Consider the following 57,069-nt stretch of genomic DNA (forward strand, 5'->3'; position numbering starts at 1 on the left):
AACAATTCGGTTTTCTTCAGGTAGGCCGATTCAACCGCGAAACCGACCACATCGTAGTCCGAATCGTGCGTGAAACATTCGTAAGCCACCTCGGCGAAAGCGCTGTCGCCGACGATGACCAGTTTTCTGGGCTTGCTCATGCGCGCTCCCTTCAGGGTCGTATGATGAGGATGTCTTCGCGCCGATTGGCCATCGGCAGATTCGCTGGTTGACCCACCACATAGGCATCAAAACCTTGCGCCCGGGCTCGCTGCAGCAGCGCCATGACGATGGCATCGTCGATCTGGTCGTGTTCGATCTGGTTGAACGCAACGCGGGGCGGCTCGGAGGTGTTCATGAATTCCTGGTGAAAGCGGATGCCGGCTTCGCTGGCGAAGAAGCGCTTGCGCTTGGAAACGTTGGGGATATCGCCGATCAGGAACTGGCCACCGGGAGCGAGCAACGCCAATGAGGCGTCGAGGAAACGGAAGAACGCGGTGTCGACCAGCACATAGTGCAGCACGCTATAGCAGACGATCACGTCGAACTTGCCGGCGTTGGCATCGAGAAGCTCGGGGCAATTGGGATACAGGGCAGCCGTCTTTTCGATGAACCCGGCGTCGGGCAGCAAGTCCAGCATCTCGCGATTGTCGACCAGTGCCAAATGGTGGCCACGGGCACGGCAGTGCTCGATGAGCATCTGCGGCAGGTCGCTGCAACCCGGGCCGATATCGAGCACTCGCTGTTGCTCGCGGTCGAGGTTGCCCAGCTTGCTGCGTATATCGGCAAAGATGGCGGCTTCGAAGCCGGCACGATAGGCATCCGGAAAACCGATTCGCTCGTACTTGGAGAGCGAGGAATCACTGGCGAGCTGGCGAAAATCCTCGAACCCGATATTGGAAAACGACTTAGCGGTGGCCATGTCAGTGCACTCCCTTGTCGTCGTCGGCCTCGCATTGCCACGCATTGACGGCCAGCGCGACCTGGTCGACCTCACCATCGGTCATTTCCGGATAGCACGGCAGCGTCAGCACCTCGCCCGCAAGCAGCTCGGTGACGGGCAATGAGATGTCGGCATAGGCGCCGTCGAAGAAAGGCTGGCGATGGTCGGGGATGGGGTAGTGGACATCGGAGGCAACCTGACTGGCCTTGAGGTGTCGCGCCAGACTATCGCGCTGGCTGCAGCGCACGACATACAGATGCGCGACGTATTCCGTGCCACCGAATGCCGGCAGGCTTACGCGCGGATGGTCGATACGGCTTGCGTAGCGCGCGGCGATCTGACGTCGGCGCTCGTTAGCACCGTCCAGGTCAGGCAGGAACACCGACAGGATCGCCGCCTGCAATTCGTCGAGCCGGCTGTTACGTCCGCCAGGCACACTGACCTCGTACTTGGCGCCCCATCCATACTGACGAAGCTGCCGCACTTTGGCCGCCAGCCCGGTGTCATCGGTCAGCACCGCACCGCCGTCACCGAGGGCACCGAGGTTCTTGGTGGGATAGAAACTGAAGGCGGCGATGTTCCCGAAACTGCCGGCGCGCCGGCCTCCGACCTGCGCACCATGGCATTGCGCGCAGTCTTCCAGCAAGGCGATGCCTCGCCGGCGACATAGCGCTGCGATCTCGTCGATCCCGGCGGCAATACGTCCGTAGAGATGGGTGACCACCACCACCCTCGCCCCGGCATCGATGGCCCGCTCGACTTGTGCCAGCGTGGCGCATGCCGAGTCCTCGGCCACATCCATGAACAACGGCACCGCGCCAATGGCCAATACGGCATTGGTGGTATACATCGCCGCATTGGCCACGGTGGCGACCTGGTCACCGGCTTGCACGCCCAGTGAGCGCAATGCCAATTCGATCGCATCGGTGCCGTTGGCCACGCCGATGCAGTGGCCCAGGCCGATATAGGCGGCAAAAGCCTTCTCGAACTGCGCCACTTCCGGCCCGAGCACCAGCCAGCCGCTGGAAAGCACCTTGGACATTGCCCCTTCCAGCCGGGCTTGATATGGAGCAATGCGTGCGCCGAGATTATTGATTAGTTGCATCGTTTCAACATTGAAAATGGTTGCCCGCCGCTTATGGCGCGACGCGGATATCCTGCCAGACTTCGCCCACCCCATCTGCGAAATCCACCTTGGGGGCCCAGCCAGTGGCGGCATGCAGGCGCGCCGAACTGAGTACGTTGGCGGCCACGTCGAACTGCCGCTGCGCGACTATCTCAAGTGTTACCTCGTAGCCGTCGCGGCTGGCAAAGCGTTCGATCACGGCCAGCACATCACGGTTGTTGCGGCCGATGCCCGAGCCGATATTGTAGATCTCGCCGGCACCCTGCTCGACCTCCAACGCGGCAAGGATGCCCGATGCCACATCGCTGACATGCAGATAGTCGCGCACGGTGCCGTCTTGTCCGAAGATGGTCACGCTTTCGCGATTGAGGATGCGCCCGATGGCCGTGGCGATAAAGCCCTGCCCGACAAACGGCTTCTGGCCGGCGCCATAGGCATTGGAAGGCCTGACGATGGTGACCGGCAAACCATGCAGGCGATGGAACATCAATCCATAATGCTCGATGGTCAGCTTGGTGATGCCGTAAGGCGAAATCGGGGCGGTGCGGCTGTCCTCGGTCAATGGCAGCGAAGAAGCCGGACCGTAGACGGTGCCGCCCGACGACACGATGAGCAACCTGCGCAGTCGCGTCGCGTCGACCGCTTCCTGCAACATGCCCACGCTCAGCGGCAGGTTCGCCTGGAGATCGAACATCGGATCCTGGAAACTGGTCTTGGGCACGGTGGCGTAGGCCAGGTCGACGACTTCGTCGCACAGCGCCAGATGGGCTCGCAGCGCGCCCCGGTCACCGTAGTCGCAGCAGACATAGGAGGCGCCCGGCGGCAGCCCCTCGGGCCTGGCGCGGCGACGTCCCATCACTACCACCTCGCGACCGGTAGCGAGCAGTTGCTTGGCCAGGTGCCGGCCAATGAAACCGGCTCCGCCTATCACACATGTACGCATTGCGGACTCCATTCAGGGCCGTTGGCCGGCCAGGATGCGTTCGTACTGCTTGGCAATGGCAAACCAGGTGTACCTGGCCGACCAGTTCTGGCGACCGGTCTGGCCCATCGCCCGCAGCACCTCTGGCTTGGCCATGAGCCCGACAATGGCACGCCCCAGTTCGACCGGGTTGACCCGGGTGTAGCCGCGCTCATCCTTGGGAGCAGGGCAGATCACACCGCCGCCGGTCCACCGGGCGATCTCCTCGGCGTTTCCCACGGGAACCGAAAGGAAAGGCGTGCCTGCAGCCACGGTTTCAAACAACACCAGCGGAGAATATTCGATATTGGATGCGAAGACGAACAAATCCGCGGCCATGTAGGCCTGTACCAGCTCGGCGCGATCGAAATCGGTGACCAATACCTGCTTGCCCGGCATCTTGCGAACCTTCTCGATCCAGTGCTCCATCGGCATGGCTGATTCGCCCATGAAGTAGGGAGCGAAACGGCCACTCACGCCCACCATCAATGCCGCGATACGTTGCCGCACACCGGCCACGCCTTCGCGCCGCAAGACCCCGAAGGAACGGAATGCAAGACCGAGAAACCGCCTTGCCAGTGCCCACAGGCGGGTAAATACACCGACCACCGGGCGTGCAGGGAGGTTTTCCGGGTTCATCTGCACATTCGGGCGCGGCGGGGCATTGCCGTTGAGTATCAAGGTGGCCTTGCGCCGGCCGATCGACATCTTGGCGAACGCCTGGGCAATTTCACGATGGCCCTTCACGCCTGTCAGGCTGCCGACCGTGAGCATGACGAAACTTTCGTCGGCAATACCGTTACGCGCGCGAAAAGTCGGGTCGGACGCAACATTGAATTCATGCTCGCTGGCGCCGTTGGCCAGGATACTGAAATGGGTCATGCCATGCGCGCGTGCAAAATCGACGTCGCGATAGTGCTCGGCGTAGAAAATCAGGTGGTCGAGCTGGCGCAGGACGGCAGGCAGCTCTTCGAAATACTGTGCGTAGGTCGGTTCGTACAGGCCCGAGAAACCACATGGGATGAATACCTTGCGCGCGGTAACGCTGTGAAACACCGGCCACAGGGCATCGAAAGTCCACTGTTGCGCCGCCTTGATCATGATGGCATCGCAGGCGAAATTGCACACGAAGTCCTGGTAGCGCTCGACTTCGCCCACCATTCCGCGCACCAGGTTGCCGGTAACCCCGAACTCGACGATCTTCACTCCGTTATGCTGGTCGAAGTTGCGGTCGGCCAGTGCGGTGGTGGCCACTGTGACCTCGTGGCCCCACGACACCAGGCGCTCGGCGATATGGCGCATGACTTCCTGGACCCCGCCGATGCTGGGGTAATAGAACTCGCAGCAAAATAGAAACCGCATGATGTCGTGTCGCCCCGTTTATCTTCTGACGATTGTTCTGACGATTCTTCTGGCGAGGGAACGTGCGCGACCCAGCACAGGCTTGAGCCACTGGGTCCGGGTCCGCACCATCATATACTGGTACTTGAGGATGTCGGCACGTTCTTGCGCCCGTTGGCGAACCTGCGGCGTATTGTACTGACGCGCCAACGCCTCGCCCGCATCGAGCACGAGCTGGCGCATGCGCGCCAGGTCAGGACGGCGCGAGAGCCGATGCAACGCGGAATGCGTCAGGGCAGCGGCGTCGACGCTGGCCTGGTCAGGGCTGGCCATGCCATTGGCCATGGCCAGGTTTTCCGCACAGATGGTAACCAGCTTGTCGAGGAAGGGATTGGGCCCGGTACGCGACATGCTCTGCGGTACCTCGCGATAGACCAGCAGCCGCTCCGGCAAGTTGGCCACCTGGCCGGCGCGCGCCAGTCGCGACCACAGCTCGTAGTCCTCCGGAGGCTGTCGCTCGCGGTCGGTGCTGTAGCCGCCCGCGGCTAGCACGCGGTCCCTGCGAAGCATCACCGAACTATGCACGAAGGGGTTGTTGAACAGCAGGTCGAAGCTCAGGGTGGCATGGTCGGTCGGATGCTGGTGCACACGGTCGGTCGGCTGGTCTTGTATCCAGATGTCGGCGGCGCTTCCCAGCAGGATGCAATCGGGATGGGCCTCCATGTAGGCCAGCTGCTTTTCGAGCCGTTGCGGATGCGACAGGTCGTCCTGGTCCTGGCGCGCGATGTAGCGCCCGTTGGCCAGTTGCAGGCCCCGATTGAGGGTAGCGGCCAGCCCCATGTTTTCCTGGTGCACGACCCTGATGCGCGGGTCGCTCAAGGTGGCGAGGAGTTCGGCGGAATTGTCCTTGGAGCCATCATTGATGATCAGCAATTCGAATTCACCGAAGCTCTGCGCCAGGATCGAACGCACCGCCTGCACCACATCGGCCGCACCGTTATAGACCGGCAGCAGCACCGTCACGGGGACGGCGTTCACAGGCGCACCCAGGCAGCAGGGATAAGGTCGCGCGTGTCGTTGGTGGCGTCCTTGAACCAGCGCTGCGGCGCCACTACGATCTTGTCTTCGGCCGGATTGAGCCAGGCGCCCCACCAGCTGAAGGAGCTATTGGCGATGATATGGTGACGACAGCTCTTCATCAACATCATGTCGTAGATGCCGTGGTCGGCCGAGTTGATCTGCACGAAAGTGGCGGGATGGCCGATCTGCAGGTTCTCGCGCACCCATTCATGATCATCCGAGAAGACGAAGAAATGCGGCGCCTCGACCCGGCCACCGATATGCGCTACCGCATCGCGGTAGTAGTCCAGCGAACAGACACCATGATATTGGGCGGTATGGGCATTGCTGACGTAGTCGCCACGGCGCACGTGCAGCGACACCGCACCGGCGCCAGCCGTGGCGATCTGCGCAGCCATGGCGGCATTATCGGAGCCCCAGTCACCCTTGAGGGTGAATTCGTCCAGCAGGTGCTGGCGGATCCGGGCGAAATACCGTTCGCTTTGCCAGTAGCCGTCCAGGTAGACGGGCGCACTGGCCTGCTCGATGCGTGCATCGTAGGTAAAACTGGCTTCGCGCAGGATGCGATCGGCCGGCTGCGGCCACACCTTGCGCAGCACCCGCGCCAGCAGCGAGGTGCCAGGGGTCGCGTTCACGCCCAGGCGCGCCAGCTGCTGGGCGCTTGCGGCAGTGGCGTCGATACGGAAGCCGTCGAGTTCGTAGCGCCGGAGCTCGTAATTGGCAAATCCAGATACATCCAGCAACAGGGGCGAGCCGACGCGCAAGGCCAGCGCACGCCCGGCGGCGTATTGGAACATCTGGTTGCCCAGTCCTCCGATGAGTCGAGTAGCTATCATGCCTTGCGCTTCCAGTTTTCCCATACGAATTGATAGTGGTACACCTGCTCGTGCGTCACCGCCAGGCGCTCCTGGATACGCCGCATGCGGACGTCGGCATCAGGCACGAAATCATGGAACTGCACCTGGATGTCGCGCACATGCGTAATGAAACCCGTGTCGATCAGATGCTCCAGCAGGTCGTATTCGCCCCCTTCGATATTGATCTTGAGCAAGGCAATCTCGGTGACCTGGTGCTGGTTGCACCATTGCCCGAAATCCCTGATCTCGATGCGCAATGCCTGGCCCACGTCGGCGTGCACCGACGAGGCGTCGTCGGCCAACGAAATGTCCATGAAGTCGTCGCGTGCACCGGCTGCAAACGGATGCAGCACGATCCTCGAATTGTTGACGAAGCGTTCGGCAATGGCGCGCGCGAACTGCGGCACCGGTTCGAAGACATGGATGGTACACAGGTAGCGGCTGTAGATATCACTGCTCCATTGCCCCTGGTATCCGCCCAGGTCAACCACGATGTCATGCGCGGCCAACGGATATTGCTGGCGCAGCGTAGCGTCGCCCTGGTCGGCCACCCAGCGCTGGTGGGCCAGTTCCTTCTCGGTCTTCAATGGCGGCGGCGGCGGTGGTGGCGGCGGCGGCGGCGGATCGATCCGGTCGGCCAGGTGCTGCAAACGATAGGAAGCGCTGCGCAATACCCTGAGCAAGAGATTGAGCATCGTCACTCCCAGGCACGGGTAGCGACCGGCACGCCACAACGACGCGCCAGGGCGAAGTCGGCGCGGGCGGCATCGAGCTGCCTGTCATGCTCGTGCAGCAGGCCGCGCCAGTAGCAGAAATGTCCGCCGATGCCGTACTTGAGCGAATCGGCGTAGAAATCGGGCAGCATCATCAGCGTCTGGCGCTCCTCGCCCCTGGCCGTGGCGAGCATGGCCTCCCAGCGCGAGGTCGCCTCGCACGGGGTCGAGTTCAGTCGCAGCGCCATGGCGGCTTGCACCACGTCGCTGACCTGTACCTTGTTCCACAGGTACGCCGGCATGGCGATCATGACGTCGCCGGCCATGAAGGCGCGGAAATTACCAGGCAGCGCTTCGAGCGCCTCCATCAGCCGAAGCAGGCTGGGATAACCGCCATTGGCCTCATGCGTCTCGAAGCCTTCGGGAAGGTCGATGAAATAGCGGATGTCATCGATGAGAATGACATCGCGGTCGCGTCCGCGCCGGGCGATCAAGGCCAGTTCGGTCATGATGGGCGTGTTCTCTGCCGCGCGCGCGGTGGATCCGCCGCTCCAGTGGGCGTCGAGCCAGATCGTGGCTGCGTTGCCGCCGGTCATGTCCAATGCATGGTCGAGCATACGCGCAGAGTCGCCATGCAGCAGCCTCACGCCGCTGTCGGTGGCGAATTTCTTGAGCGCATCGCGGTAGAGCTGGTCCGACAGCTCTATCGATACCACCCGTTCGAACAGCGGGCTCATTGCCGCGGTGGTGTGTCCCAGATAGGTGCCGGTCTCGATGAATGTCCGGGTGCTGCCGATATCGCGCAAGGGGCGGATCCTGTCGGGTGACAGGACGTTGGCGCCATCCTTCAATAAACGCATTTCAAGATGCATTGAAAACTACCTCGTGTATGACTGAAAGTTGCCGCTGGTCGGCCTACCCTGCTCACGCCTTGCCGCGCTTGGCCTTGAAGCGGTCGAGCGCCTCATAGTAAGCCTGGCCCTGGCCGGCGGGCAGTTGGCGCAACTCCGGGGGCAACGGCTGGATGTCCTCGTCCCGGATTTCCACGCCGTGCCAGACCAGCGTCTTCTCGCCGGCTACGACGACTTCGCCGTTGTAGCCGTGGAACAGGGCCGCCTCGAATTGCCGGCTCTTTACCTGCGATGGGCGATAGGTCGGGATGCCATGGCGCTGGCACAACTCTGCCGGCATGAAGAAGCCATTCCAGTCGGTCGCCGCTACCAGGGCGTAACCCTTTTCCCTGGCCAATTCGTCCAGCGCGGCCAGCGAATTGCCAAAATTGAGCTGTGGATCGTTATCCTGGACGTAGCCCACATGCGCCGGAATGGTGGGATTGAATTCGATCACGCACAGCAACGCCGAATGACGCTGCAGCGCATTCCACACATGATAGTCATTGCCGTCGATGTCGATCGACAACACGGTGATCTCGTCGGGCGCATCGACACGATCCAGCAGCGCGTCAAGCGCGTTGTCGCCGGTCGTGCCGACGTAGGCGTTGAGCGCGCTGATACGGTCGTTGCCGCCATAGTTGCGCAGCAAGTCCTGGAAGCGGGTGCTATCGCCCTCGATGAAGCAGCCGCTCCAGCCCTTCTCGGCCAGCCAGGCGCTATTGGACAGATGCTTGCCATCCCATGCGCCGAACTCGACGAAGTAACCGGTATCTATCCCCGCCAAGCCCAGCAGATATTCGATTACACCGTCTTCCCCACACTGGGAAAACACGTTCTTCCGGTACTGATCGAATGGGTTACGGAGCTCTTCATCAAAGACTTTGATTTTCATGTCGGTTTTACGAAAGTGACCCTGGGGCCATCGGTTATCAGGTGAGCGTGCGGTACGACCATTGCAGCCTCGGCCGGCTCAGTCCGGGCAAGGCGCCGTTCCAGCCGTGTCGGCGCGTATCGGCTGCAGACGGCTCGTGCATCTCGAAGCGCAGCGCATTTTCCACCGCGAAGTGCAACGGCGCCTCGAGCTCATAGCTGCTCAGGGCCAGCATGACGGTAAAGCGGCCCACGTTGAACTGGAACGGGTCGATATGGCACATGGCCTCGTATTCGCCGGGACCGGTCTGGGCCGTGTCCTCGGGGAAGGAAATGAAGAACCGATTCCCGGATTCGTCATAGAAGTGGAAGTTTGGAACCAGGCGATACGGGACATCCTTCAGCACCCGGTAGCGCAACGTGATGGCAAAGGACTCGTTGATATCGAGGTTGCCGCGGGCCATGCCCTGGCTATCGACCACCGCGCCGCCGATGCATACCGCGTAGTCCGGGCACTGGATGTGCGTTTCAGCGTTGGCATCCGGAAACTCGAAACTTGGCTTGTGCCAGGCCTCGCCCTCGGCTTCAGCCAGCACCGTGCGCAGGTAATCGGTGGCCGCATCTTCCACCGAAGAAAAGGACACCACCCTGCCCTGCTTGAGGTACAGGGCCTTTTCACACATCGCCTTCACCGCTGCCATGCTATGACTGACGAAGATGACAGTACGACCGTCACCGGTGAGCTCCTTCATGCGGTCCGCGCAACGTTTCTGAAATGCCTGGTCGCCCACCGACAATACCTCGTCGACGATGAGGATGTCCGGATCGAGCCAGGCCGATACCGAAAAAGCGAGGCGCACATACATGCCGCTGGAGTAATGCTTGACGGGGGTATCGAGGAATTTTTCCACCCCCGAGAACGAGACGATCTGGTCGAACTTCTTCTTGATCTCGCTGCGCGGCATGCCCAGGATGGCGCCGTTGAGGAAGATGTTTTCGCGGCCGGTCAGCTCCGGGTGGAAACCGGTGCCGACCTCGAGCAGGCTGGCCACCTTGCCACGAATGGAGATGCGGCCCTCGGTGGGCTCGGTGATGCGGCTGAGCAACTTGAGCAGGGTGGACTTGCCGGCGCCATTGCCGCCGATGATAGCAATGCGTTGCCCTTCCCCGACCTCGAAGGAGACATCCTTCAAGGCCCAGAACTGCTCGGACGGGCTGGCCTTGGGCTCTTCGGCCTGGATCACCTCGGGTGACCTGCGCAGGCGGGCAAAGGGACGCGTGAGAACTTCGCGAATCGACCTCGCCCCGCCACTGTTGGTGTGGTTGATGAGATATCGCTTCGACAGATTCTCAACCTTGATGGAGTAACTCATGTGTCAGATCACGTCGGCGAAGTTTGCTTCGGACTTTCGGAAATACCAGATCCCGCCGGCCAGTATGAGGATGCTCCCCACCACGGAAATGGCAAATCCCGGCCAATAGAGTTGGCTATCCTGGCCCAGCAGGCACCAGCGGAAACCGTCGATCACCCCGACCAGCGGATTGAGCGAATACAGGAAACGCCATTTTTCCGGAATCAGGTTGGTCGCATAGCCCACCGGCGAAATGTAGATGCCCAGCTGCAGGCAAAACGGAATGAGGTGGCGGAAATCGCGATAACGTACGTTCAGGGCGGCCGCCCACAGCCCCAGCCCGAAGGCAATGACGGCGGTAAACAGCGAAAACAACGGCAACAGCAGGATGCGCCAGTCGGGCCAGTGGTTGTACCAGACCAGCATGACCAGCAGCAGCAGGCAGGAAATAAGGTAATCCACCAGGCACACCAGCAGCGTGCTGCACGGGACGATCAAGCGCGGGAAATAGATCTTAGAAAGCAGGTTGGCGTTTCCTACCAGGCTGTTGCTGCACTCGGTGAGCGCGCTGGAGAAAAAGAACCAGGGCAACATGCCGGTCAGCACCAGCAGCGGGTAGGGCACACCGTTGGAAGGCAGGTTGGCGATACGACCGAACACCACCGAGAACACCAGCATCGTCAACAGCGGGCGGATGATGACCCAGCTGGCCCCGATCAGGGTCTGCTTGTAGCGCACGAGGATATCCCGCCACGCCAGGAACAACAGCATTTCGCGGTGCGACCAGATATCGCGCCAATAACCATTGGAACGAGCTCCGCTCTCAATGATGACGACCGGTTGAGAGGACATAGAAATCAGTGGTGAGGATTGCGCAGCAGGTTATGCAGGTATTTGCCATAGGAATTCTTCATCATCGGTGCGGCCAGCTTTTCCAGCTGTTCAGCCGTGATGTAGTTTCGGTGGAAGGCAATTTCCTCGGGGCAGCCAATCTTGAGTCCCTGGCGCTTTTCGATGGTGGCAATGAATTGTCCCGCGTCCAGCAGCGAATCGTGCGTGCCGGTATCAAGCCAGGCATGTCCTCGCCCCATGACCACGACGTTCAGTTCGCCGCGCTCGAGGTAGGTGCGGTTGACGTCGGTAATCTCGAGCTCGCCCCGTGCCGAAGGCTTGAGATTCCTGACGATGTCGACCACCTGGTTGTCGTAGAAATACAAGCCGGTCACGGCGAAATCGGATTTCGGGTGCTCCGGTTTTTCCTCCAGGCTGACGGCCCGGTTGTTCTGGTCGAACTCGACCACCCCGTAGCGCTCGGGGTCGTTGACGTGATAAGCGAACACGGAAGCGCCGGACTGTTGCGAGGAAAGCCTGGCGAGGTCGTGACCCAACTGGTTGCCGTGGAAGATGTTGTCGCCCAGGATCAGCGCGCTGTTCTGGTTACCCAGGAAGGACTGGCCGATCGTAAACGCCTGCGGCAGCCCATCCGGGCTTTCCTGCACGGCGTAGGTGAAGTTCATGCCCCACTGGCTGCCATCGCCCAGCAGTTGCGAGAAGCGCGGCGTGTCCTGCGGCGTGGAGATGATCAGGATGTCGCGAATCCCGGCCAGCATCAACGTCGTCAATGGATAGTAGATCATCGGCTTATCGTAGATCGGCAGCAATTGCTTGGACACCGACAGGGTTGCCGGATACAGCCGCGTTCCCGAGCCTCCCGCAAGAATCAAACCTTTTCGTGCAGTCATTGGCGTTCCTTGTAATTGCTGTCGATCCATTCGCGATAGGACCCATCGGCTACCTGCTCGACCCATTGCTGGTTGTCGAGATACCAGCGCACGGTTTTGTCGATGCCGGAGTCGAAGGACTCCTGTGGGAACCAGCCCAGTTCGGCCTGGATCTTGGTGGCATCTATGGCATAGCGCACATCGTGTCCAGGCCGGTCCTTGACGAACTCGATCTGGTCCGCATAGCTGCCGCTAGCCTTGGGAGCATAGGCGTCGAGCAGCGCGCAAATGGTGCGCACTACCTCGATATTGCGTTTTTCGTTGTTGCCGCCGACGTTGTAGGTCTCACCCGGCCGGCCCGCGTCGAGCACTGCGCGAATGGCGCGGCAGTGGTCGACCACGTATAGCCAGTCGCGGATCTGCTGGCCATCGCCATAGACCGGCAAGGACTTGCCGGCCAAGGCATTGCGGATCACCAACGGAATGAGTTTTTCCGGAAAGTGATAAGGGCCATAGTTATTGGAGCAGTTGGTTGTCAGTACCGGCAGCCCATAGGTGTGGTGGTATGCCCGTACCAGATGATCGCTGGCCGCCTTGCTCGCCGAATAAGGGCTATTGGGAGCATATTGGTTGCGCTCGTTGAAAGCAGGATCCTGCTTGCCGAGGCTGCCATATACCTCGTCGGTGGAAACGTGCAAGAAGCGCAAAGCCAGCTTGCCCTGCTCATCCAACCCGGCATGGTAGGCGCGCACGCTCTCCAACAGGTTGAAAGTGCAGACGATGTTGGTCTGGATGAAATCGGACGGGCCATGGATGGAGCGGTCGACATGCGACTCTGCGGCGAAGTTGATAATCGCGCGCGGACGATGTTGCGCCAGCAGGCCATTGACCAGGCCTGAATCGCCGATGTCACCACGCACGAAGATGTGCGAGGGGTTATCCGCCACCGAATGCAGGTTCGCCAGGTTGCCGGCATAGGTGAGCTTGTCGAGGTTGACCACCGGCTCATCGCAATGCGCCAGCCAGTCCAGGACGAAATTACTGCCGATGAAGCCAGCGCCTCCGGTTACCAGGATCATTGTTGCTGGACCTTGAGATAAGATTCATACGTCATTGCGATTCCAGCTCGCAGGGAAGCGACACCAGGCTTCCATCCGAGACCGGACATCTGCGATACATCGAGCAGCTTGCGCGGTGTGCCGTCAGGCTTGCTGGTGTCGAACACGACGTCACCCTGGAAGCCGACCACATCCATGACTGTCAGGGCCAGTTCGCGAATGGTCACGTCGGACCCGGTGCCGATGTTGTAGAAATCCTTGCCAACCTGGTGCTCCATCAGGAAGACGCAGGCATCGGCCATGTCATCGACATACAGGAATTCGCGCAACGGGGTGCCGGTCCCCCACACCAGCAGCTGCGACTGCGGCGCATGCCCTGCGGCCGCGACGATATTCCCACCCGCATCACGCTGGCAACCGATATGAAGCAGGATCTCATCCGGGATTTGCCCGTAGGTTCGCTCGTCGCGAGCAATCCCGTCCAGGTCTGCGGCCATTCCCAGTTTCGTCAGGTGCATCTTGCGGATCAGCGCCGGCAGGACATGGCTCTTGTTGAGGTCGTAGTTATCGAACGGACCGTACAGGTTGGTCGGCATGGCACTGACATAGCGGGTGCCATACTGGCGGTTATAGCTCTCGCACATCTTGATGCCTGCGATCTTGGCGATGGCATAGGGCTCGTTGGTCTGCTCCAGCGGACCGGTGAGCAAGTAGCTTTCCTTGATCGGCTGGGCGCAATCGCGCGGGTAGATGCAGCTGGATCCCAGAAAGCAAAGATCCATCACGCCTGCCTGGTAGGCGCCGTGGATGAGGTTGTTCTGGATGGCCAGGTTCTGGTAGATGAACTCTGCCCGATAGACGTTATTGGCCTGGATGCCACCGACTTTTGCCGCAGCGATGAATACGTAGTCAGGACGGTACTCGGACAGGAACGCGAAGACCGCTTGCTGGTCGAGCAGGTCCAGTTCGGCGCGGCTGCGCGTGATGATGTTCGCGTAGCCCTTGGCCTGGAGATTTCTGACAATGGCCGAGCCCACCATGCCGCGGTGCCCCGCCACGAAGACTTTGGCTTCTTTGCTAATGGTCATTTTTCTGGGGACGTCCGCAGACGTTTTCATTCGTGATAGTCGTAGGCCTGGAATCCGTGGGTCTTGACCAGCGAGTCACGCTTGGCCGACTTCAGGTCTTCTCGCATCATTTCCGACACCAATTCGGCAAAGCTGGTGGCCGGCACCCAACCCAGTTGCTCCCGCGCCTGCGTCGGATCGCCCAACAAGGTCTCGACTTCGGTTGGACGGAAGTATCGCGGATCAACGCGCACCACGACCTGGCCGACCTTGAGGGCGCTGTCGCTGCCGGGATCACGAACGCTGGCAGTTTCCTCGACGCCAGTACCCGTCCACTCCAGTTCCACGCCCAACTCGCGTGCTGCCGCATCCACGAAATCGCGAACGCTGTGCTGCACGCCGGTAGCAATGACGAAATCCCTGGCGACATCCTGCTGCAACATCATCCACTGCATCTCGACGTAGTCGCGCGCGTGGCCCCAGTCACGCTTGGCATCCATGTTGCCCAGATACAGGCAATCCTGCAGGCCCAGGAAGATACGCGCGAGCGCGCGGGTGATCTTGCGCGTGACGAATGTTTCGCCCCGCAAAGGGGATTCGTGATTGAACAGGATGCCGTTGCAGGCATACATCCCATAAGCTTCGCGATAGTTCACGGTGATCCAGTAAGCGTAGAGCTTGGCCACGGCGTAGGGACTGCGCGGATAAAACGGTGTCGTTTCCTTCTGCGGGATTTCCTGCACCAGGCCATAGAGTTCGGAAGTACTGGCCTGGTAGAAGCGAGTCTTCTTTTCCAGGCCGAGGATCCGAATGGCCTCGAGCAGGCGCAACGTCCCGACACCGTCGGCATTGGCGGTGTACTCCGGCTCTTCGAAACTGACTGCGACGTGCGATTGTGCGGCCAGGTTGTATATCTCGTCCGGCTGCACCAGCTTGACGATGCGGATCAGGCTGGTAGAGTCCGTCAGGTCGCCATAATGAAGAACGAAGTTCCGATTGTCGACGTGCGGATCTTGGTACAAATGGTCGATACGATCGGTGTTGAAGAGGGAAGTACGACGCTTGATACCATGTACTTCATACCCCTTCTTGAGAAGGAATTCTGCAAGATATGCACCATCCTGGCCCGTCACACCAGTAATCAACGCAACTTTTTTTGTCATTTAATCAACCCGATCATCACTCGTTTTTCATCATTACGCGGCCGGCCGCTGCGATGGCACCTCGTACGCCAATACCTGTCGCCCAGGAGTTGAACATCTTCCCGTATCAACGATCTTGTGGCACGTGTGTTTCGCGTCCGGCGCTTTTTTCTTCTTCGCTCTGACAAGCCGCCATCCTCAATGGATGTGGAGAAACCTGACATAGGTTTGCACGTTAGAACGCAAACTAGTCGACAGGTATGCAAGAATTTTGAATAAAGTCCGATATTCTACTCGCTTAAGGAATGCCAGCCTACGCAATTGTAATGAAACAACAAATTGGCGGCGCCCTGGCCACTGTTTTTCACCGTTGATGAAAACCAGGACCGTCCGTGTCACCGGCCAGGATCAGAGCCCTCAAGCCCGCCGGATCGCGTCGGTAGTGGCGTCGATACGCTATCCAGCGACCTCCAGCGCTTTCCGGTAGCTCAGTTGCCGGAAAGAAAAACCCTCCTTCTCGAACAGCGCCACCGAGGCGCGGTTGTCGGGCCTGATCTCGGCCACCAGCTCGACCACGTGCGGATGATGAACGCTCAACCATGCCTCGCCTTCGCGTAACATCTGCCGACCGATGCCGCGGCCGGCAAAGCCGGGGGCCAGATAGATCGAGACTATCGCACGGCGCGCGTCGATATCGTAGCGCACCACGCCACAATCGGCGCCGTCGGCCTGGCCGATCAGCAAGACCCGCGCCGGATCAGCCAAGGCCGCAGCGAACCATGTTGCATGTTCCTGCCAGTCCAGCGGCGCCTGGTTGAACGAATAGCGGAGTACCTCGGGCGCGTTGCGCCACGCAAACAGGCTTTGGCAGTCCTGCTGTCGTGCCGCACGCATTACTAGGCGAGGCAACGGCCTCGGACCGGTTGTTGCGCGCTCGGCCCCCGTGATGCTGGCCATCGCCATTGCCGCATGCACCAACTCGGCCCGCCGCCAGTCGTCCGGCGTATCGATATCCTGCACCCGCCAGCGCGGCAGGAAGACCGGCACCGAATGGGCGTCGAATATACGCTGCTGCTGCAACCATGCGGTAGGCCGCCCCCAGTAGAACTGGCCCGCATCATGCAGGGCCTGCGGCAGGTCTTGAGAACGGGTCGGGAAGTGTTCGGGAAAGAACATCTCCAGCCCGCCTTCGGCATTCTGCTTGAAGGCCCTGAAGATCGGCGCGGCAAATTCGGTTACCGAGAACGCATAGGACCAAGGCCCCGCGGTCAACGCCTGCCAGCCTCGCACCAGGTCATCGGGCTGGACGAAGGGCGCCGTCGCATACAGGCAGCACACGGCGTCGATATGCTCCAGGCCGAGCTCGTCGACCAGCCACTGGGTGGCGTGGGCCACCACCGGGATGGTGCCGGTATAGTCGTCGGACAGCTCGGGCGGCCGCATGAACGGCGTTTGCGCGCCATGCGCACGTGCCACGGCGGCGATCTCCTGGTCGTCGGTAGAGATGATGATGCGCTCGAACAGCCCCGACGCCTGCGCGGCGTGAATCGAATGGACGATCATCGGCAAGCCGGCGAACGGCAGGATATTCTTGCGGGGAATGCGCTTGCTGCCGCCACGGGCGGGAATGACGGCGCATTTCACAGCCATCTCTCCTGGTTCGTCATGAAATTCCTTTCTGAAGAAGCAGTTCGGATAAGATCAGCATCGCCGCACTGCAATCTAAAAGCATAACGCCAAACACCATCGACCAACTGATGAAGATCCGGCACCAGCCGGTCTTTCTTGCCAACATGCCAGATACCTACGTGATCGGCGACCTCCAGGGTTGCCATCAACAGCTGCAAGACCTGATCCACCAAATCGATGCCGAGCCGGGCGAACACCGGCTGATCTTTGCCGGCGACCTCATCAATCGCGGGCCGCAATCGCTGCAGACCCTGCGCGCGGTGATGGCGCTGGGCGAACGCGCACAGGCCGTGCTGGGCAACCATGACCTGCACCTGCTGGCCGTGTCGCAGGGCATCCGCCCGCTGCACGGCAGCGACACGCTGCACGATATCCTGGACGCCCCCGACCGCAACGAGCTGATCGACTGGCTGCGCCGCCGGCCCCTGGCCATCCTCGAACAAGGCCACCTGGTGGTGCACGCTGGCGTGCTGCCGCAATGGGACACGGCGCAAGCCATGGCCCTGGCCGCCGAGGTACAGGATATGTTACGCAGCGATGGCTGGGTCGGTTTCCTGACGCACATGTACGGCAATACGCCCGATCGCTGGCACGATACGCTGCGGGGGGCGGATCGCCTGCGCTGCATCATCAATGCCTTTACCCGGCTGCGTTTTTGCCAGGCCGACGGCACCATGGATTTCAAGGTAAAGGAAGGCGCCGCCGGCGCGCCGGCAGGCCTGATGCCGTGGTTCGACGTCCCTGGCCGCCGTACTGCCGACACCACCGTGATCTTCGGCCACTGGTCGACACTGGGGCTGGTGCTGCGGCCCGACCTGATGGCACTGGATACCGGCTGCGTCTGGGGCGGCAAGCTTACCGCGGTGCGGCTGTCAGATCGGGCGTTGTTCCAGGTGGATTGCCCGCAGGCGCAGAAACCGGGCTGACCTCTTCAAGCGCGTAGCCGAGGCCGGCGGCAATCGCCGCACGCGACAGCTGCGCCAGTTCGCGCCGCTGCGCGCCGTCGGTCGGGATCAACGGCAACTGGGTCAACTCGGCGGTCATGCCACGCGACTTGAGGATGGCGATGATGCTCTCGACGATGGTGGTCTCGCCGATGAAGTTGGCGGCCGGGTGCAGCCTGCCCTCGGGGTCCACATAACGCAATGCATAGGGTTGCACCGGCGCCCGGGCATCAATGGCGGCTTCGAACAGGTTGGCGTGGAACGGCAATAATGTTCCTTGCGGCGCGGTGGTGCCCTCCGGGAAGAACGCCACGTGTTCGCCACGCTCGATACTCTCGACCAACCCCTTGAAGATGCGCCGTACGTCGCTCGCCTTGCCGCGCGAGATGAAGATGGTGCCGGTCCTGGCGCACAGCCAACCCACCAGCGGCCAGCCGCGGATGTCGGACTTGGCCACGAAACGACAGGGCTTGAGCGAATTGACCACGAAGATGTCGAGCCAGCTGATATGGTTGGCCACCAGCAGCGAACGCGGGATCGGCGCCGGGCTGTCGATCTTCAGCGCAATGCCGCAGATGCGCAGCAGCTTGCGCGACCAGCGCCGTACATGCGCTTGCCGGCCGGGCGCGCCGGTGAACGGGAACAGCACGGCGCAGATTGCCATGCCGACGAACAGATGGACAGTCAGGCGCAACGCGCGAAGGACGAGCATGGCAGTCCTGGCCGGCTCAGCGCTCGAAAGCGATATGGCCGGCGACGATGGTGGCCTTGACCACGCCCGGCAGTTCGTAGCCCAGGAACGGGGTGTGCTTGCCCTGGCTGGCCAGCGCCGAACCCTCGACCACCCACACCGCGTTGGCATCGAACAGGCACAGGTCGGCTACGCTGCCCACGGCCAGGTTGCCAGCCTTGAGTCCGGCGACCTTGGCGGCGCGGTGGGTGATCTTGGCGATCGCCTTGGACAGCACGTCCTTGCCCTGGCCGTCGGCTTCCAGTGCCCACTTCAACGATAGCGACAACAGCAGCTCGAGACCGGTCGCGCCTGGCGAGGCTTCGCCGAAAGGCAGCAGCTTTTCGTCATCGTCGACCGGGGTATGGTCGGAACAGACGGCGTCGACGGTACCGTCGAGCAGGGCACTGCGGATCGCTTCGCGGTCGCGCTGGGAACGCAGCGGCGGCGTCATGCGGGCGTTCGAATCGAAGAAGCCGATATCGAGGTCGCACAGGTGGATGTGATGGGCGCCCACATCGCAGGTCAGCGGCAGGCCTTCGCTCTTGGCCTGGCGTACCAGCTCCAGGCCCGCCGCCGACGACATGCGGCACAGGTGGACCCGGGCGCCGGTGGCGCGCATCAGCTCGAACAGCGTGTAGAGGGCAATTGTCTCGGACATCACCGGTACCCCCGACAAACCCAGGCGCGAGGCGGCAGGGCCGGCATGGGCAATACCGTGGCGTCCCAGGTGCGGGTCCTGCGGGCGCAGCCAGACGGTGTAGTTGAAGGTCTTGGCGTATTGCAGCGCCGACATCAGCACCGTGGTGTCGAGGATGGGCTCGTCGGCCTGCGAGAAGCCGATGCAGCCAGCCTCGGTGAGCTCGGCCATCTCGGTCAGCGCCAGGCCCTTCAGCCCCGCCGTCAATGCACCCAGCGGGTAGACGTGGGCCTGGTTGAGCGAGCGGGCGCGGTGCTTGAGCATTTCGACCAGGCCCGGCTCGTCCAGTACCGGGTCGGTATCGGGCGGGCACACCAGGCTGGTGACGCCGCCCTGGATCGCTGCCTGCATCTCGGACTCGAGGGTGGCCTTGTATTCGTAGCCCGGCTCGCGCAGCCGCGCCGACAGGTCGACCAGGCCGGGTGCCACCACCAGGCCGGTGGCGTCGATGGTCCTGTTGGCCGTGAAGTCGGCCGGTGCCTGGCCGATGCCGACGATCTTGCCATCGGCCACATACACGTCCTGTTGCGCGTCGATACCGTTGGCGGGGTCGATCAGGCGTCCGTTCTTGATATGCAGTTTCATCAGTTAAATGTCTTCTTACTGAGTCGTCGTAATTCTTCAAAATCGCCCGTCAGCCATGCTTCTTTCTTGCGACGGGACCATCCCTTTAGCTGCCGTTCCGCCGTCAGGGCTTCGAGCCTGGTTGCGAACGTCTCGGCGTTGAGCAGCTCGACCGGCAATCGGGTCGAGGTTTAACACTTGACGGTACCTTCTTGATGCTGGGCCAACCGTACTTCGATGTTATCGGTATGTCCGATGTAATAACTGCCATCGGAGCAGCGCAGGAGATAAACGTAAAAGGCCATTGCTGCCCTCTTTATCGACATCAGCTGGCTACAAACCCGGCGCGCTGGCTTCGATACGGCCCTGCGGGCCTACTCAGCCCGAACAGGTTCCCAAAAACTATACTACCGTTCGTCCTGAGTAGCCCCAAGGGGGCGTATCGAAGGCGCCCCAACCTCAGTTACCCGCCACGATACCCATCACCGCCATGCGCACCGCGATACCGAAAGTCACCTGCGGCAGGATCACCGCCTGGGCGCCATCGGCCACCGCCGAGTCGATCTCGACGCCACGGTTCATCGGGCCGGGGTGCATCACGATGGCATCCGGCTTGGCCAGCGCCAGGCGTTCCGGCGTGAGGCCATAGCTCTTGAAGAACTCCTGTGCCGATGGCAGCAGGGCGCCGCTCATGCGTTCGTTCTGCAGCCGCAGCATGATGATCACGTCGACATCCTTGAGGCCTTCTTCCATGTTGTGGAAGACCCGCACGCCCATCTGTTCAAGGCCGCTGGGCAGCAGCGTGCGCGGACCGATGGCGCGCACTTCGGGCACGCCCAACGTGGTGAGGGCATGGATGTCCGAGCGCGCCACCCGGCTGTGCAGGATATCGCCCACGATGGCTACCCGCAGGTTGGAAAAATCCTTCTTGTAGTGCCGGATGGTGTACATGTCCAGCAAGCCCTGGGTCGGGTGGGCATGGCGGCCGTCGCCGGCGTTGACCACATGCACGTGCGACTGCCTGGTGTCGATCAGGTGCTTGGCGATGAAGAACGGCGCACCCGATTGCGCATGCCGTACCACGAACATGTCGGCATGCATCGCCGCCAGGTTGTCGATGGTGTCGAGCAAGGACTCGCCCTTGCTGGTACTGGATGCCTGGATGTTGAGGTTGATCACATCGGCCGACAGCCGCTTGGAGGCAATCTCGAAGGTGGTGCGGGTACGCGTGGAGTTCTCGAAGAACAGGTTGAAGACGCTCTTGCCGCGCATCAGTGGCACCTTCTTGACCTCGCGGTCGCCAATGCTGACGAAGGACGAGGCGGTATCGAGGATGTGGGTCAGGATGGCGCGTGGCAAGCCTTCGATGGTCAGCAGGTGCTGCAACTCGCCGTTCTTGTTCAGTTGTGGATTAAGCATGGACCACCGTCAGGGAAAATCGGCCGTCGTCGGCGCGTTGCAGATGCAGGGATTGCTGGCTTTGCAGCGTGACCGTGGCGGCCAGGAAGTCGGCCGCCACCGGCAGCTCGCGCCCGCCCCGGTCGACCAGGGCCGCCAGCAGGATGCGCGCCGGCCGACCGTAGTCGAACAGTTCGTTGATGGCCGCGCGGGTGGTGCGGCCGGTGTAGAGCACATCGTCGATCAGCACGATGGTGGCGCCTTCGACAGCAAACGGGATCTGGCTCGGCTTGACGTCGGGACGCAGGCCCTTCTCGGAGAAGTCGTCGCGATAGAACGAAACGTCGATGAAGCCCAGGCGCTGTGACAGCCCCAATTCGTCGGCCAGCCGCTCGGCCAGCCACGCGCCCCCGGAATGGATTCCCACCAGGGCGACTTCGGTGGCGTCCTCGAGCCCGGCCCTGACCTGCTGCGCCAGCGCCTGGTACAGCGCCTCGGCGTCCAGCGCAAAAGCATCGTTATATGTTGTGCTCATGAATGTGCGTCGTCAAAGTATTGCTGCAAAATGATGGCGGCGGCGCGGTCGTCGATCTGCTCGCCACGCTGGCCGTTCAGCACCGCCGATGAATAGCGTTCGTCCACCAGCGTGACCTCGACTCCGAAACGACCGTGCAACTGGTTGGCGAAACGCCGGCAGCGCACGCTCATCTCGTGCTCGGCGCCGTCCGGGTGCAACGGCAACCCGACCACGCATTGCTGCGGTTGCCATTCGGCCATCAGGCGCGCAATGGCGGCGAACTTGCCATCGTTGGTGGCCTCGCCGATCACCACCAGCGGCTGTGCCTGGCGCAGCACCGTGTTACCCACGGCCACGCCGATGCGCTTGAGTCCGAAGTCGAAGGCCAGCAGGGTTCCCACGCTGGCCTCAGGCCCGTCCGGCATCGCCAGACAGCATCACCGGATCGATCCCCAGCAACGCCAGTGCCGCCGTGAAGCGCTGCTCCACGGGCAACTCGAAGATGATGGCCGGATCGGCCTTGACCGTGAGCCAGCCGTTGCGTCCCAGTTCCTGCTCGAGCTGGCCCGGGCTCCAGCCCGAGCAACCCAGGGTCACCAGCACCCGCTCCGGTCCGTCGCCCTGCGCCACCGCTTCCAGCACGTCCTTGGACGTGGTCAGCGCAATCTCGTCGGTCACCTGCAAGGTCGACGAAAAGCTGTTGGCGGTCGAATGCAGCACGAAACCGCGCTCGACCTGAACCGGGCCACCGAACATGACCGGGCGCCGATAGACTCCCGGCATCGCCTCGGGCGTGTCGGGACGGATCTCGAGGGTCAGGTTGATGCGTTCGAGCAGCACGTCCATGGTCATGTCCGTGGCCTTGTTGATCACCACCCCCAATGCGCCGTTGTGGTTGTGCTCGCACAGGTACACCACGGTGCCCCCGAAGATCGGGTCGAGCATCGACGGCATGGCAATCAGGAAATGGTTGGTCAGGTCCAGCTCGAGCGGTTTGCGGTCGAGCGCATCGGCATCGGCGGGGGGCTGGTCGGCGCCGGAATCGGCAGCACTGGCGGCGGCGCGGCGTGTCCTGCCGCGGCGAAAAGGATCGATACCGCTGAAGGATGGCGAGGATTCGTCCGAATCGTCGACCAGCGGGTGGAAGGGCGCGTTACGTCTCTTGATCATCCCGGCATTCTAGCAGTTTTGCCGCCGTCCCAAGCCCGCGCCGGGACGGCGGCGGCCAAACCATTGATTTCCCTACGGAAACCCGTGACTGGCCGGGCCTAGATCACGCCATGGCTCTTGAACCAGGCCACCGCCTGTGTCCAGCCATCCTTGGCGTCGGCCTCGACATAGCTGGGGCGGTAGTCGGCATTGAAGGCGTGACCCGAATCGGGATAGACACGGAATTCGGATTTATTGCCGCCACGGGCCAGTGCCTGCTTCATCTGCTCGACGGTGGACACCGGGATCCCGCTATCCTTGCCGCCATACAGCCCCAGCACCGGTACCTTCAGGGTGGGGGCGATATCGATCGGCTGCTGCGGCGCCAATGCGCTCTTGTCGCCCACCAGCCGACCGTACCAGGCGGCGCCCGCCTTGACCTTGGGGTTGTGGGCGCTGTAGAGCCACACCACGCGACCGCCCCAGCAGAAGCCGTTGATTCCCAGGCGGCTGATGTCGCCACCGTTCTCGCCGGCCCACTTCACATAGGCGTCGAGGTCACCCATGACCTGCTCATCGGGCACCTTGCTGATGATTTCCTTCTGCAGCTCGGCAATCGAGGTATAGGACTGCGGATTGCCCTGGCGCACGAAGAAGTCGGGCGCGATCGCCAGGTAACCCAGCTTGGCGAAGCGGCGCGCAATGTCGGCGATATGTTCGTGCACACCGAAGATCTCGGACACCACGATCATCACCGGCAGGTTGGTCTTGCCTTCGGGCTGGGCGCGATAGGCCGGCACGCGCTGGCCGTTGACGGTGATGGCGACTTCACCGGCGGTCAGGCCGGCGGTATCGGTCTTGATCATGGTCTGGGCACAGACCGGCAGCACGGCGGCGGCAAAGCCGGTGCCCAGCGCGGTCTTGAGAAAGGTGCGGCGATCGGCGGTATCGGGCAGCCGGCTGGTTCCTACCAGGCTGTCGATGTCATTGCGAAAATCGTTCATCAGCGGTTCTCCAGGGGTTGATGGAAGGGTTCCACGCCGCAGTCTACTGCAAACCGCAGGGCCGTAATACGGGTACCGCTGCGCTCCAGCGCTCCGTTCAGGACCCCAGCGCCATGGGCGGCAATCCCGGTGCCGACGGCGTGACATCGACTTCGCGCTCGACCGGCGCCACCGCCGGGCGCACCGCCTGCGGTGCATCCCGCAGGCCGTCGAGCCGGAACACGCTCACCAGTTGCTGCAGCCCCGAGGCCTGCTCCTGCAGCGAGCGCGCGGCGGCGGCGGCCTGTTCGACCAGCGCCGCATTCTGCTGGGTCATGTCGTCGATCTGGATGATGGCCTCGTTGACCTGCTCGATGCCGCTGCTCTGCTCGCGGTTGGCGTGCGTGATCTCGGTCATCACGTCGGTCACGCGCTTGATGCTGCCGACGATATCCTGCATGGTGCTGCCGGCCTGCTCGACCAGGCGACTGCCGTTCTCGACCTCGCCCACCGAATCGCCGATGAGCACCTTGATCTCCTTGGCCGCCGCCGCCGAGCGCTGCGCCAGCGAGCGCACTTCGGACGCCACCACCGCAAAGCCGCGACCCTGCTCGCCGGCCCGCGCGGCTTCCACCGCCGCATTGAGCGCCAGGATATTGGTCTGGAACGCGATGCCATCGATCACGCTGACGATATCGGCCACCTTGCGCGAGGAGGCGTTGATCGATTGCATGGTGTCGACCACTTGCGAGACGATGCTGCCCCCCTGCACCGCCACCTGCGACGCGGCCACGGCCAGGTCGTTGGCCTGGTGCGCGTTGTCGGCATTCTGGCGCACGGTGGAATTGAGTTGTTCCATGGACGAGGCAGTTTCCTCGAGCGCGCCTGCCTGCTGCTCGGTGCGCCCGGACAGGTCGAGGTTGCCGCGCGCGATCTCCGAAGAGGCGGTAGTGATGGTCTCGGCGCCGGTACGCACCTGCGATACGATGGCTGCCAACTTGTCGCGCATGGTGCGCATCGCCACCAGCAGGCTGTCCTGGTCGCCGGCGCGGGTGTGGATCACCACCGCCAGGTCGCCCTCGGCAATCTGGCCGGCGATCTCTACCGCGTAGTCAGGCTCGCCGCCGAGCTTGCGCAGCAACTGGCGGGTCAGCGCGAAGGCCGCCAGGATCGCCGTGACCACGCCGATGGCGCTGATGACCAGCATCATCAGGCGCGCCCTGGCATAGGCGCTGGCACTGGCGGCGGCGGCTTCGCGGTTGATAGTGTCTTCCAGCACGGCCAGCGACTTGAGTTCGACCTGCCAGGCCTTCTGCACCGGCAGGTACTGGTCCTTGAGGAACTGCGCCAGTTCATAGGCTTCACGCCGCTGGCCGAATTCGACCGCCTGCGTGATCAGCTTTTCGGCATTGGCCGCGTGCGCGCCGATCTTGGGCAGTGCCGCCTTTTCGTCGGCAGTGGTGGCCGGCGACTGCTCGAAGAGCTGCTGCAACTTCTGCGCCGACATCTTGTACTTGAGGGTCTGGGCGTCGATGTACTGGGCTTCTATATCGACGTCCTCGGGCGCGGCCGGCAACATCAGGTTGCGCAGCGAGATGGAGCGCTCGGCCACCGTATCCATCATGTCCTTGACCAGGGCGCCCTCGGGGTTCTTGATCTCGATCACGTTATTGAAACGGGCCTGCACCTGGTGCATGTTGTAGATGCCGAACGCCGTCACCGCCACCAGCAGCAAGACCACCCATGCAAACCCAAGCCCCAGCCGGGTACCGACCTTCATGCCTGATTTCATTGTCTCCTCCGTGTGTGATTGCAGCAGGGCCGGCCGGCGGCGGACACAGGCGGCACGGCACCCGCGCCATGGGCGCACCGTCATGCGGTTGGTGAAGATCCCTGTCCGATCCGGCGCTAGCCGATCGCTACTGCGTGGCCGGAATGCCCGGCCAATCCTGTGCCGCCTCGCCTTGTCTTTTGCCATCCCGACGAGGTCGACCTGTCTCTTGTTTTTTTGATTCTGGTTCTGGTCCTGCGTTTGCTGCCTTTTTTGCAACTACCTGCCCGGGCTTGCCAGGCCGACATCGCCTGCATGGCACGGCCAGCCCGGGCATCGAGGCATCAATGTGCTTCGTCCCAATTCTTACCGATTCCGACCTCCGCTAGCAAGGGAACTTTCAGCTCCGCAACGTTTTTCATCAATTCAGGCAGTTTTTCGCGCACCAGTTCCAGCTCTTGTTGTGGAACTTCCAACACCAGTTCATCGTGCACCTGCATGATCATGCGCGTGGCCAGGCCGGACGACTCCAGCCAGCCCTGCACCGCAATCATTGCCAGTTTGATCAGATCGGCCGCGGTGCCCTGCATCGGCGCGTTGATCGCGGCGCGTTCGGCGCCCTGGCGGCGTGGGCCGTTGGGCGAATTGATCTCGGGCAGCCACAGGCGTCGGCCGAATACCGTTTCGACATAGCCCAGCGCCCGGGCCTGCAGGCGGGTCTCGTCCATGTAGCGCTTGACCCCGGCGAAACGCTGGAAATACTTTTCGATATACATCTGCGCGGCCGCGCGCTCGATGCCGAGATTGCCGGCCAGGCCGAAGGCGCTCATGCCATAGATCAACCCGAAGTTGATCACCTTGGCGTAGCGGCGCTGCTCGGACTCCACCTGCGCCGGCGCGATGCCGAAGATCTCGGCGGCGGTCGCGCGGTGGATGTCCTCGCCATCGGCGAATGCCTTGAGCATGGCCTCATCGCCCGAGATGTGCGCCATGATGCGCAACTCGATCTGCGAATAGTCGGCCGAGACGATCACGCTGCCTTCGGGCGCGATGAAGGCTTCCCGGATGCGCCGCCCTTCGGCGGTACGGATCGGGATGTTCTGCAGGTTGGGTTCGTTGGACGACAGGCGGCCGGTGACGGCCACGGCCTGGGCGTAATTGGTATGTACCCGCCCGGTGTGCGGGTTGACCATGCGCGGCAGCTTGTCGGTGTAGGTGGACTTGAGCTTGGCCAGGCCACGGTAGTCCAGCAGCACCTTGGGCAGCGGGTAGTCCTCGGCCAGCTTCTGCAGCACTTCCTCGTCGGTCGATGGCGCGCCCGATGCGGTCTTCTTGACCACCGGCAGCGCGAGCTTGCCGAACAGGATCTCGCCCAGTTGCTTGGGCGAGTTCAGGTTGAAGGGTTGCCCGGCCAGGTCGTAGGCGTGCTGTTCGATTTCCAGCATGCGCCGCCCGAGATCGTTGGACTGCGTGGCCAGGCGCTCGCTGTCGATCAGTACGCCGTTGCGCTCGATCTTGCGCAGCACCACCGAGGTCGGTACCTCGATGGCCTGGTAGATGTAATGCAGCTTGGGATCGGCCTCGATCTGCGGCCACATCGCCTGGTGCAGCGCCAGCGTGACCTCGGCATCCTCGGCGGCGTATTCGGTGGCGCGCGCGATGTCGACCTGGTTGAAGCCGATCTGCGAAGCGCCCTTGCCGCATACCTCGGCGTACAGCACCGTCTTGCGATCGAGGTGGCGCGCGGCCAGGCTGTCCATGTCGTGCGTGCGATGCGATTCGAACACATAGGACTGCAGCAGCGTGTCGTGCACGATGCCCTCGACGCTCACGCCGTAGTTGGCCAGCACATGGCTGTCGTACTTCAGGTTCTGGCCCAGCTTGGGCTTGGTAGCGTCCTCGAACCACGGCTTGAGGCGCGCCAGCACGTGCTCGCGCGACAGTTGCGGCGGTGCGTCCTGGTAGTCGTGCGCCAACGGGATGTAAGCCGCGCGGTTGGTATCGCAGCACAGCGAGATACCGACCAGTTGCGCCTGCATGGCGTCGAGCGAGGTGGTCTCGGTGTCGAAGGCGGTCAGGCTGGCGCCGTCGATGATGGCGATCCAGGCGTCGAGCTGGGCTTCGGTGAGCACGGTCTCGTACTCGGCCGCGACATGGGCGGCGAACAAGCCACCCTGCGCCACCGGCTCGGCGCCTGTCACGGGGGCGGTCGCGCCGGCGGCAGGCACGGCGCTGCCGGCTTCGCTGACCTCGCGCAGCCAGGTCTTGAAGTTATAGCGGGCAAACAGGTCCTTGAGCACGGCATTGTCCTGCGGCTGCATGGTCAGCGAGTCGAGGATGGTCCCCATGTGCGCCGACAGGTCGCAGTCGGTCTTGACCGTCACCAGCACGCGGGCCTGGGGCAACCAGCCCAGTGCCTTGCGCAGGTTCTCGCCGACCACGCCTGTGATCTTGGCGGCGTTTTCCATCACGCCATCGAGCGACCCGTAGGTGTTGAGCCACTTGACGGCGGTCTTTGGCCCGCACTTCTCGACCCCGGGCACGTTGTCGACGGTGTCGCCGATCAGGCTCAGGTAGTCGACGATGCGCTCCGGCGGCACGCCGAACTTCTCGTTCACGCCCTTGGGGTCGAGGATCTCGTTGCTCATCGTGTTGACCAGCGTGACGCGCTCGTTGACCAGTTGCGCCATGTCCTTGTCGCCGGTCGAGACGATGGTGTCGAGCCCGGCGGCGGTGGCCTGCACCGACAGCGTGCCGATGACGTCGTCGGCCTCGATGCCCTCGACCATCAGGATCGGCCAGCCCAGCGCCCGCACCGCAGCATGGATCGGTTCGATCTGCAGCGCCAGGTCGTCCGGCATCGCCTTGCGGGTGGCCTTGTAGTCGGCGTAGAGATCGTCGCGGAAAGTCTTGCCCTTGGCATCGAACACACAGGCAACGTAACTTGCGGGATAATCGTTACGCAGTCGGCGCAGCATATTGATGATGCCGTACAGGGCGCCGGTCGGCGCGCCTTCGGCGTTACGCATATCGGGCAGTGCATGGAAGGCGCGATACAGGTAACTGGATCCATCAACTAACAACAAGGTTTTTTGCATATGGAACAAAGAGGAAAAAAAGTACCGCGACTGCGGGAAGTGATCGACATTGAACGCGCAACGGCAAAGAAGGCGCGCGAGTCGTGGCATGTACTCACGATTATGGCAGAATTCATCGAATCGACCGAACGCCTCTCGGAGCTGCGTCCTGCCGTTTCCATCTTCGGTTCGGCCCGCACCAAGCCGGACGATCCGCACTACGCGCTGTGCATCGACATCGCCCGCCGCCTGTCCGACGCCGGCTATGCGGTGATCTCCGGCGGCGGCCCCGGCATCATGGAGGCCGCCAACCGCGGTGCCTTCGACGGCGCATCGCCCTCGGTCGGCTTGAACATCGAACTGCCCCACGAGCAGCACGGCAATGCCTGGCAGGACATCTCGCTGTCGTTCCGCCATTTCTTCGCCCGCAAGGTCGCCTTCGTCAAGTACGCCGACGCCTATGTGGTGTTGCCGGGCGGGTTCGGCACGCTCGACGAGTTGACCGAAGCGCTGACGTTGATGCAGACCGGCAAGTCGCGCCTGATGCCGGTGATCCTGGTGGGCAGCCAGTTCTGGGCCGGTCTGATCGACTGGATCAAGACCCGCCTGGTCGACGACGGCATGATCTCGCCCAAGGACCTGAACCTGCTGCAGGTGATCGACGACCCGGCCGAGATCGTCACGGCGATCCGCAAATTCCATGCCGAAAAAGACCAACCCATCGATTCGCCCGTGGAAGCCGAGCGCCAGAGCGGCGCTTTCCTGTAACCGCGGCAGGTCTGGCGCGCCCGCCGGGGGATTGCACCGCAGAAACACCGGCGGCGTGCTGCGATGGTTTGCTACAATGGCCCGATACAACATATAGACCAACCCTAATCCATCATGAAACCAATCAACGTCTGGTCCAAAGAGTCGCTGGCCGCCGCCTTGCTGTGCCTGTCCGGTCTGGCCGCTCCGCTGGCGCTGGCGCAGACTGCCGCCATGCCCATGGGGCAACCGGCACCGCCGCCGCCCGAGCTGGAAAAGCTGGAAGAAGGCGAGCCGCCTGCGGTCACCATCCGCAAGCCGGGTGAATCCGACAACGGCGGCGGCAACAGCATCAAGGAACAGCGCGACCACGGCCAGACCAAGGAAGTCGAAGTCAAGTCCGGTGGCAGCACCTATTACCTGCGTCCGAAACAGAACGTCGGCAGCTCGACCCCGGGCGACGCCCAGAGCGGCCCACCGACCAATGCCCAGTGGAAGGTCGGTGAATTCGACTGGGGCACCAAGAAAAAAGAAGGCGACACCGACGCCAAGAAGTAAGCAAGCATCGCCGGGGGCCGCGACTGCGTGGCCCCCGGCATTCGCCTCGGCCGGTTCACCCCGCACCTCCTGTGCGGGCTTCCAGGGCCGCGGTCCACGGCGTGCCCGGCACGCAACCCCTCTTTAGATTTCGTCATGGCAGTCTTCACACCGGTCAGTCTGGAACAACTCTCGGACTGGATCCAACAATTCCCGCTGGGCCGCGCCACGTCGATCCGGGGCATCTCCTCCGGCATCGAAAACAGTAACTTCTTCATCGGCACCGAACGCGGCGAGTACGTGCTGACGCTATTCGAAAAGCTGCACATCGAGCAATTGCCGTTCTACCTCGAATTGATGCGCCACCTGGCCCAGCGCGGCATTCCGGTGCCGGCGCCGGTGCCCAGCCACAGCGGCGCCATCGCCAACCTGCTCAATGACAAGCCGGCGGCCATCGTCAGCAAGCTCGAGGGCGAGTCGCAGCTCGATCCGCAACCGGTGCACTGCGCCGCCCTGGGCGACATGCTGGCGCGCATGCACCTGGCCGGGCGCGACTTCAAGATCATGCAGCCCAACCTGCGCGGCCTGGCCTGGTGGCTGGAGAACACGCCCAGCGTATTGCCTTTCCTGCCGCCCGAGCTGGCGCGGCTGTTGACCGACGAAGTGCAGTACCAGCAGGACTTCGCCGGCACCGAGACCTACCGCGCACTGCCGCGTGGGCCGGTGCATGCCGACCTGTTCCGCAATAACGCGATGTTCGTGGGCGAACGCCTGTCGGGCATCTTCGATTTCTATTTCGCCGGTTGCGATACGTGGCTATTCGACCTGGCCGTGACGGTCAACGACTGGTGCGTCGAGCTCGACACCGGCGTGCTCGACCAGGCCCGCGCCGAGGCCATGCTGGATGCCTATCGCGCGGTACGCCCTTTTACCGACGCCGAAAGCCAGGCCTGGCAGCCCATGTTGCGCGCAGCTGCGCTGCGCTTCTGGCTGTCGCGCCTGGTCGACTTCTATATGCCGCGCGAGGCCGAGATGCTCACTCCGCACGACCCCGCGCACTTCGAACGCATTCTGCGGCTGCGCATCGCACACGCGCCGGCGGCTCTCTGATGAACGACACACATGCAGAAAATTCCCGCTAAAGAAGGCTGGCTCTGGGTCAAGCAAGGCTTTGCGCTGTTTCGCAAGCAACCTGCCGAAATCTCGACGCTGTTCCTTTGCTACTCGTTCCTGATGCTCATCACCGGGGTCATCCCGGTGCTGGGCCAGTTGCTGCCGCTGATCCTGATGCCGGTCTTCTCGATGGCCTTCATGCAGGCCTGCGCGCAGATCGAAAAGGGCCAGCGGGTCTACCCCAAGCTGCTGCTGGTGGGCTTTCGCAGCCCGGCACGCAATGCCCTGCTCAAGCTCGGCCTGTTGTATCTGCTGGCGGCCACCGTGGTGGTGGCCATCTCGCGCCTGGTTGATGGCGGCATCTTCTGGCAGGCCATGATGGGCGGTGGCCTGTCGGGCGCCGAGATGGCCGCCGGCACCGGCAGCATGACCATCGCCATGGTGGTAGCGGCGGTGCTGTACGTGCCGGCGCTGATGGCCCTGTGGTACGCCGCGCCATTGATCATGTGGCAACAGATGCCGTTGAGCAAGGCGCTGTTCTACAGCTTCTTCGCCGTCAAGCGCGCCGGCTCGGCATTCTTGCTGTTCGCGTTGTCCTGGTTTGCGCTCACGCTGGCCATCATGACCTTGATCAGCCTGCTGATGGGCCTGATCGTGGGCAGCGTCACGGCAGTGATGTTCGTGTTGCTGCCAATCTCGATAATACTGACGGTGATCATGTACTGCTCGTTCTATGCGACATACACTGCCGTCTTTGGCAAGCCAGGCAATAGTGCGCCGTGATGCCTGGATCGCACGCGAACCACGCGTGGGCAGCGTGCCTGCCCGCGCGCCGGGCGTAATCGATCCAGTCGCCACGGCTCGGCGTTGACCCAGCCCCGCACCGAAGTCGCCTGACCGCTCAGTGCGCTTCACGCCGGGCAGCGTCACGCCGGCCCGGTCCGACCACTACCATGCTACGGGAATAGCATGGTATGCGGAGCAGCGCAAGCTGCGCTCCAAGGTCGCTCGCACATCACATCAAGCATCTTTACACGGGGGTAACAGAATGCGCATGAACATGCCGGTCACGGGCGTGGAACGCCTGCTGGTCGATGGCCGGGCAATCGTGTCCAAGACCGATCTCAAGGGCAACATCACCTACGTCAATCCGTACTTCGTCGAGATCAGCGGTTTTACCGAGGCAGAACTGCTGGGTGCGCCACAGAACCTGATCCGCCATCCCGATATGCCGGGCGAAGCCTTCGCCGACATGTGGAGCACCATCAAGGGCGGTGCGCCCTGGACCGGCCTGGTCAAGAATCGCAGCAAGAACGGCGACCACTACTGGGTGCGTGCCAACGTCACGCCGATTCACGACAGCGGCCAGGTGGTAGGCTACATGTCGGTGCGCACCAAGCCCGACCGCGCCTCGGTGGAAGGCGCCCAGGAGCTGTATGCCAGTATCCGCCGCGGACAGGCCAAGCATATCGCGCTGCATCGCGGCGAAGTCATTCGTACCGGGGTCGCCGGCTGGCTCGGGCAGCTCGGCCGCATGCGCCTGGGTACCCGCATCAACCTGGCCATGAGCTGCATGCTGGCGATCCAGCTGGCGGTCATGGTGGCCGGCCTGGCCAGCCTGCAGCAATGGTGGATCAGCGCCCTGGCGGCGATGTCGGGCCTGATCAGCATCGTGCTGTGGGCGATCTTGCGCAGCGCCCTGCTCAAGCCGTTGCGCCAGGCGCTCGACATCACCCATGCCATCACCGGCGGCGACCTCTCGGGCCGCATCGACACCGATCGCCACGATGAGCTGGGCCATCTGCTGGCGGCGCTGCGCCAGATGAACGTCAACCTGACGGCCATCATCGGCGACGTGCGCGCCAATGTCGAGACCATCAATGGCGCAACCCACGAGATCGCCTCGGGCAACCTCGACCTGTCGCGTCGCACCGAGGCGCAGGCGGCCAACATCGAAGAGACCGCCTCCAGCATGCAGCAGCTGGCCGCGACCGTGAAGCAGAACGCCGAGCACGCGGTGCAAGCCAACCAGCTGGCCGGTTCGGCCTCGCGTATCGCGACCCAGGGCGGCAGCGCCGTGGCCAGCACCGGCGCCACCATGAACGAGATCAGCGCCTCGTCGAGCAAGATCGTCGACATCATCGGCCTGATCGACAGCATTGCCTTCCAGACCAACATCCTGGCCCTGAATGCGGCGGTGGAAGCAGCGCGTGCCGGCGAGCAGGGCCGGGGCTTTGCGGTGGTGGCGTCAGAGGTGCGTTCGCTGGCGCAACGCTCGGCCGGTGCGGCCAAGGAAATCAAGCATCTCATCGACGATTCGGTCGACAAGGTGACGGTGGGCAATCGCCAGGTGGAAGACGCCGGTAGCACCATGCGCGAGATCGTCGATTCGGTTCAGCGCGTCTCGGGCATCATGGGCGAGATCACCGAGGCCACGCTGCAGCAGAGTGCCGGCATCAACCAGGTGCACGCGGCGGTGACGCAGATGGATGCGGCCACCCAGCAGAATGCCGCGCTGGTGGAACAGGCCGCCGCTGCCGCCAGCAGCCTGGAACAACAGACCATGCAGTTGCTGCAGGCCATTTCGGTGTTCAAGTTCAACCGCAAGTGATCACGCCGGGCCGGCACGGCAACGCATCGGCAGGCGTGCCGGCGCGCCCGGATGATCAAAGCGGCGGATACGGCGCATAGATCTGCCGATAGCGCTGCAGCCTGACCTGCAAGGCCGCATGGCGCACCGGATCGGGCTCATGGATGGCATGGATGTCGGGCTTGCGGCATACCTCCTCTTCGCTGCCACCGGCGGCCAGCCAGGCCAGCCGCGCCGCTCCCAGCGCGCCGCCGGCTTCGCCGCCGACATGGGTGACGATGCGCACGGCCAGGGCGTCGGCCATCAGTTGCGCCCAGTACGGACTGCGCGCGCCGCCACCGACCAGCGACAACTGGCTCACATCGGTGCCCGCCGCGCGCAGCGCGTCGAGTCCGTCGACCATGCCGAAGGCCACCCCTTCGAGCACCGCGTAGCCCAGTGCGGCACGCTGGTGCTGCGGCGACAGGCCATGGAACACCCCCAGTGCATAGGGATCGTTGTGCGGCGTGCGCTCTCCCGACAGGTAGGGCAGGAACAAGGGCGCCTGCGCCAGTTGTTCGGCGTCCTGCTGGCCGATCTCGGCCAGCAGGGTCGGCTCGTCGACCGAGCACAGGCGACAGAACCAGCGCAGGCAGCTGGCGGCCGACAACATCACACTCATCTGGTGCCAGCGCTGCGGCAAGGTATGGCAGAAGGCATGGATGGCGCGCGCCGGGTTGGGGCTGAAGCGGTCATTGACCACGAACAGCACACCGGAGGTGCCCAGCGACAAGAAACCGTCGCCGGGGTTGATGGCGCCGATGCCCACCGCACTGGCGGCGCCGTCTCCCGCGCCGCCGGCCACCGTCACCTCGGGCGACAAACCCCAGGCCCGGGCGACCTCGGGCAGCAGCGTGGCAGACACCGCGCTGCCGTCGACCAGCGCCGGCATCTGGTCGCGCCGCATGCCGCTGGCCGCCAGCAGCTCATCGGACCAGTCGCGCGCCTCGACATCGAGCCACAGCGTGCCGGCCGCGTCCGACGGGTCCGAGATGCGCTTGCCGGTCATGCGCAGGCGCAGCCAATCCTTGGGCAACAGCACGCAGGCGATGCGGGCGAACAGTTCAGGTTCGTGATGCGCGACCCACATCAGCTTGGGCGCGGTGAAACCGGGCATGGCCAGGTTGCCGGCCAGGGTGTGCAGGCGCGGCGCACGCCGGGTCAGCTCGGCGCACTGCGGGGCGCTGCGCGAATCGCTCCACAGGATCGCCGGGCGCAATACCTGGTCCTGGGCATCGAGCAGCACGGCGCCATGCATCTGGCCCGACAGGCCGATACTGTTGACCGATTGCCAACGCTGCGGCCCCAATTGCTCGCGCAGCACGGCCATGGTCTGGCCGCAGGCCTGCCACCAATGCTCAGGTTGCTGCTCGGACCAGCGCGGATGCAGGCGCGTGACGTCCAGGGCGCTGCCGGCCAGCGCCACTATCTGGCCGCTGTCGTCGATCGCTACTGCCTTGACCTCGGACGTGCCCAGGTCGATGCCGAGATACATGGCGCTCCTCGTTTATCGTTATTGGAGTGCGATTCTAGCGCCCTGTGCCGCATTTACGGAACATGACGCTAGCGCGACAGCCATTGCCGCACCCGTTGCTCGGCCTCGCGCAGCAGTGCCACCAGGCGCGCATCCCCGGCCAGCTCGCCCCACAGCACCCGGTCCTGGCAGAAGGCAGCCAGCGAATCGGGCGCCGACAGCATCGCGCGCACCGCCGTCGGGTCGAACAATCCATCCTGATATTCATAGGGCAACAGGCCCGCGTGCCAGCGTTGCAGGAACACGAAGAACAGCGCCGGCAACATTGCCGTGGCCCGGGGCTGGCGACCGGCCGCGAGCGACTGTTCGATGGTCGGGCGGATGAAGCCGGGGATCTTCGAATAGCCGTCGGCGGCCACGCGCTGGTTGGTGTCCTCGATGGCCGGGTTGCCGAAGCGCGCCAGCGTGGTGTCGCGGTAGGCCGCCAGGTCCAGCGGGCTCGGCGTGAGGCAGGCGATGACGTCCTGCGTGACGTAGTCGGCGGCCATGCCGCGGATGTCGTCGCGCTGGGTGCCTTGGTGGATGAACTGCAAGCCGGCCAGCGTGCCGGCCCAGGCGATGCAACTGTGGCTGGCGTTGAGGATGCGGATCTTGGCTTCTTCATAGGGCAGCACCGAACTCACCATCTCCACGCCCACCTGCTCCAGTGCCGGACGGCCGGCCTTGAAGTCATCCTCGACCACCCACTGGATGAACGATTCGCCCATCAGCGCGCAGGGATCGTCGACGCCGGTGGCGTCCCTGACGCGTTGGCGCACGGCCGGCGTCGGGCGCGGCGTGATGCGGTCGACCATGGCATTGGGACAACTGGTGAAGTTCTCCACCCAACTCGCCAGCGCCGCTTCGCCGCGCAGGACCAGGAACTCCAGCAGGCCGGCGCGAAAGCGTTCGCCGTTATGGCGCAGGTTGTCGCAATTGAGCAGGGTCAGCGGCGCCTGCCCGCCGTGGCTGCTGCGGGCATGCAGGATGGCGGCGATGGCGCCGTAGATGGTGCGCGGCCGGCCGCTGCCGTCCAGGCTGCACTGCAGGTCGGCCGCCAGGTCGGCATTGCCGGTGTCGAGCCGGTGCCGGTGGTCCAGGTAATAGCCGCCCTCGGTCACGGTAAAGGAGATGATGCGGGTGGCCGCAGCCGCGCCCATTGCTATGAGCTCGCCCAGCTGTTCGCTCCAGGGCACGATGCGATCGATGACCTCGATGCGCTGGTAGCTGCGCTGGCCCTGCGGAGTGACCGTCTCCAGCGTGTAGTGTCCGTCCTGGCGTGCCAGCGCATCGAGCAGCTCGCTCATGTCGGCGCGGATGTTGGCCAGCGCCAGGTGCCAGCGGCCGGCCAGGCCACGTTCGCGCAGGCGGTCCAGGTACACCGCCTGGTGCGCGCGGTGGAATGAGCCGGCGCCGATGTGCAGCCAGGTCAGGTCATCGGGTGAATGTGTCATGGTGGGTCCTTCGATATCCTATTGGGGCACCGTGCCTGGCGCGCGCGCCTGCACCAGGCGCGGCAATGCCAGTCCATCGGCGGTAAACAAATGGCAGCGCTCGGCTGGCGCGCCCAGTTCCAGCATGCTGCCGTGATCGGGGTCGACGCTGTCGGGCACGCGCAGGATCAGGCCGTCGTCGGCGCCGTCGCAACTGGCATACAGGTAGGAAAAATCACCCAGCAACTCGCGCGCGGCAAACCTGGCGCGCAATGCTCCCTGCCCCTCGACCTGCAACAGGTGCTCCGGTCGCACGCCGAGCGTGACACGCTGGCCGATGGCCAGCGCAGCGCCGTCGACGCTGACCAGTTGGCGCCCGCCTCCGGCCAGTTGCACCTGCACCCCATCGGCGCCGATGGCGGCCACGCTGGCGTCGATGAAGTTCATCTTGGGCGAGCCGATGAAACCGGCCACGAAGCGATTGGCCGGATGATGGTAGAGCTGCTGGGGCGAGCCCACCTGTTCGATGCGCCCTTCCGAGAGCACCACGATCTTGTCGGCCAGCGTCATCGCTTCGATCTGGTCGTGGGTGACGTAGATCATGGTGGTCTTGAGGTCCTGGTGCAGGCGCGCGAACTCCAGCCGCATCTTCACCCGCAGCGCGGCATCCAGGTTCGACAACGGTTCGTCGAACAGGAACACCGCCGGCTGGCGCGTGATGGCGCGGCCGATCGCCACCCGCTGGCGCTGGCCGCCCGAGAGCGCGCGCGGCTTGCGGTCGAGCAGATGGTCGATATGCAGTATCTTGGCCGCATGCTGTACCGCCGCGTCGATCTCGGCCTTGGACTTGCCGGCGATCTTGAGGCCGAAGGCCATGTTGTCGTACAGGCTCATGTGCGGGTACAGCGCATAGGACTGGAACACCATCGCCACGCCGCGCTTGGCGGCCGGCACGTCGTTCATGCGGCGCGCACCGATGTCGAGCTCGCCGTCGCTGATGTCTTCCAGGCCGGCGATCATGCGCAGCAAGGTCGACTTGCCGCAGCCGGAGGGGCCGACGAAGACGACGAACTCGCCATCCTCGATGTCGAGGTTGATGTCACGCATGACTTCCTGGTTTTCATAACGCTTGGCCAGGTTGCGGATGCTTACTGCTGCCATATCGATCTCCTTGGGGCGAACGCCTCTCACGCCGGTTGAAGAGCTGCGTTCTAGGTGTTCAACGCAACCAGATCAGTTCCGAAATCAGTTGCGGAAAAAGTTTCATGTCATCGAAGGTGCGCGCCGCGCCCGCCTGCATCAGTTGATGGGCCATCGCCCGGCGATCATGCGCCACACCGGTAAAGCCCAGCACATGCATGCCGGCGGCCACTGCCGCGCGCACGCCGGTGATGCTGTCGTCGACCGCCACGCAACGGGCCGGATCGACGCCCAGGCCGGCCGCCGCCGCCAGGTAGACATCGGGCGCCGGCTTGGGATGGGCCACGTCGTGGCCGCTGAAGATGCGACCCTCGAATTGCGCAAACAGCCCGCAACGGCGCAGCCCGGCTTCGATGCGGGCACTTTCGCTGTTGCTGGCCACGGCCCGCGGCAGGCGGATCATGTCCAGTGCCTGCGCCACACCCGGCACCGGCTCGGCCAGCTCGCCACAGGCCTGGGCCACCACCTCCTTGATCCGCTCGCGTTGCGCCGGCGCGAGGCCAAGCGCGAATTCGACATCGACTTCGTCGAGCAGCAGGTCGGTGTACATGCCCAGCCGGTTGGCAATGGCATGGTGCAGGCTGGCCTCGCGCGCCTGCTGGCGGTCATCGTCCTGCTGTAGTGGCGACAGCAGCGGCAGCAGTTCGCGATGCAGCATGCGCAGCGCGATGCTTTCGCTGTCGAGCAATACGCCGTCGCAATCGCATACCAGGTGGGTGATGGCTTGCCGCTGCATCATCACTTGACCGCTCCGAAGGTCAGGCCACGCACCAGTTGCTTCTGCGCCAGCCAGCCGAGCGCCATGATGGGGGCGATGGCCAGCAGTGACGCGGCCGACAGCTTGGCCCAGAACAGGCCCTCGGGATTGGAATACGACGCGATGAACACCGTCAGCGGTGCGGCGTTGACGCTGGACAGGTTGAGGCTCCAGAAGGCTTCGTTCCACGACAGGATCACCAGCAGCAACGCGGTCGAGGCCAGTCCCGGCATCGCCGTGGGCAGCAGCAGGTAGACCATCTCCTGCCAGGCGTTGGCGCCGTCGATGCGGGCCGCTTCCAGTATCTCGCGCGGCACGTCGTTGAAATAGGTATAGGCCATCCACACCGCGATGGGCAGGTTGATCAGCGTGTAGACCAGCGTCAGCCCGGTGACCGTGTCGAGCAGGCCGCTGCCCTTGGCCAGCAGGTAAATCGGGATCAGCACGCCGACGGCCGGCATCATCTTGGTCGACAGCATCCACAGCAACAGCTTCTGCGTGCGCCTGGTCGGAAAGAACGCCATCGAATACGCCGCCGGCACCGCCAGCAGCAGGCACAGCAGGGTCGAGCCGAGCGAGACGATGAGCGAGTTCTGCACGAAGGCCAGGTAATTGCTGCGGCTGAACACCTCGCCGAAGGTGGCCAGGGTCGGCACGAACAGCAGGCTGGGCGTATAGGCCTGCTGTTCGGTCTTGAAGGCCGTGATCGCCACCCAGAAGATCGGGAAGAACAGCAACAGGGCGCAGGTCCAGGCCAGCACGCCTACCCACCAGGGGCTTTTTCGTTGATCGTTCATGCTTCGTTGGCCCCTTTCAGATTGCGCGCCAGCATGCGCACCAGGAAGAACGACACCACATTGGCCAACACCACGGCGAAGATGCCGCCTGCCGACGCAATGCCGATATCGAACTGCTGCAGACCGATGGCGTACACCAGGTAGGTCAGGTTGGTGGTGGCCGTGCCCGGGCCGCCGGCGGTGGTGGTGAAGATCTCGGCGAAGATCGACAGCAGGAAGATGGTCTCGATCATGATCACCACCGTGATGGCGCGCTTGAGGTGCGGCAGCACGATATAGAAGAAGATGCGAAGCGGACCGGCGCCGTCGAGCTGGGCGGCTTCCTTCTGGTCGTTGTCGAGCGACTGCAATGCGGTCAACAGGATCAGGAAGGCAAACGGTATCCACTGCCACGCCACGATGATGATCACCGACAGCATCGGGTATTGGGCCAGCCAGTCGATCGGCTCCAGCCCAAGGTGGCGCATCACGAAGGCCAGCATGCCGTAGACCGGATGCATGATCATGTTCTTCCAGATCAGCGCGGCCACGGTGGGCATGACGAAGAATGGGCCGATCACCAGCAGGCGGGCCACGGTACGGCCGCGAAAGGGCTGGTCGAACAGCACCGCCAGCAGGGTGCCGCCGATCACGCTCACGGCCAGCACCGAACCGATCAACAACGCGGTATTGCCGATCGAGGGCCAGAAGGCCGGGTCGTCCAGCAGGAAGCTGTAGTTTTCCAGGCCGACGAAGCCGGTCTGGTCGGGCGCCATCAGGTTGTAGCGATTGACCGAGAAGTAGATCGTCATGGCCAGCGGCACGATCATCCAGGCCAGCAGGATCAGCACCGACGGTGCCTGCAACAGCCGGATCGGATTGCCGCGCCGCCGGGCGGCGGCCGGCGCGGTGCCTGGTGCGGGAGCGGGACGCTTGCTGGGCATGGTGACGGAAGGGGAAGAATGAATCGATGACATGGCAGCCTCGGGTGGTTGGGCCAATGCGCAGCCCATGCGGACCACGAACGCGGCCGGCGCGCCCACCCGCTGTTGCCGGGCAGGCGCGGCTGGACTGCTTACTTCAGGTAGCGTCCCTGGCGCATCATCCGCACCGCCTGTGCCTGGGAGGCCTCGAGCGCGGCATCGGCGCTACCCTTGCCGGCCAGCGCGCCGGCGATCGCCTGCCCGGTCACGGTACCGATCGACTGGAACTCGGGAATGGTGGCGAACTGCACACCGGTGTACGGCACCGGCTGGACGGTCGGCTTGTTGGCGTCGGCAGTCTGGATCGCATCGAGCACGAAGTCGGAGAACGGCGACACCTTCTTGTACTCGGCCGAGGCGTAGGTCGATTGACGGGTGCCGGGTGGCACCAGGGCCCAGCCGCTATCCTTGGCCACCAGGTTGATGTACTCCCTGGAGGTGGCCCAGGCGGCGAACTTCTTGGCCGCGTCCTGCGACTTGGACGACTTCGGCACCGCCAGCGACCAGATCCACAACCAGTGCGAGCCGCGGTCGGTCGCGGCCACCGGCGCCGGCGCAAAGGCGGTCTTGTCGGCTACCTTCGAATCCTTGCCGTGATACAGCATGCCGGCGGCCACGGTAGCGTCGACCCACATGCCGCACTTGCCGCTGGAGAACAGCACCAGGTTCTCGTTGAAGCCGTTCGAGCTGGAGCCCGGCGGGCCGTACTTGCGCAACAGGTCGACATAGAAGTTGACCGCCTTCTTCCATTCGGGCGAGGTGAGCTGCGGTTGCCATTTCTCGTCGAACCAGCGACCACCCCAGGCATTGGCCATGGTGGTGACGATGGCCATGTTCTCGCCCCACCCGGCGCGACCGCGCAGGCAGATGCCGTAGACGCCCTTGGCCGGGTCGTGCAGTTGCGCGGCCAGCTTGCCGATCTCTTCCCAGGTCGGCTTTTGCGGCATGCTCAGCTTCTTTTGCTCGAACAGGTCGCGCCGGTAGTAGGTCATCGAACTCTCGGCATAGAACGGCAACGCATAGAGCTTGCCGTCGACCGTCAGGCCCTCGCGCACCGGCTTGATCAGGTCGGCCTCGTCGTAGTCGGCCGGCAGGCCGGTCATGGGTGCCAGCCAACCCTTCTTGGCCCAGATCGGCGCCTCGTAGGCGCCGATGGTCATCAGGTCGAACTGGCCGCTGTTGGTGGCGATATCGGTGGTCAGGCGTTGCCGCAGCACGCTCTCTTCCATCGTCACCCAGCGCAGCTTGATGTCGGGATTGGCCTTTTCGAACTGCGGTGCCAGCTTTTGCAGTTCGATCATGTCGGGATTGTTGATCGAGGCGATATTGAGCGTGACCGGCTCGGCTTGCGCCAAGCCGCTGGCCGCGGCGCCGGTGATGCCGGCGCTGATGCAGGCCCAGCGCAGGAAAGCCGTAAAGCCCGAACGTCGACGGACGAGGGGCCGGGGCGCGATGATGTGCATGCTTGTCTCCGTAGTTATGCGTCGTATCCGCCTGTGCGTGATCGACTGGTTTTTGAGCTTTTACTGTTTTCGCGAGCAAATAATCATTCATTCATCCGCAGCTGTCAAGCATTTGTATTTTGATTGAGCAATTGCCCATTTATGTGAATAATCACAGGCAAAGACTCGCCGTAGAATGATGGTCATATTACAAACAGGCTTGCCGCCGACCGGGGGCGTTTGAGGAGAACATGTCAACTGCTGCATCCAAACTCGACCTGGCGGCGCGCGCCGCCTGGATGTACTACGTGGCAGGCAATACCCAGAACGAGATTGCGGAACGGCTCGGGATCTCGCGCCAGATGGCCCAGCGCATGGTAGCCCACGCGGGCGCGGCCAACCTGGTCAAGGTGCGCATCACGCACCCGGTGTCGTCCTGCCTGGAACTGGCGCAAGGCCTGCAGCAACGCTATGGACTCGATACCTGCCGGGTAGTGCCAGGCGCCGGCGGCGGCGACAACCCGCATGAGGCGCAGGAGGTGCAGCAGATGCTGGCGGTGGCCGGCGCCGAACTGATGGAACAATACCTCGGTTCGGAAGACCCATTGGTGGTCAATGTCGGCTCCGGACGCACCCTCAAGGCGGCCATCGAAAAGCTCGACGACATCGCCCGCCCGCAACACCAGATCGTGTCGATGATCGGCGCCTTTGCCTCGGACGGCTCGGCCAACCGCTACGACGTGGCACTGCAGGCGGCCGAGAAACTGCAGGCGCGCTTCTATCTGCTACCGGCGCCGCGGGTGGCCGAAAACGAGAGCGATCGCCAGCAGTGGTGCAATCATCGCGCCTACAAGATCGTCAGCGGACTGGCCGAGCGGGCCGACGTCACGTTCCTGGGCATCGGCACCATTGCCCTGCAAGGGGCGATGCATGAAGACGGCTTCATCGACGAGCAGGAAGTGCGGCAATTGCAACGGCAGGGCGCGGTGGGTGAACTGATCTGCCATGCCTTCGATGGCGACGGCCGGCTGCTGCAATCGGCGCTGTCGGCACGCATCACCACCCCGCCGCTGGCGCAGCACCCCAAGCGTCCGGTGATCGCCCTGGCCGGTGGCAGCAAGAAGGCCAAAGCGGTACGCGCGGCGTTGCGCGGCGGCTGGCTGACCGGACTGGTGACCGACGAGACCTGCGCCCGCCATGCGCTGCAAGACGGTCGCACCTGAAGCAACGGCGCGGCACGCGCGGGCGCGGACGATGCAAGCGCCCGCGCCGACGCCGGATCGCCCCCTCGAAACGGCCTTTGGCCCCGACTGACTGACGAAAGCCCCGCATGACCCAAGCCGCCCGATTTGTCGTTTTTGGTGAAGCCCTGACCGATTTCATCCGCCAGCCCGATGGCCAGTGGCGTGCCGTTGCCGGCGGCGCCTGCTGGAACGTGGCACGGGTTGCGGCCCGGCTGGGGGTGCCCACCGGCTATGCCGGCAGTGTCAGCACCGATGTCTTCGGCCAGGAACTGTATGCGCTCACGCGCGAGGCCGGGCTCGACATGCGCTTCACCCAGCAGGTGGCCAAGGCGCCGCTGCTGGCGATGGTCACCTCGACCACGCCGCCCGATTATTTCTTCATCGGCGACGATAGCGCCGACCTGCATTTCGACCCGACCCGGCTGCCACCGGACTGGCTAGACGAGGTGCAGGTGCTGCATTTCGGCTGCATCAGCCTGGCCCGCGAGCCACTGGCGCCGCGCTTGCTCCAGGTGGCCCGCGAGGCTTCCCGCGCCGGCCGCAAGATCGCCTTCGATCCCAACTGGCGCAAGCTGATGGACAACCCGGGCTACCGCCCCCTGCTGCGCGAACTGCTGTCGCTGTCGCATTACGTGAAGGTGTCGGACGAAGACCTGGGCCGCCTGTTCGCCGGCGACCCGACGCCACTGGCCACGCTGCAGGCGCTGGCGCCCCAGGCCGAGATCCTGCTGACGCTGGGCGGCCAGGGCATGCAATGGATCAAGGATGGACAAGTGCTGCGCCAGCCGGCCTATGCGGTGCAGGTGATCGACACCGTGGGCTGCGGCGACGCCTCGATGGGCGGCTGGATCGCCAGCCTGCTGCGCCAGCCCCAGGCGCCGGCCATCGCCCACCTGCAATGCGCGGCGGCCGCCGCGGCGCTGTCGGCGGCACGGGCCGGCGCCTATGCCGCCACCTGGGACGAAGTGCAAGCACTGATCGCGACGGGTAGCTCGCATTAAGTGAGGGCGAATCGCTGATCCAGCAAAGACTATTCGCGTTGGCGGTCAACCGGAATGACGTCGGGTCCGTTTGTCTGGACGCTGCCTGCTGTAATCGAGGGATGGGGGGCGGCGTCCGACTTACTTCAAACAACAACGATCATGTCCGAAGCAACCGAACACCTGGAACACGCCGAGCACGCCCACGCGTCCGGCAACAAGAAGCTCGCCTTGCTCATCGCCATCCTGGCGCTGGTGCTGGCAATCACCGAAACCCTGAGCAAGTCCTACCAGACCGAAGTCATCCTGAAGCACCAGGAGGCCGCCAACCTGTGGGCGTTCTTCCAGGCCAAGTCGATCCGGGGCAACAGCGCACAACTGGCCAAGACCCAGCTGGGCCTGCTGGGCGACGCCAAGGACGAACGGGTGCGCGCGGCCATCGCCAAGCTCGATGACACGGTCGCGCACTACGAGGACGACGAGAAATCGGGCGAAGGCAAGAAGCAACTGGCGCACAAGGCGCGCGACGCCGAGCACGAAGCGCACGCCTACATGGAAAAGTACGAGAAGCTGGAAATGGCCGCCGGGATGCTGCAGGTGGCCATCGTGCTGGCCTCGGCCACCATCATCACTGCGGTGGGGATGCTGGCCTGGCTGTCGATGGGGATCGGTGTGGTGGCGTTGGGGTTTGTGGCGATGGGGATCGTCGGGGCGGTTTGAGGTTTTCCGCCTGACTGCAGGAAAATGCTCTGCTTGGACCTCGCAGGAGTTCCACGCGACTGTCTTCGGCTGTCAAAGGGCCGGTCCTGAGCCTTATGGAAGGACCGGCGCGTGTTGAGCCCTCCTGGGCCGGCTGCTCTTGCTACATGCCGATGTACTGGCTTTATATTTATCTTTCTCCGGCCGAAGGGGCTCGCCGGGAGTCCGCCCGGCAGCGGCCCCTCTTTCTTGAACGCCAAGAAAGAGGGGCAAAGAAAGCGCGCCCCGGCTGCTCCGAATGGGGACAGCATTGCCGCCTCGCCTTCGGCATCGGGCTTGGTATCGCTTGGTGCTATCTGCCGCGCTTTTTTCCTAAGAAAAAAGCGCGAACCCGTCTAGCTACCTTGGCCTGTAACCCGCTATTTTTTGCGCCTAAAGAACACCGTTCGGGCTGAGTAAGCGCGTAGCGCTGTATCGAAGCCTGTCCTGAGCTTGTCGAAGGAAGCTTGTCGAAGGAAACCCGCCGAAACAGGGCTGTCGCAGGCCCCGGCAAAAGCCAGGGCCGGGAGGGTTCCTTGTTGCTAGACCTTGTCGAGCTTGGCAATCGACAAATCCAGCAGCTTCATGCCGAACTTGCCGAAGTTGATGTGGGCGCGGGTGGCGCCGCCTCCGCCTTCGATGTTGACGATCACGCCTTCGCCGAACTTGGCGTGCGCTACGTTCTGGCCGATGCGCCATCCCGAATCGGCGCGCGAGAAATTCTGCGCGATGCGGTTGTTGCCCGACTCGGGCGCTTCGTCCCAGGCCGACTTGGGCAGGGCGAACCAGCTGCGCTCCTGCACCTTGGGCGAGAGCCACTTGAGCGACTCCTCGGGCAACTCGGACAGGAAGCGCGAACGCAGGTTGTAGCGCGTCTGGCCGTGCAACATGCGGGTCTGCGAGAAGGTCATGAACAATCGCTTGCGCGCGCGCGTGATGGCTACATACATCAGGCGTCGCTCTTCCTCGACGCCACGGTCTTCCTTGGCACTGTTCTCGTGCGGGAACAGGCCCTCCTCCATGCCGGTGATGAACACCGCGTCGAATTCGAGCCCCTTGGCCGAGTGCACCGTCATCAGCTGCAGGGCGTCCTGGCCGGCCTGGGCCTGGTTGTCGCCCGCTTCCAGCGAGGCATGCGAGAGGAACGCCGACAACGGCGACATGATCGTCACCAGCGGTGCGTCGGCATCGATCACCTGGATACCGTCGGCACTACCGATGGCCTCGCCGGCGCTAGCCTGCGCCTGCGGACCGAGGAAGGCCGGAGCATCCAGCCCGTACCCCTCTTCCGAGACGAACAGGGTGGCTGCGCTGACCAGTTGCTCGAGGTTCTCGATGCGGTCGGCGCCTTCCTTCTCGTTGCGGTAATGGGCGACCAGGCCGGAGCGGTCGAGCACCACGTTGACCGTCTCCGGCAGCGGCAGCTGCTGGGTCTCGAAACGGGCGCCCTCGATCAGGTTGATGAACGCGTTCAGGGACGAGCCGGCCTTGCCGGCCACATAGGGCACCGCCGCATACAGCGAGCATCCGTGCTGGCGCGCCGCGTCCTGCAATTGCTCCATGGCCTTGGCACCGATGCCGCGGGTGGGAAAGTTGACCACCCGCAGGAAGGCCGAATCGTTGTGCAGGTTGTCCATCAGCTGCAGGTAGGCGATGGCGTGCTTGATCTCGGCGCGCTCGAAGAAACGCTGGCCGCCATAGACCCGATACGGGATGGCCGAGCTGAACAGCGCATGCTCCAGCACCCGCGACTGCGCATTGGAACGATACAGCAACGCGATCTCGCTGCGGCTCCAGCCTTCGGCGATCAGGTCCTTGACCTGCTCGATGATCCATTGCGCCTCTTGCAGGTCGCTGCTCGATTCGTACACCCGCACCTGCTCGCCATGACCGGCGTCGGTACGCAGGTTCTTGCCCAGGCGGCCGCTGTTGTTGGCGATGAGCATGTTGGCCGCATCCAGGATGTGGCCGTGCGAACGGTAGTTCTGCTCGAGCTTGATCAGGTTCTCGACCCGGAACTCGCGCTCGAACGAAGTCATGTTGCCTACGTTGGCGCCACGGAAGGCGTAGATGCTCTGGTCGTCGTCGCCCACCGCGAACACCGCCGCGCCGCCGCGCTCGGGGCCTGCCAGCAGCTTGAGCCATTTGTACTGCAGGTCGTTGGTGTCCTGGAACTCGTCGACCAGGATATGGCGAAAGCGCGCCTGGTAATGCTCTCGCAACGGCTGGTTGCGACTCAACAATTCGTAGGTGCGCAACAGCAGCTCGGCAAAGTCGACCACCCCTTCGCGCTGGCACTGCTGGTCGTACAGCTCGTAGAGTTCGACGAACTTGCGGTTGTAGTCGTCGTGGGCCTCGACGTCCTGCGCCCGCAACCCCTGGTCCTTGGCGCTGTTGATGAAGTACATCAGGTTGCGCGCCGGGTACTTGTCGTCGTCCACGTTCATCGCCTTGAGCAGGCGCTTGATGGCAGAGAGCTGGTCTTGCGAATCGAGGATCTGGAAGGTCTGCGGCAGCGCTGCATCCTTGTGGTGCGCGCGCAGCAAGCGGTTGCACAGGCCATGGAAGGTGCCGATCCACATGCCGCGCGTATTGATGGGCAACATCGCCGACAGGCGCGTGGTCATTTCCTTGGCGGCCTTGTTGGTGAAGGTCACCGCCAGGATGCCCGCCGGCGAGACCTGCTGCGTCTGGATCAGCCAGGCGATACGGGTGGTCAGCACCCGGGTCTTGCCGGAACCGGCGCCAGCCAGGATCAGGGCCGACTGCGCGGGCAGGGTCACGGCAGCCAGCTGCTCTTGGTTCAGATTGTGGAGAAGGTTTTGCATGGCGCCCATTATACGGCCACGGCCCGCGCCGGGCCGCCGCCCTACCGGCCCCAAAGAGGATGGACATGCAAGCCGCCACGTCTCGAAAAACTAAAATTTCCAATAAATCTGAAACCGCATTGCTACTGCTTGCGCTAATCTCCTTCGGTTTCCGTCCTTTCCTGCCATCGCCCACTAGCGCCTGCCTACCATGCCAATCTTCCGCCGCGGCCCTCTCTGGTCCTTCCTGCTGGTTCCCCTGATGATCGCGGCCTGCGCCTCGCCGCCGCCCAGCGCCATGCGTTCCAACGTGCGTCAATTGCTGGCGCTGCAGAAATCCCGGCTGGACGTGGCCATCACCGTGGCACGCAGCAAATGGAACTCCGGCGCGCCTATAGACGACCCGGTGCGCGAGGGCATCATCCTTGACGACGTTGCCCAGCGCGCGCGCAACCTGGGGCTGGACGAACAATGGACGCGGCGCTTCTTCCAGGACCAGTTCGATGCCGGCAAGCTGGTGCAACGCGACCTGCATCGCCAATGGCGGCAAGAGCAGCGCCCGCCGTTTGCCAATCCGCCCGACCTGGGGCGCGAGGTGCGACCGGTGCTGGATCGGCTCACTCCCGAGTTACTGGCGATGCTGACCCAATTGCAAGGGCGACAATGCGATCCATCCGTCACCCGCGCACTGCACGAACTGACACCCCGGATACTGGGCGAGGCCTATCCGGCGCCGGTGCAGAACAAGGCCATCGAGGCATTGCGCTGTGATTGACGCCATCGCAGCGATCAACTGCAGGCCTTGCCGATTCGACATCGTCGCGCAAATACGACCAATTCCAGGCTACCGGACGTAACACCGGTTGCTGTCCTGCAGCATTGCAGCGGGAAGAGTAAAATCGAGGCTGTCGTTCACGCGCCCTGCGGCGCTTGCGGCGTCCTCGTACCCTTTTCCCCATCATGTCCGACGATTCCTGTAGTCCCTCTCCAGCGACCACGCCTGTGGCGCCTGCGCTCACCCGCGCCAAGGTCACCTCGCAGATCCTGTCCACCGCCTTCTATACCTTCGTGGTCTACCTGGCCATCGGCATCCCGATGGCAGTGCTGCCCGGCTATATCCACGTCGATCTGGGCTATAGCTCGGTGATCGCCGGGCTGGGCATCAGCGTGCAGTATTTCGCCACCTTCATCAGTCGCGCCAACGCGGGACGCATGATCGACACCGTCGGCGCCAAGCAGACCGTCATGCGCGGCATGCTGCTGTGCACCGGCAGCGGCGTGCTGCTGCTGGTGGCGGCGCTGGCGCAGCCGCTGCCGTTTCTCAGCCTGGTCCTGCTGTTCGTCAGCCGCGCCCTGCTGGGCCTGGGCGAGAGCCTGGTCGGCACCGGCGCCATCATGTGGGGCATCGGTCGCGTCGGTGCCGAGAATACGGCCAAGATGATCTCCTGGAACGGCATCGCCACCTATGGCGCGCTGGCCATCGGCGCACCGCTGGGCGTGGTGCTCGACCGTTCGCTGGGCTTTGCCACGATCGGCATGGCCAGCGCCGCGCTGACGGTGCTGGGCTACCTGCTGGCGCGCAGGGGCCCGATGGTGCCGGTAATCGCCGGCGAGCGCCTGTCGTTCAAGCTGGTGCTGCGGCGCGTGTTTGCCTTCGGCATGGGACTGGCCTTCGGGACCATCGGCTTCGGCTCGATCGCCACCTTCATCACGCTGTATTACGCCGACCATCAATGGGGCAATGCGGCCTTCGCGCTGACCGCATTCTCGAGCGCATTCGTCGGTTCACGCCTGCTGTTTGCCAATGCCATCAATCGCTTCGGCGGCTATCGGGTGGCCATCGTCAGTTTCCTGACCGAGGCAGTGGGCCTGGTGCTGCTGTGGGTCGCCACCGGGCCCGAGGTCGCCATGCTCGGCGCGGCGCTGACCGGTTTCGGTTTTGCGCTGGTGTTTCCGTCGCTGGGCGTGGAAGCGGTCAAGGTGGTGCCGGCGGCCAACCGGGGTGCGGCACTGGCGGCCTATTCGGTGTTTCTCGACCTGGCGCTGGGCTTCACCGGCCCACTGGCGGGCCTGATCGTGGGGCAGTTGGGCTATCCGCAGGTGTTCCTGTTTGCGGCCATCGCGGCACTGGGCGCGGTGGCACTGACCCTGTCGCTGTATCGCAGCGCCCAGCAAAGCGCCTGACCGTCGCGCAGGAGCGCTATCCGATGGGGCCGATAGCATCAACGCTATCGGCCCCATTGGTATTTTCAAGGGCGATGTTCGTTGAAATACGGAACGGTTACCCCATCTGTGAAGTCATCACAGCAGCGCAAAAAGCAAGTCGCTGGGCGATTTGCAATAGAATCGCGATGTCCGTCACCCACACATCCCCAAGGAGAGAAGAATGGCAAAGAAGAACGTAGCTGCCCCCGCGATCAATATCGGCATCAACGACAAGGATCGCAAGAAGATCGCCGATGGCCTGTCCAAGCTGCTGGCCGACACCTATACGCTCTACCTGAAGACCCACAACTTCCACTGGAACGTGACCGGCCCGATGTTCAACACGCTGCACCTGATGTTCGAAGGCCAGTACACCGAGCTGGCGCTGGCGGTGGACCAGATCGCCGAGCGCATCCGCGCCCTGGGCTATCCGGCACCAGGTACCTACAAGGACTTCGCCCGCCTGTCGTCGATTCCCGAGGCCGACGGCGTGCCCAACGCGCAGGAAATGATCGCCCAGCTGGTGACCGGCCAGGAAGCCGTCACCCGCACCGCCCGTTCGATCTTCCCGGCCGTGGATGCCGCCTCCGATGAGCCCACCGCCGACCTGCTGACCCAGCGCATGCAATTGCACGAAAAGAATGCGTGGATGCTGCGCAGCCTGCTGGAAGGCTGATCGAACCGCATCACCGCGTCATCCCGATGCTGCCCCGCCTTACCGGCCGGGCAGCATTTTTTTCGAGACATCACGGGCGATACAAGGCGGCCAGCTCGCGCGTCTTGCGCTCGCCCTCCGGGACCAGGTAGACACTGCTGATGACGGCCACCATGTCGGCCCCCTGCGCCACCAGCGGCGGCGCATTCTCGAGCGTGATGCCGCCGATCACCACCACCGGCAGCGGGACCTCGCGCTTGGACTGGGCGATGATGGCGGGTTCGGTACGAAAGTCGTATTGCTTCACGCGCGACGGATAGAACCCGCCAAAGGCGACATAGCTGGCGCCGTCGTTCCAGGCCGCATGCGCCAGGGCCAGCGTGCCGTAGCACGAGGCGCCGACGATCCGGTCGGGCCCGACCAGCCGCCGCACCTCGGCAATCGAGGCGTCGGTGCCGCCGACGTGGATACCGTCGGCCTCCAGCGCCAGGCACAGATCGACATGGTCGTTGATGACCAGCGGCACGCCATGGCGACGGCATGCCGCCAGCAGCGCCGCCGCCTGCTCCAGGCGCCGTGCGGGCGAGGCGCTCTTGTGGCGGTATTGCACCAGTGCCGCGCCGGCCCCCAGCGCCAGTTCGGTGGCATCGATCAATTGCTGCGTGTCGTCCCAGTCGGGGGTGACGATGTACAAGCCGCGCAAGTGCTTGGCGTATGCGGGATTCATGCTGTTCTCCTGCCGCTCAGGCGGCGTCAAAAAGGGCCACGCGCGCGGGAATGCGCTGCCCCGGCGCGATCGCATAGGAACTCGACAGGCTGTGCTGGGTGTAGCGCTGCGCCAGCGCGATGGCGTCGTGCATGCCCAGGCCGCGCGCCAGGCACGCCGCCAGCGCCGCGGCCAGGGTGCAACCGCTGCCGTGGAATTCATCGGCCAGGCGCGGCCACTGCCAGCGGCCCAGCTCGTCTGCGGCGTCGCCGCCATACCAGCGATTGACCACATCCTGCTGCAGCGGGCCATGCCCCCCCTTGAGCAGGACTTGGGCGCAGCCGCGCTGCAACAGGGCCCGCGCCTGCACCTGTGGCGCGCCGTCGCCGCACAGGCGACGCGCCTCGTCGAGATTGGGCGTGATCACCGTGGCCAGCGCGAACAACGGCTCCAGCACGCGCACGGCGTCGTCGGCCGAGAGCTGGTCGCCGCGGCCATTGGCCAGCACCGGGTCGAGCACCACCGGCAGATCCGGATCGCGGGCGCGCAACTGGCCGATCAGGGCGGCGATCGCTTCGGCATTGGCCAGGCTGCCGGCGATGCCCAGCTTGACGGCGGCGATATCGAAACGGTCGATCAGCACCTGGGCCTGGTGGCGCACCAGCTCGGGTGGCACCGGATGTACCGCGAAGACGACCTCGTTGTGCTGCACGGTGAGCGCGGTCGGCACCGACAGCGGATGGCAGCCGAGCGCGCTGATGGCCGGTATATCGGCCTGCATGCCGGCGCCACCGCTGGGATCGGAACCCGACAACACCAGCACGCAGGGCGGCGTGCTGCGATAGCCTTGCGCGCTCATGCCACCCGGCCGGCCATCGGCGAGGACGGCGACGCGCTGAACTTGCGCGCCATGCGCCCGGCCAGGAAAGCCTCGCGCCCGGCCTGCACCGCCAGCTTCATGGCGTGCGCCATGCGCACCGGATCGCGCGCGGCGGCGATGGCGCTGTTCATCAATACGCCATCGCAACCCAGTTCCATGGCAATGGCCGCGTCCGAGGCGGTGCCCACGCCGGCATCGACCAGCACCGGCACCCTGGCCTGCTCGATGATCAACGACAGGTTCCATGGATTGAGAATGCCCATGCCAGAACCGATCAGGGAGGCCAGCGGCATCACCGCGGCCACCCCCAGGTCTTCCAGCATGCGTGCCTGGATCGGGTCGTCGCTGCAATAGACCATCACATCGAAGCCGTCCTTGACCAGCACCTCGGCCGCCTTCAGGGTTTCGGGCATGTTGGGAAAAAGGGTCTTCTCGTCGCCCAGCACTTCCAGCTTGACCAGCTGCCGACCGCCCAGCAGCTCACGCGCCAGTTGCAGGGTATAGATCGCGTCCTCGGCGTTGTAGCAGCCGGCGGTATTGGGCAGGATCGTGAATTGCGACGGCGGCACCGCGTCCAGCAGGCTGGGCGCGTTGGGGTCCTGGCCGATGTTGACGCGGCGAATCGCCACCGTGATGATCTCGGCGCCGCTGGCGATGGTGGCCGCGCGGGTCTGCTCGAGGTCCCGGTACTTGCCGCTGCCCACCAGCAGGCGCGAGCCGTAGGTGGTACCGGCGATGGTCAGGCCCGGGTCCTGCTGCAGGGCTGCAGTGTCGTTCATGTTCATGTGCATGTCCTTTGAAAAATGCGCCACCGGGATCGGCTCAACCGCCGCCGATGGCCTTGACCACATCGACCTGGTCGGCCTCTTCCAGCAGGTGGTCGTTCCACTGCGGAGTCGGTACCACACGGCGGTTGACCGCCACCGCCACCGCGCGGCCACCCAGCTCGAGGAGCTCGATCAGGTGCGCTACGCTGCGGCGGTCGGCATCGACCAGATGCGGCTTGCCATTGAGTTCTATGCGCACGTTCATGTCACTGTTTCGAATAGATCTCGGCGCCCATCTTGACGAACTCGACCGCCTTGACCTGCATCCCCTGCTTCAGGGCCTCGATCTCGGAGATGCCTTGCTGGTCGGCATACTCGCGCACTTCCTGGGTGATCTTCATCGAGCAGAAGTGCGGGCCGCACATCGAGCAGAAATGCGCCACCTTGGCCGAGTCCTTGGGCAAGGTCTCGTCGTGGAACTCGCGCGCCTTGTCCGGATCGAGGCCGATGTTGAACTGGTCTTCCCAGCGAAACTCGAAGCGCGCCTTGGACAGGGCGTTGTCGCGGATCTGCGCCCCCGGATGGCCCTTGGCCAGGTCGGCCGCATGGGCCGCGATCTTGTAGGTGATGATGCCGTCCTTGACGTCGACCTTGTTGGGCAGGCCCAGGTGTTCCTTGGGGGTGACGTAGCACAGCATGGCGGTGCCGTACCAGCCGATCTGGGCCGCGCCGATGCCGGAGGTGATATGGTCGTAGCCGGGAGCGATGTCGGTGGTCAATGGGCCCAGCGTGTAGAACGGCGCCTCGTGGCACTGTTCCAGCTGCAGGTCCATGTTCTCCTTGATCAGGTGCATCGGCACGTGGCCGGGGCCTTCGATCATCACCTGCACGTCATGCTTCCAGGCAATCCGGGTCAGCTCGCCCAAGGTCTTGAGCTCACCCAGCTGTGCTTCGTCGTTGGCGTCGTAGATCGAACCCGGGCGCAGGCCATCGCCCAGGCTGAAGCTGACGTCGTAGGCCTTCATGATCTCGCAGATATCCTCGAAGTGTTCGTACAAGAAGGATTCGCGATGGTGCGCCAGGCACCACTTGGCCATGATCGAACCGCCGCGCGAGACGATCCCTGTCATGCGCTTGGCCGTCAGCGGCACGTATTGCAGGCGCACACCGGCGTGGATGGTGAAGTAGTCCACGCCCTGCTCGGCCTGCTCGATCAAGGTATCGCGGAAGATTTCCCAGGTCAGGTCCTCGGCACGGCCGTTGACCTTTTCCAGCGCCTGGTAGATCGGTACGGTGCCGATCGGCACCGGCGAATTGCGGATGATCCATTCACGCGTCTCGTGGATGTTCTTGCCGGTCGACAGGTCCATCACGTTGTCGCCGCCCCAGCGGATGGCCCAGGTCATCTTCTCGACTTCCTCGCCGATGGAAGAGGTCACGGCCGAGTTGCCGATGTTGGCGTTGATCTTCACCAGGAAGTTGCGGCCGATGATCATCGGCTCGACCTCGGGATGGTTGATGTTGGCCGGGATGATGGCGCGCCCGCGTGCGACCTCGTCGCGCACGAACTCGGGCGTGATCTCGGCCGGGATCGAGGCACCGAAAGACTGCCCCGGATGCTGGCGCCCCATCAGGTCGGACAGCTTGGCGCCCATCGGGCCGGAGGCCTTCAACTGCTCCAGGTACTCGCGCCGGCGCAGGTTCTCGCGGATGGCGATGAACTCCATCTCGGGGGTGACGATGCCGCGGCGCGCATAGTGCATCTGCGACACGTTGCCGCCGGCCCTGGCGCGGCGCGGCTTGCGGTGCAGGTTGAATCGCAGCTCGGCCAGCGCCGGGTCGGCCAGGCGCTGGCGGCCGTATTCGGAACTGGGGCCATCGAGTTCCTCGGTATCGTCGCGCTCCAGGATCCAGGGAAGGCGCGGGGTCGACAGGCCGGCCCGGATGTCGATCTTGACGTTCGGGTCGGTATAGGGGCCGGAGGTATCGTAGACCGTGATCGGCGGGTTCTTTTCGGCGCCGAACATGGCCGGGGTATCGGATTGGCTGATCTCGCGCATCGGCACGCGGATATCGGCGCGCGAACCCTGGACGTAGATCTTGCGGGAATTGGGCAGTGGCTGGATCGCTGCCTCGTCCACCGTGGCGGTGGCGGACAGAAACTTGGGATTGGCATTCATTTTGGCTCCTTTGCGGTTGGCTCGGAGCCAGCAAAGGAGGTGTCGGAAGAGAGCGCACCACCAGCCCGGTAGGCCATGCGTGGTGCGTCTTGCTGCCGGTTGCTTCCCTTCGCTGGCATTATCCAGATCAGGTTCAAGGGTATTTCTCACCCGGCCAGCCGGTTGCGGCTGCCAGGACCCCTAGCGGTACGACGGTCATGCGTGCTGCTTGTCGTGGGCCGGATTCTACACTTCTGCCCCGATCCCGCAAGCGATATCGCGCAGGTTTGCAGCGCGGCAACATGGGCCCGATGGCGCTGGCGCGCCACGGGCGGCCCGGCTCCCTTATAATGGACGGTTTCGCAAAAACACACGTCAAATCATGGAATTAGCCAAGTCGTTCGAGCCTGCCGAGATTGAGAAATTCTGGCGCGAAGAGTGGGAAAAGCGCGGATACTTCGCCGCCACCACCGCCCCCGAAAAGCCTTCGTTCGCGATCCAGTTGCCGCCGCCGAACGTCACCGGCACGCTGCACATGGGCCATGCGTTCAACCAGACCATCATGGATGGCCTGACCCGCTACCATCGCATGCGCGGTTTCAATACCGCCTGGATCCCGGGCACCGACCACGCCGGCATCGCTACCCAGATCGTGGTGGAGCGCCAGCTCGATGCGCAGAAGGTGTCGCGCCATGACCTGGGGCGCGAGAAATTCGTCGAGAAGGTATGGGAGTGGAAGGAAAAATCCGGCTCCACCATCACCGGCCAGATGCGCCGCATGGGCGCTTCGACCGATTGGGATCGCGAATATTTCACGATGGACCCGAAGATGTCCAAGGCCGTCACCGAGGTCTTCGTGCGCCTCTACGAGCAGGGCCTGATCTATCGCGGCAAGCGCCTTGTCAACTGGGACCCGGTGCTGGGCACGGCCGTGTCCGACCTGGAAGTGGTATCGGAAGAAGAAGACGGCTCGATGTGGCACATCCGTTATCCGCTGGCCGATGGCAGCGGTCACATCACGGTCGCCACCACCCGCCCCGAGACCATGCTGGGCGACGTCGCCGTGGCGGTCGATCCGACCGACGAGCGCTATGCCGCGCTGGTGGGCAAGATGCTGGCGCTGCCGCTGGTGGGCCGCGAGATCCCGATCATCAAGGACGAATACGTCGACAAGGAATTCGGTACCGGCTGCGTCAAGATCACGCCGGCGCATGACTTCAACGACTACCAGGTGGGCGCCCGCCACGACCTGGAAAAGATCAGCATCCTGACGCTCGACGCCAGGATCAACGACAACGGCCCCGAGAAGTACCGCGGCCTGGATCGCTTCGAAGCGCGCAAGCAGATCGTCGCCGACCTCGACGCGCTGGGATTGCTGGAACTGGTCAAGCCGCACAAGCTGATGGTGCCGCGTGGCGACCGCACCGGCGTGGTGATCGAACCGATGCTGACCGACCAGTGGTTCGTGGCGATGAGCAAGCCCGCGCCCGAAGGCACCTACTTCCCAGGCAAGTCGATCGCCGAGACGGCACTCGAGAAAGTGGCCTCGGGCGAGATCAAGTTCGTGCCCGAGAACTGGAGCAACACCTATAACCAGTGGCTCAACAACATCCAGGACTGGTGTATCTCGCGCCAGTTGTGGTGGGGCCACCAGATTCCGGCCTGGTACGACGACGACGGCAAGATCTATGTCGCCCGCACCGAAGCCGAAGCGGTGGCGCAGGCCGGCGGCAAGCCGGTCAAGCGCGACGAAGACGTACTCGACACCTGGTTCTCGTCGGCGCTGGTGCCGTTCTCGACCCTGGGCTGGCCCGAGGAAACACCCGACTACAAGCTGTTCCTGCCGTCGACGGTGCTGGTGACCGGCTTCGACATCATCTTCTTCTGGGTGGCGCGCATGGTCATGATGACCACGCACTTCACCGGCCAGGTACCGTTCGACACCGTGTACGTGCACGGGCTGGTGCGCGACGGCAGCGGCCAGAAGATGTCCAAGTCCAAGGGCAACACGCTGGACCCGATCGACCTGATCGACGGCATCGGCGTGGATGAACTGGTGGCCAAGCGCACCGTGGGCCTGATGAACCCGAAGCAGGCCACGGCCATCGAGAAGGCCACCCGCAAGGAGTTCGCCGATGGCATCCCGGCCTTCGGCACCGACGCCTTGCGCTTC

At 63.7% G+C, this 57,069-nt stretch carries 52 protein-coding genes, 1 pseudogene and 1 riboswitch (2 of these 54 running past the window's edge); of the genes and pseudogenes, 13 read left to right on the forward strand and 40 right to left on the reverse strand.

Going from position 1 to position 57,069, the window contains the following annotated elements:
• The 17 genes from PMI40_RS15970 to pseF form a co-directional block, all read right to left on the reverse strand.
• On the reverse strand, positions 1–140 hold the 5' portion of the coding sequence (locus PMI40_RS15970) for an acetyltransferase (RefSeq protein ID WP_008117369.1). Its footprint begins 538 nt before the window's first position; the window shows 140 of its 678 coding nt (coding positions 1–140); it begins with the start codon at positions 138–140; its stop codon lies off the left edge, out of view.
• 11 nt (positions 141–151) lie between these two features.
• Positions 152–901, reverse strand: coding sequence for a bifunctional 2-polyprenyl-6-hydroxyphenol methylase/3-demethylubiquinol 3-O-methyltransferase UbiG (locus tag PMI40_RS15975; protein WP_008117370.1), 750 nt, complete (start codon positions 899–901; stop codon positions 152–154).
• A gap of 1 nt (position 902) precedes the next feature.
• Positions 903–2,102 carry a DegT/DnrJ/EryC1/StrS aminotransferase family protein gene (locus PMI40_RS15980; RefSeq protein ID WP_238540964.1) on the reverse strand — a complete coding sequence of 400 codons (1,200 nt, stop codon included), beginning with the start codon at positions 2,100–2,102 and terminating at the stop codon, positions 903–905.
• The gene (locus PMI40_RS15985; RefSeq protein WP_008117377.1) at positions 2,059–2,991 is read right to left on the reverse strand and encodes an NAD-dependent epimerase/dehydratase family protein; all 933 of its coding nucleotides are present in this window, start codon (positions 2,989–2,991) and stop codon (positions 2,059–2,061) included. Before PMI40_RS15985 ends, PMI40_RS15980 begins: the two co-directional genes overlap by 44 nt.
• A gap of 12 nt (positions 2,992–3,003) precedes the next feature.
• Positions 3,004–4,371 carry a glycosyltransferase family 4 protein gene (locus PMI40_RS15990; RefSeq protein WP_008117379.1) on the reverse strand — a complete coding sequence of 456 codons (1,368 nt, stop codon included), beginning with the start codon at positions 4,369–4,371 and terminating at the stop codon, positions 3,004–3,006.
• Positions 4,372–4,389: 18 nt separating this feature from the next.
• Positions 4,390–5,388 carry a glycosyltransferase gene (locus PMI40_RS15995; RefSeq protein WP_008117380.1) on the reverse strand — a complete coding sequence of 333 codons (999 nt, stop codon included), beginning with the start codon at positions 5,386–5,388 and terminating at the stop codon, positions 4,390–4,392.
• Positions 5,385–6,266: an alpha-1,2-fucosyltransferase gene (locus tag PMI40_RS16000; RefSeq protein WP_008117381.1), complete on the reverse strand. Its 882-nt coding sequence runs from the start codon at positions 6,264–6,266 to the stop codon at positions 5,385–5,387. The genes PMI40_RS15995 and PMI40_RS16000 overlap by 4 nt, the downstream gene beginning before the upstream one ends.
• Positions 6,263–6,982 carry an FkbM family methyltransferase gene (locus PMI40_RS16005; RefSeq protein WP_008117382.1) on the reverse strand — a complete coding sequence of 240 codons (720 nt, stop codon included), beginning with the start codon at positions 6,980–6,982 and terminating at the stop codon, positions 6,263–6,265. Before PMI40_RS16005 ends, PMI40_RS16000 begins: the two co-directional genes overlap by 4 nt.
• 2 nt (positions 6,983–6,984) lie before the next feature.
• Positions 6,985–7,860 carry a hypothetical protein gene (locus PMI40_RS16010; protein ID WP_157221576.1) on the reverse strand — a complete coding sequence of 292 codons (876 nt, stop codon included), beginning with the start codon at positions 7,858–7,860 and terminating at the stop codon, positions 6,985–6,987.
• A gap of 64 nt (positions 7,861–7,924) precedes the next feature.
• Complete coding sequence (locus tag PMI40_RS16015; RefSeq protein WP_157221577.1) at positions 7,925–8,725, reverse strand: hypothetical protein; 801 nt, start codon at positions 8,723–8,725, stop codon at positions 7,925–7,927.
• A gap of 97 nt (positions 8,726–8,822) precedes the next feature.
• Positions 8,823–10,136 (reverse strand): ABC transporter ATP-binding protein, encoded by a 1,314-nt coding sequence (locus tag PMI40_RS16020; RefSeq protein WP_008117385.1) that lies wholly within the window; start codon positions 10,134–10,136, stop codon positions 8,823–8,825.
• Between the two features lie 3 nt (positions 10,137–10,139).
• Positions 10,140–10,967 (reverse strand): ABC transporter permease, encoded by an 828-nt coding sequence (locus tag PMI40_RS16025; RefSeq protein ID WP_008117386.1) that lies wholly within the window; start codon positions 10,965–10,967, stop codon positions 10,140–10,142.
• A 5-nt stretch (positions 10,968–10,972) separates the two neighbouring features.
• Positions 10,973–11,857 carry a glucose-1-phosphate thymidylyltransferase RfbA gene (gene rfbA, locus PMI40_RS16030; RefSeq protein ID WP_008117387.1) on the reverse strand — a complete coding sequence of 295 codons (885 nt, stop codon included), beginning with the start codon at positions 11,855–11,857 and terminating at the stop codon, positions 10,973–10,975.
• Positions 11,854–12,915 (reverse strand): dTDP-glucose 4,6-dehydratase, encoded by a 1,062-nt coding sequence (gene rfbB, locus PMI40_RS16035; protein ID WP_008117388.1) that lies wholly within the window; start codon positions 12,913–12,915, stop codon positions 11,854–11,856. Before rfbB ends, rfbA begins: the two co-directional genes overlap by 4 nt.
• Positions 12,912–14,012 carry a GDP-L-fucose synthase gene (locus PMI40_RS16040; protein ID WP_008117389.1) on the reverse strand — a complete coding sequence of 367 codons (1,101 nt, stop codon included), beginning with the start codon at positions 14,010–14,012 and terminating at the stop codon, positions 12,912–12,914. The genes rfbB and PMI40_RS16040 overlap by 4 nt, the downstream gene beginning before the upstream one ends.
• A complete protein-coding gene (gene gmd, locus PMI40_RS16045) occupies positions 14,009–15,124 on the reverse strand; it encodes a GDP-mannose 4,6-dehydratase (protein ID WP_008117390.1) in 1,116 nt (371 codons plus the stop codon). The genes PMI40_RS16040 and gmd overlap by 4 nt, the downstream gene beginning before the upstream one ends.
• Before the next feature lie 435 nt (positions 15,125–15,559).
• Positions 15,560–16,747 (reverse strand): pseudaminic acid cytidylyltransferase, encoded by a 1,188-nt coding sequence (gene pseF, locus PMI40_RS23360; RefSeq protein ID WP_008117391.1) that lies wholly within the window; start codon positions 16,745–16,747, stop codon positions 15,560–15,562.
• A 113-nt stretch (positions 16,748–16,860) separates the two neighbouring features.
• On the opposite strand from pseF, the gene PMI40_RS16055 reads away from it, so the two are divergent.
• Positions 16,861–17,718 carry a symmetrical bis(5'-nucleosyl)-tetraphosphatase gene (locus PMI40_RS16055; RefSeq protein WP_008117392.1) on the forward strand — a complete coding sequence of 286 codons (858 nt, stop codon included), beginning with the start codon at positions 16,861–16,863 and terminating at the stop codon, positions 17,716–17,718.
• Here PMI40_RS16055 and PMI40_RS16060 read toward each other — a convergent pair.
• From PMI40_RS16060 to polA, 10 genes are all read right to left on the reverse strand, one after another.
• The gene (locus PMI40_RS16060; protein ID WP_008117396.1) at positions 17,648–18,448 is read right to left on the reverse strand and encodes a 1-acyl-sn-glycerol-3-phosphate acyltransferase; all 801 of its coding nucleotides are present in this window, start codon (positions 18,446–18,448) and stop codon (positions 17,648–17,650) included. The two genes, PMI40_RS16055 and PMI40_RS16060, sit on opposite strands and share 71 nt — an antisense overlap.
• A 16-nt stretch (positions 18,449–18,464) precedes the next feature.
• Positions 18,465–19,751, reverse strand: a complete 1,287-nt coding sequence (locus PMI40_RS16065; protein ID WP_008117397.1) for a dihydroorotase — start codon at positions 19,749–19,751, stop codon at positions 18,465–18,467.
• Positions 19,752–19,921: 170 nt separating this feature from the next.
• Positions 19,922–20,056 (reverse strand): GIY-YIG nuclease family protein, encoded by a 135-nt coding sequence (locus PMI40_RS24410; RefSeq protein WP_369770848.1) that lies wholly within the window; start codon positions 20,054–20,056, stop codon positions 19,922–19,924.
• A 133-nt stretch (positions 20,057–20,189) separates the two neighbouring features.
• Complete coding sequence (locus PMI40_RS16070) at positions 20,190–21,149, reverse strand: aspartate carbamoyltransferase catalytic subunit (protein WP_008117399.1); 960 nt, start codon at positions 21,147–21,149, stop codon at positions 20,190–20,192.
• Positions 21,142–21,663, reverse strand: coding sequence for a bifunctional pyr operon transcriptional regulator/uracil phosphoribosyltransferase PyrR (gene pyrR / locus PMI40_RS16075; protein WP_008117400.1), 522 nt, complete (start codon positions 21,661–21,663; stop codon positions 21,142–21,144). The genes PMI40_RS16070 and pyrR overlap by 8 nt, the downstream gene beginning before the upstream one ends.
• On the reverse strand, positions 21,660–22,046 hold the full coding sequence (gene ruvX, locus PMI40_RS16080) for a Holliday junction resolvase RuvX (protein WP_040502212.1): 387 nt from the start codon (positions 22,044–22,046) through the stop codon (positions 21,660–21,662). Before ruvX ends, pyrR begins: the two co-directional genes overlap by 4 nt.
• 7 nt (positions 22,047–22,053) lie before the next feature.
• Positions 22,054–22,815: a YqgE/AlgH family protein gene (locus PMI40_RS16085; RefSeq protein WP_008117402.1), complete on the reverse strand. Its 762-nt coding sequence runs from the start codon at positions 22,813–22,815 to the stop codon at positions 22,054–22,056.
• 98 nt (positions 22,816–22,913) lie between these two features.
• Positions 22,914–23,798, reverse strand: a complete 885-nt coding sequence (locus PMI40_RS16090; protein WP_008117403.1) for a dienelactone hydrolase family protein — start codon at positions 23,796–23,798, stop codon at positions 22,914–22,916.
• Positions 23,799–23,895: 97 nt separating this feature from the next.
• A complete protein-coding gene (locus PMI40_RS16095; protein WP_008117404.1) occupies positions 23,896–25,569 on the reverse strand; it encodes a methyl-accepting chemotaxis protein in 1,674 nt (557 codons plus the stop codon).
• Between the two features lie 323 nt (positions 25,570–25,892).
• Positions 25,893–28,646 (reverse strand): DNA polymerase I, encoded by a 2,754-nt coding sequence (polA, locus tag PMI40_RS16100; RefSeq protein WP_008117405.1) that lies wholly within the window; start codon positions 28,644–28,646, stop codon positions 25,893–25,895.
• On the opposite strand from polA, the gene PMI40_RS16105 reads away from it, so the two are divergent.
• The 5 genes from PMI40_RS16105 (at position 28,647) to PMI40_RS16125 (ending at position 33,633) form a co-directional block, all read left to right on the forward strand.
• Positions 28,647–29,393: a TIGR00730 family Rossman fold protein gene (locus tag PMI40_RS16105; RefSeq protein WP_008117406.1), complete on the forward strand. Its 747-nt coding sequence runs from the start codon at positions 28,647–28,649 to the stop codon at positions 29,391–29,393.
• A 114-nt stretch (positions 29,394–29,507) separates the two neighbouring features.
• Positions 29,508–29,930 (forward strand): hypothetical protein, encoded by a 423-nt coding sequence (locus PMI40_RS16110; protein ID WP_008117408.1) that lies wholly within the window; start codon positions 29,508–29,510, stop codon positions 29,928–29,930.
• Between the two features lie 135 nt (positions 29,931–30,065).
• Positions 30,066–31,019, forward strand: coding sequence for a homoserine kinase (locus tag PMI40_RS16115; protein WP_008117409.1), 954 nt, complete (start codon positions 30,066–30,068; stop codon positions 31,017–31,019).
• Between the two features lie 12 nt (positions 31,020–31,031).
• Entirely contained in the window at positions 31,032–31,805 is a 774-nt protein-coding gene (locus PMI40_RS16120; RefSeq protein ID WP_008117410.1) for a BPSS1780 family membrane protein, read from the forward strand.
• A 265-nt stretch (positions 31,806–32,070) separates the two neighbouring features.
• A complete protein-coding gene (locus PMI40_RS16125; protein ID WP_008117412.1) occupies positions 32,071–33,633 on the forward strand; it encodes a PAS domain-containing methyl-accepting chemotaxis protein in 1,563 nt (520 codons plus the stop codon).
• A 55-nt stretch (positions 33,634–33,688) separates the two neighbouring features.
• Here the strand turns inward: PMI40_RS16125 and xylB are convergent, their stop codons facing one another.
• The 7 genes and pseudogenes from xylB to PMI40_RS16160 all read right to left on the reverse strand — a co-directional run bounded on the left by xylB (position 33,689) and on the right by PMI40_RS16160 (position 41,776).
• Positions 33,689–35,146 (reverse strand): xylulokinase, encoded by a 1,458-nt coding sequence (gene xylB, locus PMI40_RS16130; RefSeq protein ID WP_008117414.1) that lies wholly within the window; start codon positions 35,144–35,146, stop codon positions 33,689–33,691.
• Positions 35,147–35,214: 68 nt separating this feature from the next.
• The gene (dalD, locus tag PMI40_RS16135; protein ID WP_008117415.1) at positions 35,215–36,618 is read right to left on the reverse strand and encodes a D-arabinitol 4-dehydrogenase; all 1,404 of its coding nucleotides are present in this window, start codon (positions 36,616–36,618) and stop codon (positions 35,215–35,217) included.
• A gap of 18 nt (positions 36,619–36,636) precedes the next feature.
• Positions 36,637–37,758, reverse strand: coding sequence for a sn-glycerol-3-phosphate ABC transporter ATP-binding protein UgpC (ugpC, locus tag PMI40_RS16140; protein WP_008117418.1), 1,122 nt, complete (start codon positions 37,756–37,758; stop codon positions 36,637–36,639).
• 58 nt (positions 37,759–37,816) lie between these two features.
• Positions 37,817–38,536 carry an HAD-IA family hydrolase gene (locus tag PMI40_RS16145; RefSeq protein WP_008117420.1) on the reverse strand — a complete coding sequence of 240 codons (720 nt, stop codon included), beginning with the start codon at positions 38,534–38,536 and terminating at the stop codon, positions 37,817–37,819.
• Positions 38,536–39,318 (reverse strand): annotated as a pseudogene (locus PMI40_RS16150) (carbohydrate ABC transporter permease); the annotation flags it as partial. The pseudogene PMI40_RS16150 and the gene PMI40_RS16145, both read right to left, overlap by 1 nt.
• A gap of 29 nt (positions 39,319–39,347) precedes the next feature.
• Entirely contained in the window at positions 39,348–40,274 is a 927-nt protein-coding gene (locus tag PMI40_RS16155) for a carbohydrate ABC transporter permease (protein ID WP_238540965.1), read from the reverse strand.
• 131 nt (positions 40,275–40,405) lie between these two features.
• Positions 40,406–41,776 (reverse strand): sugar ABC transporter substrate-binding protein, encoded by a 1,371-nt coding sequence (locus PMI40_RS16160; RefSeq protein ID WP_008117427.1) that lies wholly within the window; start codon positions 41,774–41,776, stop codon positions 40,406–40,408.
• 230 nt (positions 41,777–42,006) lie between these two features.
• Between PMI40_RS16160 and PMI40_RS16165 the strand changes: the two genes are divergently transcribed.
• From PMI40_RS16165 to PMI40_RS16175, 3 genes are all read left to right on the forward strand, one after another.
• Positions 42,007–42,978 carry a sugar-binding transcriptional regulator gene (locus PMI40_RS16165; protein WP_008117429.1) on the forward strand — a complete coding sequence of 324 codons (972 nt, stop codon included), beginning with the start codon at positions 42,007–42,009 and terminating at the stop codon, positions 42,976–42,978.
• A 107-nt stretch (positions 42,979–43,085) separates the two neighbouring features.
• Positions 43,086–44,000 (forward strand): carbohydrate kinase, encoded by a 915-nt coding sequence (locus tag PMI40_RS16170; protein WP_008117431.1) that lies wholly within the window; start codon positions 43,086–43,088, stop codon positions 43,998–44,000.
• A gap of 141 nt (positions 44,001–44,141) precedes the next feature.
• The gene (locus PMI40_RS16175) at positions 44,142–44,699 is read left to right on the forward strand and encodes a DUF4337 domain-containing protein (RefSeq protein ID WP_008117433.1); all 558 of its coding nucleotides are present in this window, start codon (positions 44,142–44,144) and stop codon (positions 44,697–44,699) included.
• A 560-nt stretch (positions 44,700–45,259) separates the two neighbouring features.
• Here PMI40_RS16175 and PMI40_RS16180 read toward each other — a convergent pair.
• A complete protein-coding gene (locus tag PMI40_RS16180; protein WP_040502195.1) occupies positions 45,260–47,545 on the reverse strand; it encodes a UvrD-helicase domain-containing protein in 2,286 nt (761 codons plus the stop codon).
• Positions 47,546–47,735: 190 nt separating this feature from the next.
• Between PMI40_RS16180 and aroQ the strand changes: the two genes are divergently transcribed.
• From aroQ to PMI40_RS16195, 3 genes are all read left to right on the forward strand, one after another.
• Entirely contained in the window at positions 47,736–48,299 is a 564-nt protein-coding gene (gene aroQ / locus PMI40_RS16185) for a gamma subclass chorismate mutase AroQ (protein ID WP_008117439.1), read from the forward strand.
• A 185-nt stretch (positions 48,300–48,484) separates the two neighbouring features.
• The gene (locus PMI40_RS16190) at positions 48,485–49,708 is read left to right on the forward strand and encodes an MFS transporter (RefSeq protein ID WP_008117441.1); all 1,224 of its coding nucleotides are present in this window, start codon (positions 48,485–48,487) and stop codon (positions 49,706–49,708) included.
• Positions 49,709–49,910: 202 nt separating this feature from the next.
• Positions 49,911–50,405 (forward strand): Dps family protein, encoded by a 495-nt coding sequence (locus tag PMI40_RS16195; RefSeq protein WP_008117444.1) that lies wholly within the window; start codon positions 49,911–49,913, stop codon positions 50,403–50,405.
• A 70-nt stretch (positions 50,406–50,475) separates the two neighbouring features.
• Here PMI40_RS16195 and thiE read toward each other — a convergent pair whose 3' ends face one another.
• Genes thiE through thiC form a run of 5 tightly spaced genes read right to left on the reverse strand, consistent with a single transcriptional unit; the run spans position 50,476 to position 54,917 of the window.
• Positions 50,476–51,111, reverse strand: coding sequence for a thiamine phosphate synthase (gene thiE / locus PMI40_RS16200; RefSeq protein ID WP_008117446.1), 636 nt, complete (start codon positions 51,109–51,111; stop codon positions 50,476–50,478).
• A gap of 16 nt (positions 51,112–51,127) precedes the next feature.
• Positions 51,128–51,949, reverse strand: coding sequence for a hydroxymethylpyrimidine/phosphomethylpyrimidine kinase (locus tag PMI40_RS16205; protein ID WP_008117448.1), 822 nt, complete (start codon positions 51,947–51,949; stop codon positions 51,128–51,130).
• Positions 51,946–52,755, reverse strand: coding sequence for a thiazole synthase (locus tag PMI40_RS16210; protein ID WP_008117450.1), 810 nt, complete (start codon positions 52,753–52,755; stop codon positions 51,946–51,948). The genes PMI40_RS16205 and PMI40_RS16210 overlap by 4 nt, the downstream gene beginning before the upstream one ends.
• Positions 52,756–52,792: 37 nt before the next feature.
• Positions 52,793–53,002, reverse strand: coding sequence for a sulfur carrier protein ThiS (thiS, locus tag PMI40_RS16215; RefSeq protein ID WP_008117452.1), 210 nt, complete (start codon positions 53,000–53,002; stop codon positions 52,793–52,795).
• Position 53,003: 1 nt separating this feature from the next.
• The gene (gene thiC, locus PMI40_RS16220) at positions 53,004–54,917 is read right to left on the reverse strand and encodes a phosphomethylpyrimidine synthase ThiC (RefSeq protein WP_008117453.1); all 1,914 of its coding nucleotides are present in this window, start codon (positions 54,915–54,917) and stop codon (positions 53,004–53,006) included.
• Between the two features lie 87 nt (positions 54,918–55,004).
• Positions 55,005–55,109: riboswitch (TPP riboswitch) on the reverse strand.
• Between the two features lie 169 nt (positions 55,110–55,278).
• Between thiC and PMI40_RS16225 the strand changes: the two genes are divergently transcribed.
• Positions 55,279–57,069, forward strand: partial view of a valine--tRNA ligase gene (locus PMI40_RS16225; protein ID WP_008117454.1) — the 5' portion only. Its footprint extends 1,020 nt past the window's final position; only the first 1,791 of its 2,811 coding nucleotides appear in the window; the start codon lies at positions 55,279–55,281; the stop codon falls past the right edge of the window.

It is taken from the genome of Herbaspirillum sp. YR522 (genome assembly GCF_000282575.1).
Taxonomy (GTDB): domain Bacteria; phylum Pseudomonadota; class Gammaproteobacteria; order Burkholderiales; family Burkholderiaceae_D; genus Herbaspirillum.

Excerpts from the sequence above, each read along its gene's own strand:
- PMI40_RS15975 (WP_008117370.1), bottom strand. The coding sequence starts at position 901 with ATGGCCACCGCTAAGTCGTTTTCCAATATCGGGTTCGAGGATTTTCGC.
- PMI40_RS15980 (WP_238540964.1), bottom strand. The coding sequence starts at position 2,102 with ATGGGGTGGGCGAAGTCTGGCAGGATATCCGCGTCGCGCCATAAGCGG.
- PMI40_RS15985 (WP_008117377.1), bottom strand. The coding sequence starts at position 2,991 with ATGCGTACATGTGTGATAGGCGGAGCCGGTTTCATTGGCCGGCACCTG.
- PMI40_RS15990 (WP_008117379.1), bottom strand. The coding sequence starts at position 4,371 with ATGCGGTTTCTATTTTGCTGCGAGTTCTATTACCCCAGCATCGGCGGG.
- PMI40_RS16000 (WP_008117381.1), bottom strand. The coding sequence starts at position 6,266 with ATGATAGCTACTCGACTCATCGGAGGACTGGGCAACCAGATGTTCCAA.
- PMI40_RS16005 (WP_008117382.1), bottom strand. The coding sequence starts at position 6,982 with ATGCTCAATCTCTTGCTCAGGGTATTGCGCAGCGCTTCCTATCGTTTG.
- PMI40_RS16010 (WP_157221576.1), bottom strand. The coding sequence starts at position 7,860 with ATGCGTTTATTGAAGGATGGCGCCAACGTCCTGTCACCCGACAGGATC.
- PMI40_RS16020 (WP_008117385.1), bottom strand. The coding sequence starts at position 10,136 with ATGAGTTACTCCATCAAGGTTGAGAATCTGTCGAAGCGATATCTCATC.
- PMI40_RS16025 (WP_008117386.1), bottom strand. The coding sequence starts at position 10,967 with ATGTCCTCTCAACCGGTCGTCATCATTGAGAGCGGAGCTCGTTCCAAT.
- rfbA (WP_008117387.1), bottom strand. The coding sequence starts at position 11,857 with ATGACTGCACGAAAAGGTTTGATTCTTGCGGGAGGCTCGGGAACGCGG.
- rfbB (WP_008117388.1), bottom strand. The coding sequence starts at position 12,915 with ATGATCCTGGTAACCGGAGGCGCTGGCTTCATCGGCAGTAATTTCGTC.
- PMI40_RS16040 (WP_008117389.1), bottom strand. The coding sequence starts at position 14,012 with ATGAAAACGTCTGCGGACGTCCCCAGAAAAATGACCATTAGCAAAGAA.
- gmd (WP_008117390.1), bottom strand. The coding sequence starts at position 15,124 with ATGACAAAAAAAGTTGCGTTGATTACTGGTGTGACGGGCCAGGATGGT.
- PMI40_RS16055 (WP_008117392.1), top strand. The coding sequence starts at position 16,861 with ATGAAGATCCGGCACCAGCCGGTCTTTCTTGCCAACATGCCAGATACC.
- PMI40_RS16060 (WP_008117396.1), bottom strand. The coding sequence starts at position 18,448 with ATGCTCGTCCTTCGCGCGTTGCGCCTGACTGTCCATCTGTTCGTCGGC.
- PMI40_RS16065 (WP_008117397.1), bottom strand. The coding sequence starts at position 19,751 with ATGAAACTGCATATCAAGAACGGACGCCTGATCGACCCCGCCAACGGT.
- PMI40_RS24410 (WP_369770848.1), bottom strand. The coding sequence starts at position 20,056 with ATGTCGATAAAGAGGGCAGCAATGGCCTTTTACGTTTATCTCCTGCGC.
- PMI40_RS16070 (WP_008117399.1), bottom strand. The coding sequence starts at position 21,149 with ATGCTTAATCCACAACTGAACAAGAACGGCGAGTTGCAGCACCTGCTG.
- pyrR (WP_008117400.1), bottom strand. The coding sequence starts at position 21,663 with ATGAGCACAACATATAACGATGCTTTTGCGCTGGACGCCGAGGCGCTG.
- PMI40_RS16085 (WP_008117402.1), bottom strand. The coding sequence starts at position 22,815 with ATGATCAAGAGACGTAACGCGCCCTTCCACCCGCTGGTCGACGATTCG.
- PMI40_RS16090 (WP_008117403.1), bottom strand. The coding sequence starts at position 23,798 with ATGAACGATTTTCGCAATGACATCGACAGCCTGGTAGGAACCAGCCGG.
- PMI40_RS16095 (WP_008117404.1), bottom strand. The coding sequence starts at position 25,569 with ATGAAATCAGGCATGAAGGTCGGTACCCGGCTGGGGCTTGGGTTTGCA.
- polA (WP_008117405.1), bottom strand. The coding sequence starts at position 28,646 with ATGCAAAAAACCTTGTTGTTAGTTGATGGATCCAGTTACCTGTATCGC.
- PMI40_RS16105 (WP_008117406.1), top strand. The coding sequence starts at position 28,647 with ATGGAACAAAGAGGAAAAAAAGTACCGCGACTGCGGGAAGTGATCGAC.
- PMI40_RS16110 (WP_008117408.1), top strand. The coding sequence starts at position 29,508 with ATGAAACCAATCAACGTCTGGTCCAAAGAGTCGCTGGCCGCCGCCTTG.
- PMI40_RS16115 (WP_008117409.1), top strand. The coding sequence starts at position 30,066 with ATGGCAGTCTTCACACCGGTCAGTCTGGAACAACTCTCGGACTGGATC.
- PMI40_RS16120 (WP_008117410.1), top strand. The coding sequence starts at position 31,032 with ATGCAGAAAATTCCCGCTAAAGAAGGCTGGCTCTGGGTCAAGCAAGGC.
- PMI40_RS16125 (WP_008117412.1), top strand. The coding sequence starts at position 32,071 with ATGCGCATGAACATGCCGGTCACGGGCGTGGAACGCCTGCTGGTCGAT.
- xylB (WP_008117414.1), bottom strand. The coding sequence starts at position 35,146 with ATGTATCTCGGCATCGACCTGGGCACGTCCGAGGTCAAGGCAGTAGCG.
- dalD (WP_008117415.1), bottom strand. The coding sequence starts at position 36,618 with ATGACACATTCACCCGATGACCTGACCTGGCTGCACATCGGCGCCGGC.
- ugpC (WP_008117418.1), bottom strand. The coding sequence starts at position 37,758 with ATGGCAGCAGTAAGCATCCGCAACCTGGCCAAGCGTTATGAAAACCAG.
- PMI40_RS16145 (WP_008117420.1), bottom strand. The coding sequence starts at position 38,536 with ATGATGCAGCGGCAAGCCATCACCCACCTGGTATGCGATTGCGACGGC.
- PMI40_RS16155 (WP_238540965.1), bottom strand. The coding sequence starts at position 40,274 with ATGCCCAGCAAGCGTCCCGCTCCCGCACCAGGCACCGCGCCGGCCGCC.
- PMI40_RS16160 (WP_008117427.1), bottom strand. The coding sequence starts at position 41,776 with ATGCACATCATCGCGCCCCGGCCCCTCGTCCGTCGACGTTCGGGCTTT.
- PMI40_RS16165 (WP_008117429.1), top strand. The coding sequence starts at position 42,007 with ATGTCAACTGCTGCATCCAAACTCGACCTGGCGGCGCGCGCCGCCTGG.
- PMI40_RS16170 (WP_008117431.1), top strand. The coding sequence starts at position 43,086 with ATGACCCAAGCCGCCCGATTTGTCGTTTTTGGTGAAGCCCTGACCGAT.
- PMI40_RS16175 (WP_008117433.1), top strand. The coding sequence starts at position 44,142 with ATGTCCGAAGCAACCGAACACCTGGAACACGCCGAGCACGCCCACGCG.
- PMI40_RS16180 (WP_040502195.1), bottom strand. The coding sequence starts at position 47,545 with ATGCAAAACCTTCTCCACAATCTGAACCAAGAGCAGCTGGCTGCCGTG.
- aroQ (WP_008117439.1), top strand. The coding sequence starts at position 47,736 with ATGCCAATCTTCCGCCGCGGCCCTCTCTGGTCCTTCCTGCTGGTTCCC.
- PMI40_RS16190 (WP_008117441.1), top strand. The coding sequence starts at position 48,485 with ATGTCCGACGATTCCTGTAGTCCCTCTCCAGCGACCACGCCTGTGGCG.
- PMI40_RS16195 (WP_008117444.1), top strand. The coding sequence starts at position 49,911 with ATGGCAAAGAAGAACGTAGCTGCCCCCGCGATCAATATCGGCATCAAC.
- thiE (WP_008117446.1), bottom strand. The coding sequence starts at position 51,111 with ATGAATCCCGCATACGCCAAGCACTTGCGCGGCTTGTACATCGTCACC.
- PMI40_RS16205 (WP_008117448.1), bottom strand. The coding sequence starts at position 51,949 with ATGAGCGCGCAAGGCTATCGCAGCACGCCGCCCTGCGTGCTGGTGTTG.
- PMI40_RS16210 (WP_008117450.1), bottom strand. The coding sequence starts at position 52,755 with ATGAACATGAACGACACTGCAGCCCTGCAGCAGGACCCGGGCCTGACC.
- thiS (WP_008117452.1), bottom strand. The coding sequence starts at position 53,002 with ATGAACGTGCGCATAGAACTCAATGGCAAGCCGCATCTGGTCGATGCC.
- thiC (WP_008117453.1), bottom strand. The coding sequence starts at position 54,917 with ATGAATGCCAATCCCAAGTTTCTGTCCGCCACCGCCACGGTGGACGAG.